Below are 55,455 nucleotides of genomic sequence, written 5' to 3' on the forward strand. Positions count from 1 at the left end.
AGCTGAAGCGGCTCTGACCATGAACGCGGCACCGTTCTCCTCCCTCTCGGCCGACCACCAGCGCCTGCAGGCGCTGGTCGGTGCCTGGCGTGGCGAGGAGGAGATTTCGGGCACTCAGTGGGCCGATGCCGGCACGGCGACTTCGGAAGTGCTGGCCGAGGCGCAATTCGGCGGCCTGTTCGTGGTGCAGCGCTATCGCCAGCGCCGCGACGGCACGGTCTCGTTCGGCTCGCACAATGTGTTCGGCTTCGATCAGCAGAACAGCCTCGTCACCATGCATCAGTTCGACTCGATGGGGTTCGTGCCGGCATCGCCCGCCACCGGCACTTGGAACGGCAGCGAGTTGGTTCTGGATCGGTCGTCGCCGCGTGGCGCGGCGCGCGTGACGTATATTTTTGACGATGCCGACACTTACCGCATGCGACTGCATTTCAAACCTGCCGGCAGCGATAGCTGGCAAGACATGGTGAGCGGCGTCTACCGGCGCGTCTCGCCTTCCTCGATCAACGGTTTTTAGAAAAGGGCTCCGATGTCCATTCTCGTCGACAAGAACACCAAGGTGCTGGTGCAGGGCCTGACCGGCAAGACCGGCACGTTCCACACCGAGCAAGCGCTGGCCTACCACGGCACCAAGATGGTCGGCGGCATCCACCCCAAGAAAGGCGGCGAGACCTGGACCGGCGCCAAGGGCGAGGCACTGCCGATCTTCGCAACCGTAGCCGAAGGCAAGGCCAAGACCGGGGCCAACGCTTCGGTCGTCTACGTGCCGCCGGCGGGTGCCGCCGACGCGATCCTGGAAGCGATCGAGGCCGAGATCCCGCTGATCGTCTGCATCACCGAGGGCATACCGGTGATGGACATGATCAAGGTCAAGGCACGGCTCGACCGCTCGACATCGCGGCTGATCGGGCCGAACTGTCCCGGCGTGCTGACCCCCGACCAATGCAAGATCGGCATCATGCCCGGCAACATCTTCCGCAAGGGCTCGGTCGGCGTTGTTTCGCGCTCGGGAACGCTTACCTATGAGGCGGTGTTCCAGACCACCAATGTCGGCCTCGGCCAGACCACCGCCGTCGGCATCGGCGGCGATCCGGTCAAAGGCACGGAGTTCATCGACGTGCTGGAGATGTTCCTCGCCGACGACGAGACCAAGTCGATCATCATGATCGGTGAGATCGGCGGTTCGGCCGAGGAAGATGCCGCGCAGTTCCTCAAAGACGAGGCAAAGCGCGGCCGCAGCAAGCCGATGGCCGGCTTCATCGCCGGGCGCACCGCGCCGGCGGGCCGCACCATGGGCCATGCGGGCGCGGTCATCTCCGGCGGCAAGGGCGGCGCGGAAGACAAGATCGCGGCGATGGAATCGGCCGGCATCAAGGTTTCGCCATCGCCGGCCCGGCTCGGCACGACGCTGGTCGAGGCGATCAAAGGATAAGGCAGTAAGGGAGTAGGGCAGTATGGCAGTAGGGAATAGGAAGAACGGGACCGAGCGCGGCAATCGCCAGCTTTCCCTACTGCCTTACTCCCCTACTGCCCTACTCCCCTCCAAAAAACAGGAGACGGAGCGCGGCTCCGCGGACAAAAATGGCAAGACAAGATCAGGCCAACGACCAGTTTTCGCTTACCTCTTTCCTCTATGGCGGCAATGCCGACTATATCGATGCGCTCTATGCCGCCTATGAGGACGATCCCGCGTCGGTCGATCCCGAGTGGCAGGACTTCTTCGCGGCACTGAAGGACGACGCCGGCGACGTGCGTAAGAATGCCAAGGGCGCGTCATGGGCCAAGCCCTCCTGGCCGATGCAGGCCAATGGTGAGCTGGTCTCGGCGCTGGACGGCAATTGGGGCCTGGTCGAAAAGCACATCGAAAAGAAGGTCAAGGACAGGGCAGCCGGCAACGGCGCAGCGCTTTCCGACGCCGACGTGCATCAGGCGACGCGCGATTCCGTGCGCGCCATCATGATGATCCGCGCCTTCCGCATGCGCGGCCACCTGCATGCCAATCTCGATCCGCTCGGCATTGCCAAGCCGCTCGAGGATTATAACGAGCTGTCGCCGGAGAATTACGGCTTCACCGAAGCCGATTACGACCGGCCGATCTTCCTCGACAACGTACTCGGGCTGGAATTCGGCACCATCCGGCAGATGCTCGACATCCTGACCCGGACCTATTGCTCGACGCTCGGCGTCGAATTCATGCATATTTCCGATCCCGAGGAGAAGGCCTGGATCCAGGCGCGCATCGAGGGCACCGACAAGGAGATCTCCTTCACCGCAGTCGGCAAGAAGGCGATCCTGCAGAAGCTGGTCGAGGCGGAAGGCTTCGAGCAGTTCATCGACGTCAAGTATAAGGGCACCAAGCGCTTCGGCCTCGATGGCGGCGAGTCGCTGATCCCGGCGCTGGAGCAGATCATCAAGCGCGGCGGCCAGCTGGGCATGAAGGAGATCGTGCTCGGCATGGCGCATCGCGGCCGGCTGAACGTGCTGTCGCAGGTGATGGCCAAGCCGCACCGCGCCATTTTCCATGAGTTCAAGGGCGGCTCGGCCGCGCCCGACGAGGTCGAAGGCTCGGGCGACGTGAAGTACCATCTCGGTGCCTCGTCGGATCGCGAGTTCGACGGCAACAAGGTGCATCTGTCGCTGACCGCAAATCCCTCGCATCTGGAAATCGTCGACCCGGTGGTGATGGGCAAGGCGCGCGCCAAGCAGGACTATCTGTTCGGCCGCAGCCGCGAAGAGATCGTGCCGCTGGAAGAGCGCGCCAAGGTGCTGCCGCTGCTGTTGCATGGCGACGCCGCCTTTGCCGGCCAGGGCGTGATTGCCGAAATCCTCGGCCTGTCGGGCCTGCGCGGCCACCGCGTCGCCGGCACGCTGCATTTCATCATCAACAACCAGATCGGCTTCACCACCAACCCGCGCTTTTCGCGCTCGTCGCCCTATCCGTCCGATGTGGCCAAGATGATCGAGGCGCCTATCTTTCACGTCAATGGCGACGATCCGGAAGCTGTGGTCCATGCGACCAAGGTGGCGATCGAATTCCGCATGAAGTTCCACAAGCCTGTCGTGGTGGACATGTTCTGTTACCGCCGCTTCGGCCACAATGAGGGCGACGAGCCTGCCTTCACCCAGCCGATCATGTATCGCAAGATCCGCAACCAGAAGACGACGGTGCAGATCTATGCCGACCGGCTGATTTCCGAAAGCCACATCACCCAGGTCGAGTTCGAAAAGATGAAGGCCGATTGGCGGGCGCATCTCGAGCAGGAATTCGAGGTCGGCCAGCATTACAAGCCGAACAAGGCGGATTGGCTGGACGGCGCGTGGTCCGGCCTGCGCTCGGCCGACAACCAGGACGAACAGCGGCGCGGCAAGACCGCCGTGCCGGTCAAGACGCTGAAGGAGATCGGCAAGAAACTGACCGAGGTGCCGAAGGATTTCGAGGCGCACAGGACGATCATCCGCTTCCTCGACAACCGCCGCCAGGCGATCGAGTCCGGCGAAGGCATCGATTGGTCGACGGCCGAGGCGCTGGCCTTTGGCGCTATCCTGCTCGACGGCAATCCGATCCGGCTGTCCGGACAGGATTCGGAGCGCGGCACCTTTTCGCAGCGCCATTCCGTGCTCTATGACCAGCGCGACGAGACACGCTACATCCCGCTCAACAATCTGTCGGCGGCGCAGGCCGGTTTCGAGGTCATCAACTCGATGCTGTCGGAAGAGGCCGTGCTCGGCTTCGAATATGGCTACTCGCTGGCCGAGCCGAAGGCGCTGACGCTGTGGGAAGCGCAGTTCGGCGACTTCGCCAACGGCGCCCAGGTGGTGTTCGACCAGTTCATCTCGTCGGGCGAGCGCAAATGGCTCAGAATGTCGGGCCTGGTCTGCCTGCTGCCGCACGGCTATGAAGGCCAGGGGCCTGAGCATTCGTCGGCCCGGCTCGAGCGCTTCCTGCAGCTTTGCGCCGAAGACAACATGCAGGTCGCCAACGTCACGACGCCGGCCAATTACTTCCACATCTTGCGCCGGCAATTGAAGCGGGACTTCCGTAAGCCGCTGATCCTGATGACGCCGAAGTCGCTGCTGCGCCACAAACGGGCGGTATCGACGCTGCCGGAGATGTCGGGCGAAAGTGCCTTTCACCGGCTGTTGTGGGACGATGCCCAGCTATTGTCTGGACAGGCCATCAAGCTCACCAAGGATTCGAAGATCCGCCGTGTCGTGCTCTGTTCGGGCAAGGTCTATTACGACCTCTACGAGGAGCGCGAGAAGCGCGGCATCAACGACATCTATTTGCTGCGCGTCGAGCAGCTCTATCCGTTCCCGGCCAAGGCGCTGATCACCGAACTGTCGCGCTTCCGCAATGCCGAGATGGTGTGGTGCCAGGAGGAGCCCAAGAACATGGGCGCCTGGTCGTTCATCGATCCGTATCTCGAATGGGTGCTGGCGCATATCGACGCCAAGCATCAGCGGGTGCGCTATACCGGCCGGCCGGCTGCCGCTTCGCCGGCGACCGGATTGATGTCGAAGCATCTCGCCCAGCTTGCCGCCTTGCTCGACGACGCGCTCGGTGAATAAAACAGAACTGGGCGGATAAAACAGAACCGAAAGAAACGGACACGCACAATGGCAACCGAAATCCGCGTCCCGACACTTGGTGAATCCGTCACCGAGGCGACCATCGGCAAATGGTTCAAGAAGGTCGGTGACGCGATCACCGCCGATGAGCCGCTGGTCGAGCTCGAAACCGACAAGGTGACGGTGGAAGTGCCGGCCGCCGCCGCGGGCACGCTCAGCGAGATCGCCGTCAAGGAAGGCGAGACAGTCGGCGTCGGCGCACTGCTCGGCACGATTTCGGCAGGCGGAGCAGCCGATGCTGCCGCCGCCCCGGCAACGAAGCAGGAGGCGGTGTCGCAGGCCTCGGCTCCGACTGCGGCCTCGAGCGTCAAGCAGGCCGCGGCCGAGACGGCCAAGATCGCCGGCGACGCCGGCGCGATCGAGACACGCACCATGCCGCCAGCGCCGTCGGCGGCAAAGCTGCTGGCCGAGCATAATCTCGCAGTCGACCAGGTGTCGGGCTCGGGCAAGCGTGGCCAGGTGCTGAAAGGCGACGTGCTCGACTTGATCGCCAGGGGCGCGCCGTCGCAGCCGGCCGAAATGCCAAAGGCAGCGCCTGTACCGGCACCTGTCGCCGCGCGCGCGCCGTCCCCGGCCGACGATGCGTCGCGCGAGGAGCGCGTGCGCATGACCAAGCTGCGCCAGACCATCGCGCGCCGCCTCAAGGAAGCGCAATCGACCGCCGCCATGCTGACCACCTTCAACGAGGTCGACATGAGCGCGGTGATGGCGCTGAGGGGCAAATACAAGGACGTGTTCGAGAAGAAGCACGGCGTGAAGCTCGGCTTCATGGGCTTCTTCACCAAGGCGGTCACCCATGCGCTGAAGGAGATACCGTCGGTCAATGCCGAGATCGACGGCACCGACATCATCTTCAAGAACTACGCTCATATCGGCGTTGCCGTCGGCACCGAAAAAGGCCTCGTCGTGCCGGTTGTGCGCAATGCCGACCAGATGTCCATCGCCGAAATCGAGAAGGACATCGGCAGGCTGGGGCTTGCGGCGCGCGACGGCAAGCTGTCGGTTGCGGATATGCAAGGCGGCACGTTCACGATTTCCAACGGTGGCGTTTACGGGTCGCTGATGTCGACGCCGATCCTCAATGCGCCGCAGTCGGGCATTTTGGGCATGCACAAGATCCAGGAGCGGCCGATGGTGGTCGGCGGCCAGATCGTCATCCGGCCGATGATGTATCTGGCGCTGTCCTACGACCACCGCATCGTCGACGGCAAGGAAGCGGTGACGTTCCTGGTGCGGGTCAAGGAAAGCCTGGAGGATCCTGAGCGGCTGGTGCTCGACCTCTAGGGGGCGGCTCACGTGAGCCGGAGCATGGATCTGCGCCGCCGGATGAATTCCCCTCGTTTCCGGTCCAGTTTGTTCGTCACGATCTGCGCACTCGGCGTGCAGACGGTCTCCGCCGCCTTCGCTGCCTGTCCGCTGGAACTCGCCGTCTATGGCGACACTGAAAACGCCGCCGAGATCTATTTCAGGCCAACCGACGAGTCGGCTGCCGTCACCAACACCTTCAAGATGGTGCTCGACAAGGGCGTCGTGCTCGACGGCATCGTCATGTGGACCGAGGGCGTGGCGCGGCCGCATGGCTCGCCGATGTACAAATGCCCGACCGGCGACGTCACCGGCGACGAGCTCGCCGCCTGCACCGTGTGGGAGGGCGTCATCTACAGCGCCGACGACCAGGGCAATATCGCGTTGCTGCCGGGCGAAGGAAAGGATGCGCCGAAGAAGCTGATCCTTCCCGACTTGGGAGCGTCGTTGCAGATGTCGGCGGCCTATGGCGCCAACGGCTTTTCCAAGGTGCCCTGGGGCGTCTTTGCCCTGAAGGGATGTCAGGAATGAGCGCAAGCGGAAAAATCCTGCTGGTGACCGGCGGCAGCCGCGGCATCGGCGCCGCTACATGCAGGCTTGCCGCCAAGCGCGGCTACCGCATTGCGGTCAATTACGCGTCGAATGCAAAAGCAGCCGAAACGGTGGTCGCCGACATCGAGGCCGCTGGCGGAGAAGCCTTCGCAGTCAAGGCCGATGTCGGCAGCGAGACCGACGTGTTGGCCATGTTCGAGGCTGTCGATGCCCGTTTCGGTCGGCTCGACGCGCTCATCAACAATGCCGGCGTGGTCGACCAGAGCGCGCGCGTCGACGAGCTGAGCGCTGCAAGGCTGGAGCGGATGATGCGCATCAATGTGATAGCGCCGATGCTTTGCGCCCGCGAGGCGGTGAAGCGCATGTCGACCAGGCATGGCGGCAAGGGCGGCGCGATCGTCAATGTTTCTTCGATCGCGGCAAGGCTTGGCGGGCCGGGTCAATATGTCGACTACGCCGCCTCGAAGGGCGCGGTCGATTCCTTCACCATCGGGCTTGCCCGCGAAGTGGCCGGCGAAGGCATTCGTGTCAACGCGGTCAGCCCGGGCATCATCGACACAGAAATTCATGCCTCCGGCGGGCAGCCGGATCGTGTCGAGAGAATGCGCAAGGTGGTGCCCATGCAGCGCGTCGGCACCGCCGAGGAAGTCGCAGCCGCAATTCTCTGGCTGCTGTCGGACGAGGCGTCCTACACAACAGGCGCCAATCTGGAAATCGGCGGCGGCCGCTAAAGCAAAAGGGACAGTATCATGGCCTATGACGTCGTTATCATCGGATCGGGACCGGGCGGCTATGTCTGCGCCATCAAGGCGGCGCAACTCGGCCTGAAGACGGCGGTGGTCGAAAAGGACCCGACCTTCGGCGGTACCTGCCTCAACATCGGCTGCATCCCGTCAAAGGCGCTGCTGCATGCGTCCGAGATGTTTGCCGAGGCCGGCCATTCCTTCGACACGCTCGGTGTCGAAATCGGCGCGCCCAAGCTTAATCTCGGCAAGATGATGGCGCACAAGGATGCGACGGTGACGGCCAACGTCAATGGCGTCGCCTTCCTGTTCAAGAAGAACAAGATCGACAGCTTCCGTGGCACCGGCAAGGTGGTTGCGGCCGGCAAGGTGTCGGTGACCTCCGATGACGGCAAGGTCGAGGAGATCGAGACCAAGAACATCGTCATCGCCACCGGCTCCGACGTCACCGGCATTCCCGGCGTCAAGGTCGATTTCGACGAGAAGGTGATCATCTCGTCGACCGGCGCGCTGTCGCTGGACAAGGTGCCGGGCCATCTGGTGGTGGTCGGCGGTGGTGTCATCGGTCTGGAGCTCGGCTCGGTATGGGCGCGGCTCGGCGCCAAGGTCACCGTGGTCGAGTTCCTCGACACCATCCTGGGCGGCATGGATGGCGAGGTCTCCAAGCAGTTCCAGCGCCTGCTGTCGAAGCAGGGCTTTGAGTTCAGGCTGGGCGCCAAGGTGACCGGCGTCGCCAAGGCCAAGAAGGGGGCGACGGTCACCTTCGAGCCGGTCAAAGGCGGAGCGGCCGAGACGATCGAGGCGGACGCGGTGCTGATTGCGACGGGACGACGGGCCTATTCGGACACTCTCGGGCTGAAGGAGGCCGGCGTCGACGTCGATGAGCGCGGCCGGGTCAAGACCGACGGCCATCTCAGAACCAACGTGCCCGGCATCTACGCCATCGGCGATGTCATCGCCGGGCCGATGCTTGCCCACAAGGCCGAAGACGAGGGCGTGGCGGTGGCCGAAACCATCGCCGGCCAGGCCGGTCATATGAACTATGAGGTGATTCCGAGCGTCGTCTACACCACGCCGGAAATCGCCTCGGTCGGCAAGACCGAAGAAGAATTGAAGAAGGCCGGCATCGACTACAAGGCCGGAAAATTTCCGTTCAGCGCCAATGGCCGGGCGCGCGCCATGCTGCACACCGACGGCTTTGTGAAAATCCTGGCCGACAAGGCCAGCGACCGCGTGCTCGGCGTCCACATCGTCGGCTTCGGCGCCGGCGAGATGATCCACGAGGCGGCCGTGCTGATGGAATTTGGCGGCTCGTCGGAAGACCTAGCCCGCACCTGTCACGCCCATCCGACAATGTCGGAGGCGGTAAAGGAGGCGGCACTGGCGACGTTCTTCAAGCCGATCCATATCTGAGCAAACGCGGTGAATCGCAAACCTTGGAGATTGGCTGAAACATCCGCGATTACTCCCAAAAACAAAACGGCCCGCCTTTCAGCGGGCCGTTCATATATTAAATCAGCAGTCTGATTACTGAGGGGCCGGTGCTGGTGCTGGGGCCGGGGCCGGGGCTGGCGCAGGGGCCGGAGCGGGTGCAGGTTCTGCCGGAGCGGGAGCCGGAGCGGGTGTTGCCGGAGCTGGCGCAGGAGCCGGTTCGGCTGGCTTCATCGGCTCGGCAGGTGCTGGAGCCGGAGCCGGTGTGCTGGCTGCGGGCGGTTCGGCAGGCGCAGGTGCCTCGCTACGTCTTCCAAAAACATAATAGGCGACAATTGCCAGGATAACGACGACCAGGGCAATCAGCCAGCCGCTGCCGCCGCCGCGTGGCCGTGCGGTGCCCGGCGAGGTGAATGGGCCGTTCGGATTGGGTGTGTTCGCCATAAAAGTGTCCTCCGTGGATGAAAAACATCAAGTAATAGCCATCAACGTACAATCGTTGAATCGGTTTCACATTAGGCGTTGAAAACGCCGAAAACAGGGCAATTCTGATCCGGAATCGCTTGCAGGCATGCATTTCCACCGCAAAATGGGTTCGATCGAGCCAAACCGAACCTTTTTCAGTTCTTGGCACGAAGCGCGGCCGGTCCGCCGTCGCGCCACGAGTAAGGGCTGATCCCGCCTTGGCAATGATTCGGTGTCCAACTCCGCCGTGTTGTTCAGTTGACGACGGTCACGGTATAGCCGGCCTTGCGGAAACCTTCGACCAAGCCTTGCGCGCCGGGAAGGTGCATGGCGCCGACCGCCATGAAGACATTGCCCTGGGCGAGGATCGGCGCGGCACGATCGACCATCACCTTGTTGCGGCTGGTGATCATGGTCTGCTCGAATTCGGCGTAACCCGATTGGTCATCGACCTGTTCGGGAATGACGGTCCGAAACAGCGGTACGTACATGCCAGTGTCGCCACGCCGGTAAAGCACGATCATGGTTTCGTTGACGTCGTTCACCTTGTCGCCAAGCTTCAGCGTATCGACCAGCCCCTTCAGGTGAAAGGCGATCGGCAGCGAAGCCATGGCGCGCAGCTGGTCGGCGATTGTCTCAAGCCCCTCGACTGATTTGCCCGCAGCCTCGGCGTCCTTGGCAAGCTTGACGTCGAGCACCGGCGCGCCGCCAGCCTGGCGGGCGACTTCGCATGCAGGCAGCGCCACCATCGCCGACAGCAACCAGGGTTTCATCTTGGCGACGGTCGCTGGCGGGATGCCACGCGCATCGAGCGCCTTGTTGACCACCGCCGCATCGTCCGGCGACAGCAGCGACGAAAGCGTCGTCTTGTCGGTGAACATCATCAGATCCGGCTCTTTCAGCAGTGCTGCCATCATCTTCTGCTTGTCGAGCACTTCGGTGGTCTCGATGATGACGGTGCCAGCCGCATCGAATGCCTTCTGCGCGGCGGGTGGCAGCGTGGTGACGCGCGGGTCGGTAACGTGCATGGTGCCGAACAGGAAGGACGGTTTTTCGCCCGATTTTTCGAGCTTCCACAGCAGGCCCTTGCCGTTCGGCGTCGCTGCCGCGTCCGCCTCGATCTTGCGGTAGGTGGCCGGGTCGTCCTTGAGCAGCGCGCTCAGCATATCGGTACCGGCACAGACCGGGGTCTCGGCGCGTGCCTTGCCCGCGGCGAGCAGCGCGATGATGAGGAAGGAGAGGAAAAACAGGGCGTTGAGCGCGACAAGCAGCTTCAGCGACACATGGGTTGCGCGGTCGGCGATGGCGATGAGGCGTTTCATGCTGCGGTTCTAGGCGCAAAAAGCGGCAAAACGGTTAATCGGCGCATCAAAATTGTTGCGAGATGGCCACCGATTCAAGCGTCCATCACGCGCGAGGATGAGCTGCTTCGTAAATCTCGAGCAGCCTCGCGGTGTCGACGCCGGTGTATATCTGGGTTGTCGACAGGCTGGCGTGGCCGAGCAACTCCTGGATGGTGCGCAGGTCGCCGCCGCGCCCAAGCAGATGCGTGGCAAAGGAATGGCGCAGCGCATGCGGCGTCGCCGTGTCGGGCAGGTTGAGCGCCGAGCGCAGCTTGGCCATGTCGCGCTGGACGATCGCCGGGTTGAGCGGACCGCCGCGGGCACCGCGAAACAGCAGGCCCTTGGGATCGAGATGATAGGGACACAAGCGGCGATATTCGGCAATCGCCCGCAGCGCCACCGGCAGCACCGGCACCAGCCGCGTCTTGCCGCCCTTGCCGGTGACGCGCAGCACGGTCTCACCAGGCGAGGACAGATCGGCGCCCGACAGCCCGAGCGCCTCGGAAATGCGCAGGCCCGACCCATAGAGCAGGGTCAGCACGGCGGCGTTGCGGGCGGCGATCCACGGCTCCTCCGCCAGCTGGCCTTCTACCGAGACAACGTGTTTTGCATCGCTTGCGGTCAGCGGCTTGGGCAGCGATTTCGGCTGCCGCGGCGCGCGCAAGGCTGCCGCACCCGCCGCATTGGCGAGGCCGCGCCGTTCCAGGAAACGCAGCAGCGAGCGGATGCCGGCCAGTCCGCGCCCGAGCGTGCGGGCGCCGGCGCCCGCGGCACGGCGGGCAGCGAGAAAGCCGCGCAAATCGGCGGGGCGCAGATCGGCGATGTCGGAAATGCCGGGCGAGCCGCCGCAATGGCCGGTCAGGAAATGCAGGAACTGGCGCGTGTCGCGCTCATAGGCCTCGACGGTTTCGGGCGACAGCCGGCGTTCGCGCGCCAGCATCTTCAGCCAGGCCTCGCGCGCCGCCTGCAGATCGGGTTTTGCCGGTATGAGGAATTCCTGCATTGCGCTCTTCCAATTCCCAGCCATCTTCCGGCACTCGGGTTAGGAAGCGGTGAAGAGCGGCGTCATTGAAATGACGACGGGCTGGGGTTAGAGCAAGGCAAAGGATTTTCCGCAGATGAGCAAGCCGCAAAACCCCGTCCAGATGGCCGTGATCGGTGCCGCGCATGGCGTCAAGGGCGAATTGCGGGTCAAGAGCTTTACCGGCGACCCGCTGGCTCTGGCCGATTACGGTCCGCTCTACGCCAGGGATGGCCGCGCCTTCCAGATCGTCGATATCAGGCCCGCCAACACCGTGGTGGTGGTGCGGTTCAAAGGCGTCAACGACCGCAATGCCGCCGAGGCGCTCGCCGGCACCGAATTGTTCGTAGATCGTTCGGTGTTGCCGGATGAGGGCGAAGAGGATGAATTCTACCATGCCGACCTCGTCGGACTGGAGGTCAAGGACGACACCGGCGCGATCGTCGGCAAGGTCGTCGCCGTGCACAATTTCGGCGGCGGCGACATTCTCGACGTGACGCTTGCCGGGCGCAAAGGCGTGCTCATCCCTTTCACGCAGGCCGCCGTTCCGGAAGTGTCGATCGCCGGCGGCTTTGTCCGCATCGATCCAGCCGCCGCAGGGTTGGTCGAGGACGAGGGCGGCGAGCCTGCCGGTGACGACGGTTTCGACCCGAAGGGCAGGCCGCGCGGGCCGAGGGACGCCGGAGGCAACCGGTGAGTTTTTCCGCTTCGGTGCTGACGCTCTATCCCGAGATGTTTCCCGGCGCGCTCGGCCTGTCGCTGGCCGGACGCGCGCTCGAGACCGGCATCTGGTCACTCGAAACGATCCAGATCCGCGACTTTGCCAGCGATCGTCACCGTACCGTCGATGACACACCGGCCGGCGGTGGCGCCGGCATGGTGATGCGGGCAGACGTGCTGGCCAGCGCCATCGACCATGCCTCGCCGGCAGGCGATCCACGTCCGAAACTGCTAATGAGCCCGCGCGGCAAGCCGCTGACGCAGCGCCGTGTGCGCGAGCTCGCCGGCGGGCCGGGTGCGGTGATCGTCTGCGGCCGCTTCGAAGGCGTCGACCAGCGGGTCATCGAAGCGCGCGGCCTCGAGGAAGTTTCGATCGGCGATTTCATCCTGTCCGGCGGCGAGCCGGCGGCACTTGTGCTGCTCGATGCCGTGGTGCGCCTGCTGCCCGGCGTCATGGGCAATGCGGTATCGGGCGACGAAGAGAGCTTTGAAAACGGCCTGCTCGAACATCCGCATTATACGCGGCCGCAGGAGTTCGAGGGCCGGCCGATTCCCGAAGTGCTGATTTCGGGCAATCACAGGAAGATCGCGGCGTGGCGGCGGGCCGAAGCGGAGAGGCTGACGAAAGAGCGAAGGCCCGATCTTTTAGCCGCTCAGCCCTTGTCGAAATAGTAGAAGGCCAGGAACAGGCCGACGGCGATGACGAAGCCGCGCACCGCGTTCTGCGGCACGCGCCTGGCGATCCAGACGCCGGCATAGCCGCCGAGCGCGCCACCCGGGATCATGATGATCGCCTGCAGCCAGGCGATGACGCCGCCCGAGACGAAGACGAGGATGGCAACCGCAGCGATGACCACGGCCAGCATGTTCTTCAGTGCGTTCAGCCGATGATAGTCGCCGGACTGGGTGAGACCGAGCGTCGCCAGCATCATGACGCCCATGCCGGCGCCGAAGAAGCCGCCATAGACGGCGGTGGCGAACTGCGCCAGCGACCCGACCAGCGACCCCACCGCGGCCTCATGCTCCGGCTTGGGCGCCGGCTTCAGCCATGGCCCGGCAGCGAACAACGCGGTTGCCGCCAGCAGCAGCCACGGCACCAAGGCGCGGAACGCCGGGTTGTCGAGCCCTAGGAGGATGAGCGCGCCAGACAGCGCACCAAGAGCAGAAATGAGGCTGAGCAGCAGTGCGCCGCGCCAGAAATGCTTGATGTCGTGCCAATAGGCGAGCGTCGAAGTGATATAGCCAGGAAATTGCGTCACCGATGATGTCGCATTGGCGACGATCGGCGGCAGGCCGGCCAGGGTCATGGCGCCAAAGGTTATGAACGTGCCGCCGCCGGCAACGGCGTTGACCGCGCCTGATAGAAAGCCGGCGAGAAAGAGCAGGACCGCGTCCAAGATTGGCATGAGGGGTGTCGTCGCTGGAGGAAAATGCTTATCTTCCGGCTTAGAAAGCTTGACGCGCGGGCGCAACCCCCTGGACCACAAGCGATCACGGGATTGCCACAGCGGGCGCCAGCCAAAACGAAGCAGCGCCAAAAAAGAAACAGCGAAGGCGTGACAAATCGCCGAAATAGCTGTATGTGCGCGCCGAACCGGAAGAAAATTTGCCAAGAGCGATCTTCTGGCCCGTCAACAATGACGGTGTAGTCGCCCCTGCCCGATGTTCTCGAACAGACGTTCTCGAACGAAGGGCATAGTCGAGCGGTCGATGCGACTGCAAGGCGAGTGTCGGACGCTCTGACTGTCGGAAGAACAAGAAGTGGATTATTGAGATGGACATCCTCCGTCAGCTCGAGGCCGAGCAGGCCGCCAAGATCGAAGCCAAGCGCAAGCTCCCCGAATTCCAGCCCGGCGACACCGTGCGCGTCCAGGTCCGCGTGACCGAAGGCACCCGCACCCGCGTCCAGGCGTATGAGGGCGTCGTCATCGCCCGCGCCGGCGCCGGTTTCCAGGAGAGCTTCACCGTCCGCAAGATCTCCTACGGCGAAGGCGTGGAGCGTGTGTTCCCGGTCTATTCGCCAATGGTCGAGGGCGTCGAGATCGTGCGCCGCGGCAAGGTGCGTCGCGCCAAGCTGTACTATCTGCGTGACCGTCGCGGCAAGTCGGCCCGCATTTCGGAAAACACCGGCGTGCGCGCCCGCAAGCTCAACGACGAGGAGCGTGATGCGCTGAACGCCGAGAAGGCGCGCATCGAGGCCGAGAAAGTGGCCGCCGCCCAGGCGCTGGCCGCCGAGAAGGCGGCGCAGGACGCCGCCGAGAAGAAGGCCGCCGACGAGGCAGCCAAGGCCGCCGAAGCAGCTGCCGCCGAATAAGGCTCGTCAAACGCATTTTCGGAAAGGCGGCTTCGGCCGCCTTTTTGTTTCGCGAGGGGGATTCTATTTTGCCGGGCCGCCTCGGTCCCCTATCGAAACGGATCGTTCCGTAATGGCGCCGTTGAAAGCATTGGAATCCATTTTCGTGCCGAACGCCGCATCGGAGCGGCTTGCAAGGCGCCGGCGGAAAGCTAAAGTCGGCGCCGGATTTCCTGCATGCCTCGGCCGATCGAGGCGGTTCAGTTCCTGGGGAGCATAGTCATGATCAATTCGAAACTGCTGCTGGCCGGCCTGCTGGCTTGCCTTCTCGTGCCTGTCGCGGCTCTGGCGCAGGCGCTGCCCGACCTCGGCGGCAAGAAGGTGGTGGTGGTCACCGAAAATGCCTATCCGCCGCTGCAGTTCATCGATGCCAAGACCGGCAAGCAGATCGGTTGGGAATATGACGCGATGAACGAGATCGCCAAACGGCTGAATTTCAAGGTCGAGTACCAGAATACCTCCTGGGACGCGATGATCCAGGCGGTTTCGGACAACCAGTACAACATCGGCATGACCGGCATCACCATCAAGGACGACCGCAAGCAGAAGGTCGACTTCTCCGACCCCTATATGCGTTCGGAGCAGTTCATGCTGGTGCGCGGCGACGAGAAGCGCTTCAGCGATGCCAAGACGTTCGCCGCCTTCAAGGACGGGCTGATCGGCGCGCAGGCCGGCACCACGCCCTTCTACACCGCCGTCTACAGCGTGCTCGACGGCAATGAGCAGAACCCGCGCATCAAGCTGTTTGAGACATTCGGCGCGACGGTGCAGGCGCTGAAGGCCGGCGACGTCGACGTCGTGCTCACCGACGGCACTGCCGGCAAGGGCTATGTCGATGCGTCCAATGGCGGGCTGAAGCTGATCGGCGGGCCGCTCGGCACCGAGGACTTCGGCTTCATCTTCCCCAAGGGCTCCGACCTGGTGAAGCCGGTCAACGCGGCAATCGCCGCGCTCAAGGCCGACGGCACGCTCGACGCGCTCAACAAGAAATGGTTCCTTGATTACAAGATGGGGCAGTGAGCTCGTCTTGCTTGACGGTCATGGGCAGAAATTAGCACTGACTTCGTTCCTTCGCGCCCCCCTCTGTCCTGCCGGACATCTCCCCCACGAGGGGGGAGATCGGCAGCTTCTACGAAGACGCTCCCTTTTCACCGTCGCAGATTGGTGGAAGCAGTCGCAACAAGCGATCTCCCCCCTTGTGGGGGAGATGTCCGGCAGGACAGAGGGGGGCGCCCTAGAGCGCCGTGCCCACGACGTTCTCTTGGCAGGCGTCGCCTGATGCCGCCCCCATCCACCACCAAATCCGACTTCCCCTGGTGGCTTGCCGTGGCCGTGGCGATCGCCTTGGCCGCCGCCATCTTCATCGCGGCCAGCGACCTCTATGCCCAGGTCTTCGCTACCGTCGCCAAGGGCATCGGCGTTACCATCTTCGTCACTGTGGTCGCCTTCGCGCTGGCTTGCGCGATCGGGCTCGGCGTCGCGCTGATGGGCCTGTCGGGCTCACGCTGGCTCAGCCAGATCGGCCGCTTCTACGTCGAGATCATCCGCGGCGTGCCGATGCTGGTGCTGTTGTTCTGGATCGCCTTTGCCGGCGCGCCGGCCTTCGTCGCGGCATGGAACGCGCTGACGGCGCCGCTGCAAAGCGCCGGCCTCTTCGGTGAGCTGCTGGTACGCGACGTCTCGCTTTTATGGCGCGCCGTCATGGCGCTGACCATCGGCTATTCCGCCTTCATCTCGGAGGTCTTCCGCGCCGGTATCCAGGCGGTCGAGAAGGGCCAGATCGAGGCGGCGAAGGCGCTCGGGCTGACGCGCACGCAGCGCTTCCGGCTGGTCATCTTTCCGCAGGCGATCCGCACCATCCTGCCGCCGCTCGGCAATGATTTCGTCGCCATGGTCAAGGATTCCTCGCTGGTCTCGGTGCTCGGCGTCGCCGACATCACCCAGATGGGCAAGATCTACGCCGCCGGCTCGTTCCGCTTCTTCGAAACCTATTCGATCGTCGCCTATATCTATCTCATCCTGACCGTCGGCCTGTCGCTGGCCTTGCGGGCGCTGGAGAAGCGGCTGCGCCACCAGCATGAGGAATAGAAGGCAGGCGAAATCGGCGCTACCATCGAGCGGACGCGACCGGGGAGGGCCCATGATCATCGACAAGGCCAATGCGGCGCTGGAAGCGGTCTACACGGCCGACACGCCTGAGGCGCTCGCCAAGGCCTATGCGCAATGGGCCGCGACCTATGACAGCGAAACCGCGGCGCTCGGCTATCTCCTGCCGTTCCTGATCACCGCCTGGGTGGCGCGCCACGTGCCGCCGGGCGAAGGGCCGCTACTCGACGCCGGCTGCGGCACCGGGCTGTCGGGACCGTCGCTCAAGGCGCTCGGCTACCACGATATTGCCGGGCTCGACCTGTCGCAAGACATGCTGAAAATCGCCGGCAGCCGGCAGGCCTACAGCGAGCTGAAACAGGCGATGCTCGGCTGGCCCTTGCCCTGGCCGGACGGATATTTCCGCGCCTTCTTCTCGACCGGCGTGTTCACCATCAGCCACGCGCCGGCGTCGGGCCTGCATGAGCTGGTGCGCATCACCAGGACGGGCGGCCACGCCATCTTCACAGTTCGCGACCAGGTTTTTGAAAGCGGCGGATTTCAAGCCGTGTTTGACGAACTGGAGCAGGCGAAAAAATGGCGGCCGGTCGAGGAGAGCCCGTGGTTCCGCTGCTACGCAATCGCCGAGCCCGACGCGCTGGTGAAGACCTTCGTGTTCGAGGTGCTGTGAAGCGCCTGCGAAGGCAGACGCGATTGCTGAAAAGCCAAAACATTGATATGAGCAGCGCCATGGAAGAGCTTTTTGGCGATCCGGCCTATAAGGGTTTCGTGCTGCAGGACAGAAAACGCCTGCCGTCGCGATTTTCCGCGCGCGTCTGCGGGGCGCTGACCAGCCGACTTAGCTAGGTCGGACTCGCCAGGCTGTTTCGCCGGTCCGACCGGTGTCCTTTTCCCTTTTTAAAATCGACGGATTTACGCACATGAGCGCACCGCGCACCCTCTACGACAAGATTTTCGACGACCATGTCGTCGACCGCCAGGATGACGGCACCTGCCTGCTCTACATCGACCGCCACCTCGTCCACGAAGTGACCAGCCCGCAGGCTTTCGAAGGCCTGCGCATGACCGGCCGCAAGGTTCGGCATCCGGAAAAGACGCTGGCCGTGGTCGATCACAATGTGTCGACCTCGCCGGAGCGCAAGTTCGGCATCAAGAACGAGGAAAGCCGCATCCAGGTCGAGGCGCTGGCCAAGAACGCCAAGGATTTTGGCGTCGAGTATTATTCCGAGAAGGACATCCGCCAGGGCATCGTCCACATCATCGGTCCCGAGCAAGGCTTTACGCTGCCCGGCATGACCATCGTCTGCGGCGACAGCCACACCTCGACGCATGGCGCGTTCGGCGCGCTGGCGCATGGCATCGGCACCTCGGAAGTCGAGCATGTGCTGGCGACGCAGACGCTGATCCAGCGCAAGGCCAAGAACATGCTGGTGCGCGTCGACGGCGCACTGCCGGAAGGCGTCACCGCCAAGGACATCATCCTCGCCATCATCGGCGAGATCGGCACGGCCGGCGGCACCGGCTATGTCATCGAATATGCCGGCGAGGCAATCCGTGCGCTGTCGATGGAAGGCCGCATGACGATCTGCAACATGTCGATCGAAGCCGGCGCGCGCGCCGGCCTGATCGCGCCCGACGAGACCACCTTCGCCTATGTCAAGGACAAGCCGCGCGCCCCCAAGGGCGAAGCCTGGGATGCCGCGCTCGCCTACTGGAAGACGCTGCAGTCCGACGAAGGCGCGCATTTCGACAAGGTGGTCGTGCTCGACGCGGCAAAACTGCCGCCGATCGTCTCCTGGGGCTCCTCGCCCGAAGACGTTGTCTCGGTGCAAGGCATCGTGCCGAACCCGGACGACATCACTGATGAGAACAAGCGCACGTCCAAGCAACGCGCACTCGACTATATGGGCCTGACGCCGGGCACCAAGATCACCGATATCGAACTTGACCGCGTCTTCATCGGCTCCTGCACCAATGGCCGCATCGAGGATCTGCGCGCCGCCGCCAAGGTGATCGAAGGCAAGAAGGTCAATCCGCGGGTCAGTGCGATGATCGTGCCGGGCTCCGGTCTGGTCAAGGAACAGGCCGAGGCCGAAGGCCTCGACAAGATCTTTGTCGCCGCCGGCTTTGACTGGCGCGAGCCGGGCTGCTCGATGTGCCTTGCCATGAACGACGACCGGCTGAAGCCGCATGAACGCTGCGCCTCGACCTCGAACCGCAATTTCGAAGGGCGCCAGGGCTTCAAGGGCCGCACTCATCTGGTGTCGCCGGCAATGGCGGCGGCGGCGGCGATTGCCGGCCATTTCGTCGACATCCGCGAGTGGAAATAGCGCAGGGCGCGCGCAGTCGGATGTGAGGTGCCCGAGCCGCAATGCGGTTCGGGCATTCTTCAGCCGGGCCGTCTGACGAATTCGTGAAATCCCTCACGGCGGCCGGGTTGATCCTTTGCGACGACCAGCGCCAGTTGGCGCTCGTCGAAGAGCTTGAACCATTCGTCCCATTCGACCAGTTCGTAGCCGCCGGCATTGACCGGGCGTTCGGCCTCATCCTGGTCCTGATAGGCATGCTGGCCGAAGACCAGCCTCAGCATGGGCTGCGTTCCGGCTTCCGGCGACACGTCGACGATCGCCGGAAAGCCTGCGCGCGCCGCGGCCCATGAGCGAATTGCATCGTGATCGGTCAGCATGATCGTGTCGGCCATCGGAGTGTCTCCTGGTTGCCGTCGTGAAACGCCGCCCGCCGTTCGCGGTTCCGCCCAGCGGCTTTGTCGACGCATTGGTCGTATATTCGCTTTCGCTTAACCGCTTGTTTGGGCTTCAGCTCTAAGGTCCTCCAAGGGGAAGCGAGGGGAACTCACAGCGCTTGGACACCGGCCTGCTCATAGCGCTGCTCAATCCAGGCATCGCGCTCACACTCGGCGCGGCATTTCTCGTGCTGTGGTTCTATCAGCGCCACCGTCCCTATCTGGCCGTGCTGGCGGCGGGCTACTCGGCCTCGGCCGCAGGCTTCCTGCTCCAGTATTTCACGTTGCCGGTCGGTATGGCGCCCACCAAGCTCATCTCGATCCTGTGCTTCACCTTTGCCACCTGCTGTCTCGCCGGCGCAGTCATTGCGCGCTATGGGCGGCGTGTGCCTTACCCGGCGGTCGGCATTCTGGCCTGCGGCGGCCTGGCCGCGTTCTCATGGTTTCTTTTTGCCCGGCCGGATCTCACCTGGCGCATCCTTGCCATCAATTTCAGCTTCGGCGGCATCAGCCTGGTTGTCGCCGCCGAGTTGCGCGTGGTGCGCAACAACGGCCCGACAGAAATGATCCTGTTCGTGCTGTCGCTGCTTTCCGGCCTGAACTTCCTGGTGCGGACCCTTGCCGTCGTCATCGCGCATGGGCCGTTCACCAGCTATGAAGGGCTTTACACCTCGTCTTACTGGACGACGGCGCTGCTGTCGCACGCACTGCTGTCGCTGCTTATTGCGCTTTGCCTGTTCGGCGCCGCGGCGCTCGATGTGATGAAGGCCCTGAAGACCGAAACCCTGACAGACCCGCTGTCGGGCCTGCTCAACCGCCGCGGTTTCGAGGAGCGTGCCACGCTGGTCCTGCAGCACTGTGCCACGGCGCGGTTGCCGGTTGCGCTGGTGCTGGCCGATCTCGATCATTTCAAGGCACTCAACGATCAGCATGGCCACGCAGCCGGGGATCGCGTCATCGCCGACTTCGCTGCCAAGCTTCTATCGGCTGCAGGCACGGGCGGCGTTGCCGGCCGCATCGGCGGCGAAGAGTTCGCCGTGCTGTTGCCGCTCAGCGACCTCGGCGCGGCAAGACTGTTTGCCGAAGCCATTCGCACGCTCTATTCGGCGGGCAGAATCGACGGGCTTCCGCCCGACACAAGAGTGACCGCGAGCTTCGGCGTGGCCGCCCGCACCAGCGACGAAGGGCTGGACCCGCTGATGCGTCGCGCCGACGAAGCGCTCTATAAAGCCAAAAGGAGTGGCCGCGACAGCGTATGCCTGTCCTATCAGCGGCCTGAAACGGTCGTCCTTCCCAATCGGACCAGTGCCGGCTGAGCGTCAGCGGCGGCTTCGAATTAACGTCTTTTTCGCGCGTCGGTGATTTGCTGTTCGGGGGGAGTGCCAAAACGCCATGGGCAGCGCTAATTTTATCCTGGTGATCAACCTGTTCGTCGCCGGGCTGCTGGCGGCGGCGTTCATGACGATAGCGGTCTATGACGCCGGACGTGTATCGGCGCGCTGGCTGGCGTTCGGCTATGCGCTAGGCATGGCCTATTTCGCGATTGAGTTCAGCATCCCTGCCTTCGACAATGCGCGCCCCGTGGTTGTCGCCGCCTTTGCCGCTTTCCTTGGCGCTACCGTCGCCTTCAATGGCGGGCTTGCCCATAAATACCGCGTTTCGCCGCCTTGGCCGCCGATGCTGTTCTTCCTGGTCTTCGCCACCCTCGCGGTCTACTTCGTCCAGGACCTGCCACGCCAATCCTTTGTGCGAATGGCGGCCTACCAGCTTCCCTATGCGGCCATGCAATTCACCGGGCTGGCGATCGTCTTGTCGTCCAGGCAACGACGCGAGCGGCTCGACTATATGCTGATGGCTGTCCTGGCGGCCAGCACCTTGCAGTTCGCCAGCAAACCCTTCATCGCCCATGCGCTCGGCGGCTGGGGTGCCAACCCGCAATCTTATGCGCAGACCAGCTACGCGTTGGTGTCGCAGTCGATCGGCACCGTGTTCGGCCTGGCGCTTGCGCTGGTGACGTTGGCTATCCTGGTCCGCGACGTGCTCGCCGAGGCGACGTCGAAGTCGGAAACCGACACGCTTTCGCGGCTGCTCAACCGTGGCGGCTTCGAGCGCCATGCCGAGATCGCACTGCGCGATGCCATGCGGCGCGCCGTTCCGGCGGCACTGGTCATTGCCGATCTCGACCATTTCAAGCGCATCAACGATACTTACGGCCACGCGTCCGGCGATCGGGTCATCGAGACCTTTTCCGGTTTCCTCCGCGAGGCCGCGGCCGACCATCATGTCGCCGGCCGCATCGGCGGCGAGGAATTCGCTATTTTCCTGCCGGGGACCAATCTAGCCGCCGCCCGGCTCTTTGCCGAGGGCACGCGTACAGCCTTCGGTGCCACGCCGATCGACTGCCTGCCGGCGGATCATCGCTGCAGCGCCAGCTTCGGCGTTGCCGAACTTGGTCCGGGCGAAAGCTTTTCCAACCTTTTGCGGCGCGCCGACAAAGCGCTCTATCAGGCGAAGGGCAGCGGCCGCGATTGCGTGCGTGTCTCGGTGGGGCCGGCCGCTGCCCAGCCGGCGCCGTCGACAAAAGGCGGCGTGGCCGTCAGCGGCAGGGGCTGAGCTCCGGCATTTCGCCGTCGGAGAGGCCGTACATATAGCTGCGGCCCTTGACGAAAACCGGCGGCCTGTAGCAGTCGCCGCCGCGGACATCGTCCGATTCGTTTTCGTAGATCACGTCGGGCTGGCCGGCGCTGGTGTAGGCGGACAATTCCTTGGCCAGCTTGCCCTCGCCGACGAGGATACGCTTGTAGCCGGCGGCGCTTTCGATGACCAGATTGCCGAAGGAATCGGCATAGACGCGGTCGTGGTGGCGCGTCCCGGCGAATGCCGGTGCGGCGATGCCGAGGGCGAGCGCCGCCACTAGGAACCAGGGAAGGCGCGATCCTGCTGAATTCGAATGCATGGCGTGCTGCTCCATTGCTGAGAGGCGAGCCTCCTCGAATCAGAAATTAACCTTTTATTAACCTTTGTTAAGAGGGCAACCGCAGCCGGGGCGAGGTCTCGGAAAACATGGTTAATACTCGATCGCCCACCGGCCATCATTCGGCCATGCCTTGTTCCCACCATCGCCGGCATCGAGCGCGACTCAAAAAGCATGAAATCCGGTGGCCTGCGGAAGGATCGCGGCGGGCTCGATGCGCGCGGGAGAAAGCAGCATATGAGATTATGCCGCACGTTTCGGATGGCGCTGGCCATTCCGCCGCTGCTGGCTGCCGCCGCCTGCGCGCCGCAGACAAGCGCGCCCAAGCTCGGCAATACGCCCGCCGCTTCCGTGTCGCTTGCTCCCGCCGCTAGCGAACCGACGGCACGGCAGCCGCGCACTGCAACCTACAAATGCGCCGACGGTAGCGTGATGACCATCGAGAACCTCGGCACGTCGGTGCGCGTGCTCGGCCCCGACGGCACCAGCTCCGAGCTGCCGGCCTCACCGGCCAATCAGACAAGCCGCTACGGCGAGGCGCATGACGCAATCGTGATCGACGGGCGTGACGCGCTGGTGATGAAGGGCGGTGCATCACCGCTGGCCTGCAAGCGCTGATCCGCCCCCTTGCGGCAGCCATATTTTGCAGTGCAGCGACATTGTGCCGGCTTAAGGCCACAGCCCTAATCGATTGAAGCTGAAACCTCCGCTTTCATCAGACTAAATTACGTTTTCAAAACGGTTTTCCGGCTTTGACGCGGTGCAAAAAGAGCATTAGAAACCGGCTGTCCGAAGTCGCAACCGGAAGCGGCAATGCCGCATTTCCACCTGAGGCTCCAGAGACGCCGAACTGGGGGAGCCATGAGCAAATCACCAGCCACCCGCGAATTTGCCAGACGTGAACGGCCGCTTTCGCCGCACCTGACCGTCTATCGGCCGCCGATCACCATGACGATGTCGATCGTCCACCGCATCACCGGCGGGGCGCTCTATTTCGGCACGCTGCTGGTCGCGCTGTGGCTGATGGCGGCGGCGAGCTCGGAGGCGACCTTCAATGCCGTCAACTGGGCCTTCGGCTCGTGGCTGGGAAGGCTGGTGCTGTTCGGCTACAGCTGGGCGCTGATGCACCACATGCTGGGCGGCGTCCGGCATCTTATCTGGGACACTGGGGCAGGGCTGGAAAAGCATACGGCCTCGAGGATCGCCTGGGCGACACTGGCCGGCTCGGTCACGCTGACGCTGCTGATCTGGATCGCCGGCTACATGGCGCGGGGAGCCTGATATGAACGGCAAGAACACCGACATGCGCACGCCGCTGGCCAAGGTCCGCGGCCTCGGTTCCGCCCGCGAGGGCACCGGCCATTTCTGGCGCCAGCGGCTGACGGCGATTTCCAATATCCCGCTGGTCCTGTTCTTCGTCGGCTTCCTGATTGCACTCAACGGCGCCAGCTATCTCGAGGTGCGCGCCGCACTTGCCAATCCGTTCGTGGCACTGGTGCTGGCGCTGGTGCTGTTGTCGGTGCTCTACCACATGCGGCTCGGCATGCAGGCGATCATCGAAGACTATGTGCATGGCGAGGGCACCAGGCTGGCGCTGCTCGCCCTCAACACATTCTTTCCCGTAGTCGTCGGCGTCGCCTCGGTCTTCGCCCTGCTTAAACTGGCATTTGGAGGCTGAGTTTTGGCCAAGGACGCGAAGAACGCCAACACGGCTTCCGCCTATAGCTATGTCGATCACAAATTCGACGTCGTAGTCGTCGGCGCCGGCGGCGCCGGCCTGCGCGCCACGCTGGGCATGGCCGAACAGGGCCTGCGCACCGCCTGCATCACCAAAGTGTTCCCGACGCGCTCGCATACGGTGGCGGCGCAGGGCGGCATTGCCGCCTCGCTCGCCAATATGGGGCCAGACAACTGGCAGTGGCATCTCTTCGACACGGTCAAGGGCTCGGATTGGCTGGGCGACACCGACGCTCAGGAATACATGGTGCGCGAAGCGCCGGCGGCGGTCTACGAGCTCGAGCATTACGGCGTTCCCTTCAGCCGCACCGAGGACGGGAAAATCTACCAGCGGCCGTTCGGCGGCATGATGATGAATTTCGGCGAGGGGCCGCCGGTGCAGCGCACCTGCGCCGCCGCCGACCGCACCGGCCACGCCATGCTGCACACGCTCTACGGCCAGTCGCTGAAGCACAATGCGCAGTTCTTCATCGAGTATTTCGCGCTCGACCTCATCATGGAGCCGGACGGCACCTGCACCGGCGTCGTCGCCTGGAACCTCGACGACGGCACCATCCACCGTTTTTCGACCAAAATGGTGGTGCTGGCGACCGGCGGCTATGGTCGCGCCTATTTCTCGGCCACCTCGGCGCATACCTGCACCGGCGATGGCGGCGGCATGGCCGCACGCGCAGGCCTGCCGCTGCAGGATATGGAGTTCGTGCAGTTCCACCCGACCGGCATCTACGGCGCCGGCTGCCTGATCACCGAGGGCGCGCGCGGCGAGGGCGGCTATCTCGTCAATTCCGAAGGCGAGCGCTTCATGGAGCGTTATGCGCCGTCAGCCAAGGATCTGGCTTCGCGCGATGTGGTCTCGCGCTGCATGACGCTCGAGATCCGCGAGGGCCGCGGCGTCGGCCCGAAGAAGGATCACATCTTCCTGCATCTCGACCATCTCGATCCGGCCGTTCTGCACGAGAGGCTTCCCGGTATTTCGGAATCGGCAAAGATCTTTGCCGGCGTCGACCTGACCAAGGAACCGATCCCGGTGCTGCCGACGGTCCACTACAATATGGGCGGCGTGCCGACCAATTACTGGGGCGAGGTGCTCAACCCGACCGCCTTGAACCCGGACCAGGTGTCACCCGGGCTGATGGCGGTCGGCGAGGCCGGCTGCGCCTCGGTGCACGGCGCCAACCGCTTGGGTTCGAATTCGCTGATCGACCTGGTGGTGTTCGGCCGCGCGGCGGCGATCCGGGCCGGCCAGGTGATCGACCGCACATCGGCGATCCCCTCGCCCAACGAGGCCGCCGTCGAAAAAATCATGGACCGCTTCGACCGGCTGCGCCACGCCAACGGCTCGACCCCGACAGCGGTTTTGCGCGAAAAGATGCAGAAGGCGATGCAGGAGGACGCAGCGGTGTTCCGCACCCAGGAATCGCTGGAAAGCGGCTGCAAGCGCATTTCTCAGCTGTGGGGCGAGCTCAAGGACGTAAAAGTGTTCGATCGCTCGATGATCTGGAACTCCGATCTGGTCGAGACGCTGGAGCTGGAAAACCTGATGGCCAACGCCATCACCACCGTCTACGGCGCCGAGGCGCGCAAGGAAAGCCGCGGCGCGCACGCGCGGGAGGACTTTTCGGCCCGCGACGACGCGAACTGGCGCAAGCATACGCTGGCCCGGCTCAACGAAGCCGGCGAGGTGGCGCTCACCTACCGGCCCGTGCACACCGAGACGCTGCTCAAGGAGGCAGACGGCGGCATCAACCCGGCCAAGATCGCGCCAAAGGCCAGGGTGTATTGATCATGGCGCTGGCGGCAGCTGGATATTCCGGCACGCCTCTTCCGGCCAAGCTCGGCCTGAAGGACGGGATGATTGCCGCTTTCGTCGCCTTGCCGCCCGAACTGGACGACCTTGCCGAAGCCGTGGATTTTGCCGAGCTCGACCGGCTGGCTGACTGGTCGGCGATTTCGGGCGTTCATGAGAAATACGATGCCGTGCACGCTTTCACCCGGCAGCGCGTCGAGATCGAGGACCGTCTTGGCGACATCGAAGCGGCGATCAAGCGGGACGGCATGGTCTGGGTGTCGTGGCCGAAAAAGGCTTCGAAAGTGCCGACCGACGTCACCGAGGACGTTGTCCGCGCCGAGGCGCTGAAGCTCGACCTCGTCGACGTCAAGGTCGCCGCCGTGAATGAGATATGGTCCGGGCTGAAGCTCGTCATCCGAAAGGACCTGAGGTAATGGTCGAACTCACGCTTCCGAAAAACTCGAAGATCATGGCCGGAAAAACCTGGCCGAAGCCGGAGGGCGCGACCAATCTGCGCGAGTACCGCATCTACCGCTGGTCGCCGGACGATGACGAGAACCCGCGCATGGATACGTATTTCGTCGACATGGACGATTGCGGGCCGATGGTGCTCGACGCGCTGCTCTGGATCAAGAACAAGATCGACCCGACGCTGACGCTGCGCCGCTCCTGCCGCGAAGGCATTTGCGGCTCCTGCGCCATGAACATCGACGGGTCGAACACGCTGGCCTGCACCAAGGGCTGTGACGACATTTCCGGCGCGATCAAGGTCTATCCGCTGCCGCATATGGCCGTGGTCAAGGACCTGGTGCCCGACCTCACCAATTTCTACGCCCAGCACGCCTCGATCGAGCCGTGGCTGAAGACGGTATCGCCCGAGCCGGCCAAGGAATGGCTGCAGAGCCATGAGGACCGCGAAAAGCTCGACGGGCTCTACGAGTGCATATTATGCGCCTGCTGTTCGACCTCCTGCCCGAGCTACTGGTGGAACGGCGAGCGCTATCTCGGTCCGGCAACGCTGCTGCAGGCCTATCGCTGGCTGATCGATTCCAGGGACGAGGCGACGGGCGAGCGGCTCGACAATCTCGAAGACCCGTTCCGGCTCTATCGCTGCCACACCATCATGAACTGCGCCCAGACCTGCCCCAAGGGGCTCAACCCGGCCAAGGCGATCGCCGAGATCAAGAAGATGATGGTGGAGCGACGGGTATAGGGTTGCGGGCGGTTGCAGCCGAGATCGTCTCGTCCGTCGCGATCCTTCGCGCCTCCCTCTGTCCTGCCGGACATCTCCCCCTCTAGTGGGGAGATCGGCAGTTTCGGCGCGGGGCTTTATTCGGCAACGCTGGAGATTGGCGAAATCGGCTATGTTGCCAATCTCCCCCCTGAAGGGGAGATGTCCGGCAGGACAGAGAGAGGCGCTGTCCCGCCGACTTCAAATGGATACCATCTATGACCGACTCCGACCTTCCCATCCTCTCTCCCATCGAAGCCCGCGTGCTCGGTTGCCTGATCGAGAAGAAGGAGCTGACGCCGGACGTCTATCCACTGACGCTCAATGCAGCACTTGCGGCGGCCAACCAGAAAACGGCGCGCGAGCCGGTGATGTCGGTCGAGCTTGGCGAGGTCAGAAGGGCGCTTGGCCAGCTTGAGCAGAAGGGCCTGGTCAGGCAGGTGTTCGCGTCGCGCGTCGAGCGCTATGAGCATGTCGTGGCACAGCGCTTTTCACTGACCTCGGCGCAGATCGCGCTGCTCGGCCTGTTGCTCCTGCGCGGCCCGCAGACGGGCTATGAATTGCTGGCACGAAGCGAGCGCATGGCGCGGCTGCCGTCGATCGACGAGCTTCGCGGCAACCTCGATCTACTGATCGGCCGCCGGCCACCGCTGGTGCAGCAGATCGATCGCGGCCCCGGCCAGCGCGAGGATCGCTATGTCCATCTGCTCGGCGGGCCGGTCCAGCTGTCGGCCGCCGCCGCAGCGCCCCTGCAATCGTCCTCGCCGGCCTCGGATCTTGAAGAGCGTGTTCGGCTCCTCGAAGAGGAGGTCGCGGTGCTGCGCGCGAAGTTTGACGCGCTGGCCGGCAAAGGCACTAAATAGTCATTCGAATGTCGGCGGGACAGCGCCCCCTCTGTCCTGCCGGACATCTCCCCCACATGGGGGGAGATTGGATGTCACGTCGGCCTTCGCCAATCTCAAACGTTGAAAGATTGCGGGACGGCGAAGCTGCCAATCTCCCCCCTCGTGGGGGAGATGTCCGGCAGGACAGAGGGGGGCGCGACGGATCGCCAGCCTCTGGAAATGCAAAACGCCGGCTCTGGGCCGGCGTTTTCCTGGCAAAGTGGTCTGCTCACCCGAGCCTGGCGTCGAGCGATACTTTGATGGCGCCGAGCGCTTTCGAGACTGGGCATTCGGCCTTGGCCTTCTCGGCCAATTCCTTGAACTTGGCGGCATCGATGCCCGGCACCTTGCCGACCAGCGTGATCGCGCTGCCGGTGATGCCGGTGCCGGGGACCAGCGTTACCACGGCCTTGGCGTCGAGCTCGGCAGCCGGCGTGCCGTTCTCGGCGAGAAAATGCGAAAGCTGCATGGCGTAGCAGCCGGCGTGGGCGGCGGCGATCAGCTCTTCCGGGTTGGTGCCGGATTTGCCGCTTTCGTCCTCGAAACGCATCTTGGCCGAATAGGGCGTGCCCTTTAGCACCCCGCTCTGGGTTTCGAGTGTGCCTTTGCCTTCCTTGAAACTGCCTTTCCAAACGGCGTTGGCGGTGCGGTCCATCAATTCCTCCTTGATTGTCGTGGCTGAGCCCGTGATCGGCATCCAGTCGACTATAGCGCGCGCGGGAGCGAAGGCCACCCGCGCTTTCGTATCGACAGCAGCATGGTCGGGCAAAATCGCTCGGTCAAAAAATTCGCGAAAAAATATGCGTGCAAAAATGTCGACTTCCATCTGTCCCGGCCGTCCTGCGGGCGGCCATGGAATTGGTGGCCGGATGGAGGACCACATGAACAATCTGTTTTCTGCTCACCGGACAAGCACCAGCCACAGGGCCGGTGAACAACAAGCCGACTGGTCGCGCGTGCCGCCTTCCGGCTTCGGCCGGCTGCTTGCGGCGATTGCCATCATCGGCATTGCGGTGTCTTTTCTCGATTATGCAGCGGCCAAAGGCCCGGCCAATGTTTCCGTAGCCTCATCCTACGGTCCAACCCAGGAATGGAGGTAAAGATGAAATACGTTTGCCTGGTCTACGGTGAAGAAAAAGATCTCTACGCAATGACGCCTGCGAGACTGGCCAAGCTCGACGCCGATTCGCTGGCCTATGACAGGTCGGTGGCGCAAAGGGGACGGCTGGTCATAGCGCAGGCGCTGCAATCGGTGAAGACGTCGAAGACCGTGCGCCGGCGCCAGGGCAAGCGGCTGGTCACCGACGGCCCCTTCGCCGAAACCAAGGAGCAGTTGCTCGGCTTCCTGATGATCGAAGCCGGGGATATCGACGAGGCACTGGAGATCGCCGGCGGCATTCCGCTGGCCGAAATCGGCACGATCGAGGTGCGGGCAATCTACAACGTGCCGGGGTCATGAAGGTGTCTCGGCAGTTGGCGGCCAACGGCGCGGGCCGACCGTCGTTTTCTTGGTTGCACGCAACTTTTGCGTGTTGAAGCGAAGCAATACTTCTCCTATCGTCACCCGAGATTGGGGGATCTTGGGGCATGCACATATTGATTGCTGCAATCGGCCTGCTGGGGGCAGCGGCGTTCTGGTGGTACCGGCTGAAGACCATGAACGACGCGGCGCGTGAGGTTGCCGACGTCGTTGGCCGCGTCCAGGGCAATATCCGCCGCAAGAAACTGCGCAAGCAGGCGGCGCTCTCGCCGCTGACGGCGATCGACGATCCGGTCGTGGCCGCCGCGACGCTGATCACCGCGATCATTTCGGAACACGGCCCTGTTCTGCCGCAACGCGAAGCTGCCATTCGATCGGTGATCTCGGAGATTGCCGACAAAAAGCAGACCGATGAAGCGGTGATCTACGCCAAATGGGCGGCATCGCAAATCGACGACGCCACGGTCGTCATCGACAAGCTGGCGCCGTTCCTGCGCGAACGGCTCGACGCGGCCGAAAGGAGCGATCTGCTGCAGATGGTCAGCCGGGCGGCGGAAGCCGACGGGCAAAGCCTGCAGATTTCCGACCAGCGAATGCTGCGGCTGCGCCAGAAATTGGGCTTCGAGGTCAACTGACCGAACGCCAGTAAAACGCGCGCGCTTGCCCCGGCCTAGAGCGGTTCGCCCTTCAACAGTTTCGGCGTGTCGCCGGACAGACCCGACGCCTGGCGGATGAAGAACCCCTTCAGGCGCGGCATGCGTTCGACAAGGCCGAGGCCGACGTCGCGCAAAGTGCGCAGCGGGCCGAAATCGTTGGAAAACATCCGGTTCAGCACATCGGTGGTGATGCCCATCTGCACCGTGTCGAAACGCCGCCATTGCTGGTAGCGCTCGAGCACGTCCAGCGCGCCGATGTCTTGGCCAAGCCGGTCGGCCTCGACCACCACTTCGGCCAGCGCAGCCACGTCCTTGAAGCCGAGATTGAGACCCTGGCCGGCGATCGGGTGGATGCCGTGGGCGGCGTCGCCGGCCAAGGCGATGCGCGGCGCGACGAAGGCGCGCGCAATGATCAGCCCGAGCGGCCAGGCACGCGGCTTGTCGGCGATATGGATTTCGCCGAGTTTCAGGCCAAAGCGGTGCTCGAGCTCATATTCCAAGACCAGGGTGTCGCCACTGACCAGTTTTTCGGCATCCTGCGACCGTTCGACCCAGACGATCGACGAGCGGTTGGTGCCGTCCTTGCCCGGCTTGAGTGGCAGCGTGGCAAACGGGCCTGCGGGAAGGAAATGCTCTTCGGCGCGGCCGTTGTGCGGCCGCTCATGCGCCACCGTGCAGACGATGCCGGACTGGCCATACTCCCATTTCACCGTCTTGATGCCGGCCATGTCGCGCAGCTTCGAGTTGACGCCGTCGGCGGCAACCAGCAGCCGCGCCTTCAGCGTCGCGCCGTCGGCAAGATGCACGGTGGTGCCGGCACCGTTGGTATCGAAGGCGCTGACCGCCACGCCTTCGATGATGCCGATGCCGAGTTGTTCGGCACGCCGGCGCAAGGCGCCGTTCAAATCCTTGTTCGCGACCATATGCGCGAAGGGTTCGCCGGGCGCGACCTCGCCGTCGAAGGTGAGGAACACGGGGCGGACCGGATCGGATGTGCGCGAATCGGTGACGATCATTTCGGTGATCGCCTGCGCCTCCGGCGCGATCTCGTTCCAGACGCCGAGCTGGTCGAGCATGCGGCACGCGGCGGCGGCAATCGCCGAGGCGCGGCCGTCCTTCCGCCAGACGCCGGCCGGTGCGGCATCTACGACGGCGACCGCAAGGCTCGGCCGCGCCTGCTTCAGCGACACGGCGACGGCCAAGCCGACATAACCGGCGCCGGCGACCAGAACGTCGAGCGAATTCTTGCTGTCGACCATGGCAATTCCTTTCGCAGCCTGACTGTCGCCGGGCATTCCGCCCTTGACTGCCCGCTGTTCCTGTCGGAAACCGCCATGGTAATTTTGCGGCGAGGTCAAGATGACGGCAGCCATGGACGAGCTTCTCGGCATTCTCGACCTCGAGCAGCTGGAACACAACCTGTATCGTGGTCGCAGCCCCAAGCTCGACTGGCAGCGCATCTTCGGCGGCCAGACCATCGCCCAGGCGCTGGTCGCCGCGCAGCGAACGGTCGAGCCCGAGCGCCACGTGCATTCGCTGCATGGCTATTTCATGCGGCCGGGCGACACCAAGGTGCCGATCATCTACGAGGTCGACCGCATCCGCGACGGCGGCTCCTTTACTACGCGCCGCGTCGTGGCGATCCAGCACGGCCAGGCGATCTTTTCGCTGGAAGCCTCGTTCCAGCAGGATGAGGTCGGCCTCGAACATCAGGTGCCGATGCCGCAGGACGTGCCGGCGCCCGACACATTGCTGTCGCAGCGCGAATTGCTGGGCAAGTTCGGCGAAGCTGTGCCCGACGGCATCAAGCGCTATTGGGAGCGCGACCGGCCGATCGAGATGAAGCCGGTGATGCTGAAGCATTATACCAGCCGGGAAAAGCTCGAGCCGAAGCAGAACATCTGGATCCGCACCACCGGCCCGGTGCCGGCCGACCGCGCCACGCAGGCGGCCGTGCTCGCTTACCTCTCCGACATGACGCTGCTCGACACCTCGACCTTTGCCCATGGCCGCGCCATTTTCGATCGTGATATCCAGGCGGCGAGCCTCGACCACGCCATGTGGTTCCATCGCAGCCATCCGCTCGACGACTGGATGCTGTACACGCAAGACAGCCCGTCGACGCAAGGATCGCGAGGCTTTACCCGCGGCTCGCTATTTGCCCGCGACGGCACGTTGATCGCCTCGGTTGCGCAAGAAGGACTCATCCGGCTGAAGCGGCCGCCTGCGGAGTAGGCATTTTTCGAAATTTGCCTATTTTTTAATCATATGCACTGCCGCGCCTGTGAACAGGCAGTCGGCAAACCTTCCCGATTTCGTTGTTTAACAACAGCTTAACACCCTGCTTCGGCAATTGGCACGGAGCTTGAATCCTAGCGGGCACTCTCCGGCTCTCATGGGGATCGGCGAAGTCGTGCAAACGCGGGGACCCGCAACAGCAAAGGGTGAAACCTTATGAAGATCGTGATGGCAATCATAAAGCCGTTCAAGCTCGACGAGGTGCGCGAGGCGCTCACCGCAGTCGGCATCCAGGGCCTGACCGTCACCGAAGTAAAAGGCTACGGACGTCAGAAGGGGCACACGGAAATCTATCGCGGGGCGGAATACGCGGTCAGCTTCCTGCCGAAGATCAAGATCGAAGTCGCGGTCGCTGTCGACATGGTCGACAAGGCCGTCGATGCCATCACCGCGGCGGCCAAGACCGGCCAGATCGGCGACGGCAAGATCTTCGTTTTCGGCATCGACCAGGCGGTGCGAATTCGCACCGGCGAAACAGACACCGACGCGCTTTGAGCTGCGGATACGTATTCCAATGGAGAGTTCAATGAATATTCCTTCCACCTTGAAGATAACGGGACGCGCGGCCGTTTTGGGCTCGCTCGCTCTCGCTGCACTGGGCACGGTTGCTGCGTTCGCGCAGGAAGCGGCTCCGGCAGCACCGGCTGCCCCTGCGCCCGCGCTCGACACCGGCAACACCGCCTGGATGCTGACCTCGACGGCGCTGGTGCTGATGATGACCATACCGGGCCTGGCGCTGTTTTATGGCGGCATGGTGCGCAAGAAGAACGTGCTCGCCACGATCATGCAGAGCTTTGCCATCACCTGCCTGGTGACGGTGCTGTGGTTCATGTTCGGCTACTCGCTGGCTTTCTCGGATGGCGGCGGCATGAATGCCTATCTCGGCGGCTTCTCGAAGTTCTTCCACAACGGCATCACCACCTCCTCGCTGTGGCTGCCGGGCGTGGCGAACATTCCTGAGTTCGTCTTCTCGATGTTCCAGATGACCTTCGCCATCATCACGCCGGCGCTGATTGCCGGGGCCTTCGCCGAACGCATGAAGTTCTCGGCGCTGCTCATCTTCATGGGAGCGTGGCTGCTGGTGGTCTATGCCCCGATCGCGCACTGGGTGTGGGGCGGCGGCTTCCTCGGCACAGCCGGCGTTCTCGATTTCGCCGGCGGCACGGTCGTTCACATCAATGCCGGTGTTGCCGGCCTGGTCTGCGCGCTGGTTCTCGGCAAACGTGAAGGCTACGGCACCACCAACATGGCGCCGCACAACCTCGTCTACTCCGTCATCGGCGCTTCACTGCTGTGGGTCGGCTGGTTCGGCTTCAACGCCGGTTCGGAACTGGCTGCCGACGGTCTTGCCGGTGCTGCGATGCTGAACACCCAGGTTGCCGCTGCCGCTGCGGCGCTCGCCTGGATGTTCGCCGAATGGATCGTCGCCAAGAAGCCGAGCATTCTCGGCATCATCTCGGGCGCCGTCGCCGGCCTGGTTGCGGTGACACCGGCTTCCGGCTTCGTCAATCCGACCGGCGCCTTCATCGTCGGCATCGTCGCCGGCGTGCTGTGCTACGTCTCGGCCGTCAAGCTCAAGCACGCGTTCGGCTATGACGACTCGCTCGATGCATTCGGCGTGCACGGCATCGGTGGCATCATCGGCGCATTGCTGACCGGCGTGCTCGCCGATCCGGCGATCAACAGCCTCGGCTCGGGTGCCTCTGTCGGCAAGCAGCTCTACGGTATCGTCTTCACCATCCTGTGGACGGCGATCGCGAGCTTCGTGATCCTCTACATCGTCAAGGCGCTGGTCGGCCTGCGTCCTTCCACCCAGGAAGAGGTCGAAGGGCTCGACATCAGCCAGCACGGCGAAGTGGTGCCGTAAGGTTTATTGGCTGGCACCGGCGTTTTGCCGGTGCCGGGAATATCCCGTCGTGATGCTCCCGAAAGGGCTCACGCTTTGAGGCCCGGAAGATCTCCGGGCCTCTTTTTTGTGTGCAGGCGGCCGTTATGGCTCGATCACAATCGCTTGATCAAGGTGCAACGATGCGGCGATGAGCAAGCCGCATGCCGAATTCTGCGCCAATGTGCAGGCGCTCGGCGGCGCCAACTGACAATCCCGATCAGGCTGCAGCCTGATGTTCGTCACCACGATGCAGATAATGGCGGACACGCGTGCCCGGCATTACCGCCGAGCCGGGCGGCATCCAATGCCTGTCGTGGGGTCGACGCCGTGTTCGGCGAGGAAGTCCGGGATGACATCTTGCGCCCGTTCCGGCGACGCAGATTGCCCATGGTTAATGCGCCCTTAACCTTCCCGCCGCTAGTCTGACAGCCGAATCTGCCGTGTTGCGCGTCCGCGCCCCGGCCGGGCAACGACAGACGAGGAAGAGCATGCGTTCAGGGGCTTCAGCACCGCTTGCGCTCGCCGATACGGAGCACCGCATCCGGTCGTTCGCGAGGCGCCAGGTCGGGCGGCTGGTTGGTGCCGGGCTGTTTGCTCTGGTTGGCTTCGGCGTCGCCGCCCTTGCCACCTGGAACGTCGCCGATCCGAGCTTTTCGCACGCCACCGACAATATCGTCACCAATGCAATGGGTTATGCGGGCGCCGTCTTTTCCGACATTGCCATGCAGTTCTTCGGACTTGCCGCCGTTGCGGCGCTGGTGCCGGCGGTGATCTGGGGATTTCTGCTGTTTACCGCGCGCGGCGTCGACCGGCTGCCGAAACGGGCGCTGGCCTGGTTCGGGTTTTCGCTGCTTGGCGCCGCAATTGCCGGCTGCGTGGTGCCCCCCAAGACCTGGCCGCTGCCGACCGGCCTCGGCGGCGTGTTCGGCGACATGGTGCTCAACATTCCCGGCCTAGTCATCGGCGGCTATCCGACCGGCCTCGTCGCCAGCGTGCTCGCCGTGCTCCTGGCAGCGCCGGCGCTGTGGGTATTCTTGTATGGCTCGGCGCTGATCTCACGCAAGAACGGCTTCGCCGTCCTCGAACAGCCTGCCGTGCCCGACCCGCAGGACGACCTGCTTTTCGACAATGAAGAGGACGAGGGCGACGAAGGCATATTGGCGCTTGGCGCCATCACCCATTGGTGGCTGTCGTTGCGGGCCTATTTGCGCCGCCGCGCCGCGCGCCGGCGCGAGCGCGACGATTTCGAGCCGGAGATGGAGCCGCGCCCCAGCGCCTGGCGGCGGGCGGCCGAAAGGGTCGAATCGGCCGAGTTCGCCGAGGCGCGGATGAGCCCGGGCGGGCGCGCTCGCGTCGAGCCGGAATTCTTCGCCGCCATGGTCAATGACCGCAGTGCCTCGATCGACCCCGACGATGCCGACGTCTTCGACGATGACGATGACATGGATTTTGCACCGGAGCCCGTGGGCCAACGGCGCAGCGCCCCGACAGCGCAGGTTCAGAATTTCCGATCCGATGCGGCCACGCGCGTCGCAGCGCCGGCACCCCGCCCGGCTCCGGGCGCCCGCGTCCAGCGCGAAGCGCAGACCACACTGATCGGCTCGGAAAGGTTTGAAATGCCGTCGCTGCATTTCCTGTCCGAGCCGAAGAATGTCGTGCGCGATGCCAGCCTGTCCAAGGACGCGCTGGAGCAGAATGCCCGCCTGCTCGAGGGCGTGCTGGAGGATTTCGGCGTCAAGGGCGAGATCATCCATGTGCGTCCCGGCCCGGTCGTCACGCTTTATGAACTGGAGCCGGCGCCCGGCATCAAATCGTCGCGGGTCATCGGCCTTTCCGACGACATCGCCCGCTCGATGAGCGCGATCGCCTGCCGTGTCGCCGTGGTGCCAGGCCGCAACGCCATCGGCATCGAGCTGCCGAACGCCAAACGCGAGACCGTCTATCTCAGGGAGATACTCGCCAGCCGCGATTTCGAAACGACAAAGTCCAAGCTAGCGCTGGCGCTCGGCAAGACCATCAATGGCGAGGCGGTGATCGTCGACATCGCCAAAATGCCGCACGTGCTGGTCGCCGGCACCACCGGCTCGGGCAAGTCCGTCGCCATCAACACCATGATCCTGTCGCTGCTCTACCGGCTGACGCCGCAGGACTGCCGGCTGATCATGATCGATCCAAAGATGCTGGAGCTCTCGGTCTATGACGGCATTCCGCATCTTCTGACGCCGGTGGTCACCGATCCGAAGAAGGCGGTGGTGGCGCTGAAATGGACCGTGCGCGAGATGGAGGATCGCTACCGCAAGATGTCCAAGGTCGGCGTCCGCAATATCGACGGCTTCAATGCGCGCGTGCAGCAGGCCGAGAAAAAAGGCGAAAGGATCTCGCGCACCGTGCAGACCGGCTTCGACCGCCAGACCGGCGAAGCGATCTACGAGACGGAGAACCTCGACCTCGAGCCGATGCCCTACATCGTCGTCATCATCGACGAGATGGCCGATTTGATGATGGTCGCCGGCAAGGACATCGAAGGCGCGGTGCAACGCCTGGCGCAGATGGCGCGCGCCGCCGGCATCCATGTCATCATGGCGACGCAGCGGCCGTCGGTCGACGTCATCACCGGCACCATCAAGGCGAATTTCCCGACCCGTATCTCGTTCCAGGTGACATCGAAGATCGACAGCCGCACCATCCTGGGCGAGCAGGGCGCCGAACAGCTGCTCGGCATGGGCGATATGCTCTACATGGCCGGCGGCGGCCGCATCCAGCGCGTACACGGTCCCTTCGTCTCCGACGACGAGGTGGAGAAGATCGTCGCGCATCTGAAGCTGCAGGGCGTGCCGGAATATCTCGACGCCATCACCGAGGACGACGACAGGGATGACGATGAGCCGACGGGCAAAGGCGGTGGCGGCGGCGACGGCGGCAATTTCGAGGATTCCGACGACCCCTACGACCAGGCGGTCGCGGTGGTGCTGCGCGACGGCAAGGCCTCGACCAGCTACATCCAGCGCCGGCTCGGCATCGGCTACAACCGCGCCGCCTCGATCATTGAGAAGATGGAGAAGGAAGGCATTGTCGGCCCGGCCAATCATGCCGGAAAACGCGAAATCCTGGTGCCCACGGAGGACGACAAGTTCTAGAGCCCATCCGCGCCGGCAACTTTGAACCTCTCGGCGCGTTGCAACGGATGAGCGCCGTGCGGCCTGCCAAACTTAAGCCCAACTGGGGGGGCAGACCAATATAACGAGCAAGCAATCAGATGATGGTGACCGGCATGAAAAACGCAACTTTCGCCCCAAGCAGGGATTTCGCCCCAACCCGCCGGCAGGTGCTCGGCCTCGGTCTGGTCCTGGCCGGTGCGGCGGCCGCCAACCTCGTGCCCGGCTTCCAGTTGCTGGCGTCGGCGCAAGCAGCGGTTCCGGCGACGGCGCAGAAGATCGCCGATCATTTCTCCTCGGTCAAATCGATGAGCGGCGAGTTCGTGCAGTTCGGGCCCAAGGGCGAGCAGACCGGCGGCAAGTTCTTTCTGGAACGGCCGGGCAAGATCCGCTTCAATTATGACGGCGCCTCGAATTTCAGGGTGATTTCCGACGGCAAGTCGGTGGTCATCCTCAACAAGAAGCTGCGGACCTCCGACCTCTACCCGCTGTCGAAGACGCCGCTGAAGCTGCTGCTCGACGACAAGATCGATCTCTCGGGCGGGCGCGTCAGAAGCGTCAAGGAAGAGGACGATCTCACCACCATCCAGCTTGCCGACAAATCGGTGTTCGGCAATTCGAAGATCACCATGATGTTCGATCCGAAATCCTATGAATTGCGGCAGTGGACCATCACCGATGCGCAAGGCAAGGACACAACGGTGATGATCTTCAACACCAAGGAGGGCGTCAGCTTCGCCCCCGACACCTTCGCCATCGACTATACGGCGAACCGCGAGCTGAACACCAAGACGCGGTAACTTTCTACCGCTGCGGGATGGCCTTCCGCGTTGGTGCGGGCGGCTTGTCTTTGCGGTGCGCGGCTGGCAGTAGTTTCCGCGATTGACTTTTCGTCGGAGCCATCCGGCGGATCTTGCGTTGTCCGGAACCCCACATGCCGTTTTCCGTCGCTACCTGGAATATCAACTCCGTCCGGCTGCGTATGCCGATCGTCGAGCGCCTGCTGGTCGAGCAGGCGCCGGACGTGCTCTGCCTGCAGGAAACCAAGGTTCCGGACGAATTGTTTCCGGAGAAGGCGTTCCGCAAGCTCGGCTACGAGCACATCGCCTTCCATGGCCAGAAGGGCTATCACGGTGTTGCGACCATAGCGCGGCGGCCGATCGAGGTGGTCGAAAAGCGCCGCTTCTGCGACATCGACGACAGCCGGCATCTGTCGGTCACCGTCAAGGCCGGCGGCAAGGCGATCCTGCTGCACAATTTCTACGTTCCGGCCGGCGGCGACGAGCCCGACCCGGCCGTCAACGGCAAGTTCAAGCACAAGCTCGATTTCGTTGCCGAGATGAACGCCGTGCGCGCCGAGCATGACGAGGTTTCCGGCTCGATCTTGGTCGGCGACCTCAACATCGCGCCGCTCGAGCACGATGTCTGGTCGCACAAGCAGCTCCTCAACGTCGTCAGCCATACGCCGGTCGAGACGGAAAACTTCGAGGCGATGCGGCTCGCCGGCGACTGGATCGACCTGATGCGGCTCAATGTGCCTTACGAGGAGAAACTCTACACCTGGTGGAGCTATCGCGCCCAGGATTGGCAGGCCTCAAATCGCGGCCGCCGCCTCGACCATATCTGGTCGTCGCCAAACCTGGTGTCGCATTTTGCCGGCTATGAAATCCTGCGGCCGGCGCGCGGCTGGGAACGGCCCTCGGACCATGTGCCGGTGATAGGGCGTTTCAACCTCGATTAGCTTTGTCTCGCCTTAACAACTCAGCGAAACCTGAAGCTATCCGCGATGTAGTCGGGACGGGCGTTCAGCGTGGCGAAAACGTCCTCCAGGTCAGGCACCCCCGCCAATATGCCCGACAGGACCAGCGTCGTCGCGACGCCGACGCCGTTGCCGCCGGCGATGTCGTGCTCGACGCTGTCGCCGACGCAGACCACGCTGTCGCGCTCCGGGTGGCCCGCCAGTGCCAGCGCTGCCTCGAATATCTGCGGATTGGGCTTGCCAATGCGCGCCACGCTGCCGCCGAGGCTCTCATAGAGATCGGCGAGCCGGCCGGCGCCGAAGCGAGGGCCGACGGCAGTCAGCATGATCTTGTCGGGATTGGTGCAGAAGCATGGCACCCGCCGCGCCGCCGCCGGACCAAGAAGCCGGCGGTAATGGTCGAGGTCGTAACGATCGCCCTCGCTGGCGGAAATCAGCACCAGTTCTGCATCGTCGCCGTCCCTGGCCAGGACGAAGGGCAGGCCGTCGACAGCCGAACGGTCATTGTCGCGGCGGATCAGCAGGCATTTTGTCTGCGGGCGCAGGGCTCCGGATGCCGCCATTTGATGGAAGGAGCGCCACGCCACCTCGCCGGAGGAGACAAAGTGATCCCAGCTTCCCGGTTCGAAGCCGAGCTTCAGCAGGCGGCGCTCATTGGGTTGCGCCCGCTTGCCGGAATTCGAGATCAGCACGATGGTCTTGCCGGCGCGCTTGAGCGCCGACAAGGCTTCGACAGCACCTGGATAGGCGCTGGTGCCGTCGTGCAGCACACCAAACTGGTCGAGCAGGAACACCTGATAGCGGTCGATCAGCGCGGCGATGCCATCGAGGTGTTGAATTGCCTTGGTCGTCATAAAAGCCCCGCTGCGCTTGCGCCCATCAGCGCCAGCCGCGCCGTGCCGGCAGCGGCCTCCTCCGAAAGAGCCGGTACGAGAGCGACGCCAAGCTTGCGCTGCCGGATCGCTGTCCAGGCCGGATTGGCCGCACCGCCGCCGACGCTCCTGACCGATGTCAGCCGGGGTGCGCCGAGTTCGGCAAGCCGGCGATAGCCGAGCGCTTCTATCGCCGCAATACCCTCGAACATCGCTTTCAGATAATCGGCGTCGTCGGCGGGCCGCGGCTCGAGGCGGGGCGGCAGCGCCGGATCGGCTATGGGGAAGCGTTCGCCCGGCGCTGGCAGCGGGTAATAATCGAGGCCGGTCTCGGTTGCCGGGTCGATCTTTTTGCTGAGTTCGACAATGCGGGCGACGGGGAAATGCTGGGCCAGAACCTTGCCGCCGGAGTTCGAGGCGCCGCCCGCCAGGTAGGTGTCACCCAGCCTGTGGCTGTAGATGCCGAATTGCGGCGCCGAGATCGGCCGGCCGGAGAGGATCTTGATGGTTAGCGATGAGCCGAGCGCAGTGACGCCGTCGCCCGCGGCACTCGCACCGGTGGCCAGGAACGACGCACAACCGTCGGTGGTGCCGGCGACCACGACCAGGTCACGCGGCAGGCCGAACATTTTCGCGGCGCTGGCGGTGAGCGTGCCCGTGACATCGCCCGGTCGCACGACTCGGGGCAGAAGATCCACACGCATGCCGGTCGCCGCGATCCAGTCCGGCCAGCGCCGGGCCTCGACGTCGTAACCGGTCTTCAGGGCGTTGTTCTCGTCGCTGACATCGAAGCGGCCGGAAAACTGTCCGGCGATCCAGTCGGCCTGGTGCAGCACAGTGGCGACGCCGGGCAGGTGCTGGAAAGACAGCGCCTTGGCGAGACCGGACGTCGCCCCGAGTGCAGCGCTCGTTGCCGGTGCCACGCCGGCTATTGCAGTCAGAAGAGTGTCGTCAGCGACCTTGTCGTTGTACATCAGCGGTTCGGCCAGCGGCCGCCCGGCGCCGTCGACCGGCAGCAGCGTGCCCGACGTACCGTCGACGGCGATCGAGCGCACTGCCGCGCGATCGATGCATTTGAGCAGTTCCGCCAACGTCGCGCCGACCGCCTCCCACCATATGGCGGGGTCGCGGCCGTTCAGCCCAAATCGCTCAAGGGCAATAGCGGACTGCGCGGCAATGGAAAAGTCCGGGCGCATGGCGACGGCGCGCGCGCCGGATGTGCCGATGTCAATGCCGATGGCAAGCGGGCCAGTTGATAGCGGGCTTGACGAACGCGGCATGTCAGCTGCCCCCGGCATTGAGTTTCTGGCGATATTTTTCGGCGTCCCAGTTGATCAGTTCGTTATTCTCCGCCGCTGTCAGATAATTCAGCTTGGCCGCGACATCGACCCGCGCCGTCACGTCGGCGAGGCAGCGCTGCATTGCGTCGGCACCGGCGCCGGCGTCGCCGCGCATCAGCACGCCGAGGCCGGGAAACAGGATCGCCACGGGTGCGGCGCCGCAGCGCTCGATAACGCGCTTCACATCCTCGCCCGGTCTCGCCACGACCGAGCCTTCGCCGAGAAAGATGACGTGGTCGGGGTAGAGGCTGCCACCCGAAGCCATGCGGCAGCTTTCGGGGTCGATCGCCACCGCATGCGCCTCGACGTCGGCCGGCAATCTGTAGTCACTGTCGCCCGCGCGCGCCATCAATGCCGTGGTGTCCGGCTCCGCCATCTGGCGTGGCGGCCGCGCCAAGAGCCGTGTCACGCGCCGCAGCAGCATGTCGGCCTCGGCGACGGTCTCGGCTGCAACGACCAGGCCGTGATTGCCGAGGATCAGGACATCCACGCCTGGCCGCAGGCGCTCAGCGATGCCCTGGGCGAGCGGCAGTCCCGGCCGGCGATAGGGAACATACGCCCATTGGTGGCCGTCAAGCCGCCTGGCGGCCTCGGCCTCGCAGTCGGCCTGCACGGCCAGCGAAATGGTCTCGACGCAGTGGACATGCAGAACGATGCGCTGCGGCATCAGCGCATGCACCGTGGTCTCGATCGACGGGCGCAAGCCGCGTGGATTGAGGGCGCCGATGGCGAAGGCCTGTGGCTGTTCGGCGGCTGGGTCGCGCCGTTCGATGGCGTCGAGCAATGGCGGGATGCTGACCGGCACCATGATGTCCGCGGTGAACGCGTCCTTCAGCCAGGTGCCGGAGGCCTTGATCCAGAGCGTGTCACCGGCTTTCAGCGAGGTGTTGCCGCCGGCGGCCTGGGTCAGATGCGGGTCGCTGCCGATCTCGGCCGAAAGCGACCGCAGCGCTGCCATTTCCTGCGCATCCGCACTGATCGTCATCGAAATTCCTCCACAAACCGGCCGCGTGGCCACGGCTTTGGACGTCCCGTTGCCGGGACAAAGACCCGACGCTGGTATCGCAGATGCGAGTAAGTTACGTCAACAGTGATGTTATCGCGTCAAATCGCACTTGCAATCCGAGGCATGTTGAGTAAGTTGCACCAATTGCCGTGCAAAATGGCAATGCCGTGCAAAATGCTTGGGAGGCAAGCGCATTGGGAGGTAAGGGTTGAGCGACTCCGGCCGCCAGCGTCAGATTGTCGAGCTTTTGCGGGACCGGCCTTTCGCATCGGTGCGCGAGCTGCAGGAGCGGCTTGGCGTGTCGGCGGCGACGGTGCGGCGCGACATCGACAAGATCGACGAGGCCGGAGAAGCGCGCAAGGTCTATGGCGGCATCTCGGCGCTCGATGGCGCTTCGCAAGCCGGCGTCGCCTATGCCAGGCCCTATGACGAGAACCGCGACCTCGCCGTCGAGGCCAAGCGGCAGATCGCCGCTCTCGCCGCCACCATGGTGCGCGACGGCGACGCGGTGATCGTGCATGGCGGTTCAACCTGCTTCCATCTCGGCGTCAAGCTCGCCGACCGCAACATCCGGCTCTACACAAACTCGATGCCGCTTGCGGCCTATCTCAGCGACCACGGCCATTGCAGCCTCACCGTCGCCGGCGGCGAACTGCACCGCGAGCCGGGCATCATCCATTCGCTGACCCAGACGGTGCCGTTCTACGCCTCGAAGTTTTTTCTCGGCGCGCAAGGCATCGGCCAGGAAGGCCTTCTGGAATCGCATCCGCTGCTGGTCCGCTCGATCGTCGAGCTCAGCCTCTGCGCCGACCAGATCGTCGTGCTGGCCGACAGCCGCAAACTCTCGATCCACGCGCGCAACGTGGCGCTGCCGCTGTCGCGGATCGGCACGCTGGTCACCGATGACGGCTTGTCCGACGCCGATGCGCGCATGCTCGAAGATGCCGGCGTCATGGTGCGGATCGCCGCTTCCTCGGGAGGCGCCCAGTGAACATCGCCGTCCTCGATTTCGGCAAGACCAATTCGAAGTTGTTCGTCTTCGGCCAGGACGGACAGATTCTCGACGAGCGCCGCACCCAACCAAGCTGGATCCGCAAACGCGGCTTCAGCGTGCTCGACGAGCCAGCGCTGCACGACTGGGCGGCTCGCGCCATCGATGACGCCGTCGACAGGCATGGCATTGAAGGGCTGATGGTATCCGGCCATGGCTGCACTTTCGCGCTGGTCGATGACGCCGCGCTGACGCATCCGATCCTCGACTACGAGCAGGAACCGCCAGCCGAAATCGCCGCGCAGATCGACCGCCGCATTCCGGATTTTGCCGAGACCTTCTCACCGCGCCTGCCGCTTGGCTTCAACTACGGCCGCCACATGTTGTGGCTGAAGGAGGTGGAGCCTGGGGCTTTCGCCGCAGCGGAATCGATCCTTGGGTACCCCCAATATTGGAGCTGGCGGTTTGGCGGGCGGCCGGTGTCGGAAGTTTCGTATCTCGGCTGCCATTCGCATCTGTGGGCGCCGCGCAAACGCGATTTCAGCTCGCTGGTCGATGCCGAGGGCTGGCGCGGCCAGATGCCGGCCTTCGAGCGTGCCGGCGCGGTGATCGGCGAGCAGCGCTTCGGCCAGGCCGCGAAGCCGGTCGCCATCCATAATGGCGTCCACGACAGCAATGCCGCGCTCCATGCCTACCGCCGGCAGCAGCTCGGGCCGGTGACCGTGGTCTCGACCGGCACCTGGGTGGTCGTGCTCAATCCGGACTGTCCGCTCGATGCACTCGATGGCGAGCGCGACATGCTGGTCAATGTCGATGTCGACGGCGGCCCGGTGCCGACCATCCGCTTCATGGGCGGCCGCGAATTCGCCACGATCAGCGCCGGCTGGCAGGGCGCAATTGCGCCGTCATCGATACAGCGGGTGATCGACGGCGGCATCATGGCGCTGCCGAGCTTCGCGCCCGGCGGCCCGATGCCGCACCGCCGCGGCGAACTGGTCGGGCGTACGCCCAATGCCGAGGAGCGCGCGGCCATGGCGCTGCTCTATGTCGCGCTGATGCTCGATCTGTGTCTCGAGCTGATCCATTCGGACAATACGGTGATCGTCGACGGCGGCCTGAACAATGGCGGGCTGCTTGCCGCGTTGCTGGCGCAGTTGCGGCCCGGGCAGGCCTTCCTGCAGGGCGCAACACTGGAGGGCAGCGCCACCGGTGCCGCCGCACTTGCCTTCGAAAGCGTCGGACGCGAGTTTGCCACCGAGGCGCCGGAGGCGGTGCATGCGGCAAGCTTCAGCGGCCTTGCCGGCTACCGCAACGACTGGCGCGGCCTTGCCGCCGACCGGAGTATGGCCAGCGCAACCTCGGGAGGTGGCCGATGAGCGCCGTCGCCCGGAGCGAGACGGTCCGCCAGCCCGTGCTGGAGATGCGCCACATCTCGAAGACATTCGGTGCGATCCGCGCATTGCACGATGTGTCGCTGACCGTCCATGCCGGCGAGCTGCACGCGCTGATGGGCGAGAACGGTGCCGGCAAGTCGACGCTGATGAAGGTGCTGTCCGGCGCCTACCGGCCGGACCCCGGCGGCGAAATACTGATCGACGGCGCGCCGGCCGCCACCGGCGACCCGATCAAGGCGCGCGCCGCCGGCATTGCGGTCATCTATCAGGAGCTATCGCTGGCGCCAAATCTGTCGGTGGCGCAGAACATTTTTCTCGGCAACGAGCCGCGACGGTTCGGCATCGTCGACCGTGAGCAGTGCAACCGGCGCGCCAGCGAGATCATCGCGCGGCTCGACGTGACTTTTTCAGCGCGCACTCCGGTCGCAAGCCTGTCGCTCGGCGAGCGCCAGCTGGTGGAAATCGCCCGCGCGCTGTCGACCAATGCGCGCATCATCGTCATGGACGAGCCGACGACGTCACTGACCTCGCGTGAGACCGACCGGCTGTTCGAGGTGATCGCGACGCTGAAGTCGCACGGCATCGCCATCATCTACATCAGCCACCGCATGGAAGAGGTCTACCAGCTCGCCGACCGCGTCAGTGTGCTGCGCGACAGCGGCTATGTCGGCACGCTCGACCGCGCCGACCTGAACGCCTCGCGCCTGGTATCGATGATGGTCGGGCGCGATCTGTCGACCTTCTACAAGAAGGATCACCGCCCGCCGGACAGCAAGCGCGCCGTCGCGCTGTCGGTGCGCGGCATGTCGGACGGCAATCTCATAAAGAATTGTTCCTTCGACCTCCACAAGGGCGAGGTGCTGGCACTGGCCGGCCTGGTCGGCTCGGGCCGCACCGAACTGGCACGGCTGATCTTCGGCGCCGACAGGCACACATGGGGCACGCTGGAGCTCGGCGGCAAACCGATATCCATCGGTTCGCCAAGCGAGGCGCTCGATGCCGGCATCGCCTACCTGACCGAGGACCGCAAGCAACTTGGCCTGTTTCTCGACATGTCGATCTCCGACAACATCAGCATGGGTGTGCTGGCAAGGGACGCGAAGGCCGGCGGTCTGCGCGACTTCACGGCTGCCGAAAAGCGCGCCGCCAAGGCGGTGTCAGACCTCTCCATCCGCACCAGCTCGGTGCAGGCCAATGCCGGCTCGCTGTCGGGCGGCAACCAGCAGAAGGTGCTGCTCGCCCGCCTGCTGGAAACAGAGCCGCAGGTCGTCATCCTCGACGAGCCGACCCGCGGCGTCGATGTCGGGGCGAAGTCGGAAATCTATCGGCTGATCGACAATCTGGCCAAGAAAGGCATCGCAATCCTGATGATCTCCAGCGAACTGCCGGAGGTGATCGGCATCGCCGACCGCGTGCTGGTGATGCGCGACGGCACCATTGCCGGCGAGGTGACGGCGTCGGAGGGCGAGCCGCTGCGGCAGGAAGCGATCATGGAACTTGCAACGGGAGCGGCTCAGCGATGACCGACAAGGTGGCCGACACGATGAAAGCGGACGACCGGGCGATCGGCAGAAGTACGAGGTGGCGCACCGCCATCGCCGCACTCGGCATGCTGCCGATCCTGATCCTGCTGGCGGTCGGTTTCCAGTTCATCAATCCGCGCTTTTTCACCCAGACCAATCTGCTGATCGTCATGCAGCAATCGTCGATCAATATCGTGCTGGCCGCCGGCATGACCTTCGTCATCCTGACCGGCGGCATCGACCTGTCCGTCGGCTCGATCCTTGCCGCCTCGGCGATGGTGGCGGTGATGGTGTCGCTGGTGCCCGATTGGGGACTGCTGGGCGTGCCGGCGGCCATTCTCGTCGGCCTCGGTTTCGGCGTCATCAACGGGCTGCTGATCGCCTATATCAGACTGCCGCCCTTCATCGTCACGCTGGGGTCGCTGACCGCCGTGCGCGGCGTCGCCCGCCTGCTTGGCCAGGACACCACGGTGTTCAACGCGGACCTGCCGTTCGACTTCATCGGCAACGGTTCGCTGTTCGGCATTCCCTGGCTGGTCATCATTGCGCTGGCGGTCGTCGTTCTGTCCTGGCTGGTGCTCAAGCGCACCGTGCTCGGCACCTGGATCTACGCCGTCGGCGGTAACGCCGAGGCCGCCAGGCTGACCGGCATCAAGGTGCCGCTGGTGCTGCTCTTCGTCTACGGCGTTTCCGGCCTTCTGGCTGGCCTTGGCGGCGCCATGTCGGCGGCCCGGCTCTATGCCGCCAACGGGCTGCAGCTCGGCCAGTCCTACGAACTCGACGCTATTGCCGCGGTCATCCTCGGCGGCACCAGCTTCGTCGGCGGCGTCGGCTCGATCTGGGGCACGCTGATCGGCGGCCTGATCATCGCCGTGCTGTCCAACGGGCTCATCCTCGCCGGTGTTTCGGACATCTGGCAGTACATCATCAAGGGATTGGTCATCATCGTGGCGGTCGCCCTCGACCGTTACCGGCTCCAGGCAGGAGCAAGAACGTGATGGCCCTTAGTCGCCGGCATCCAACGAGCCGGTTTCATGTGTAACGCACCGTGAGAGGCGCGGGGCATCAGGAGGAAAATAAAACAATGAAGACCATCGCTAAACTGCTCTGCAGCGTTGCCCTTGCGGCCGCCGTCATCGCGCCGGCATCGGCCAAGGATCTGAACAAGGTCGGCATCTCGGTCGGCCTGCTCGGCAACCCGTTCTTCGTCGCCACCATCAAGGGCATCGAGGACGCGGCCAAGAAGATCAACCCGAATGTGCAGGTGACGTCGGTATCGGCCGACTACGACCTCAACAAGCAGGTTTCGCAGGTCGATTCCTTCATCGCCGCCGGCGTCGATGTCATCATGCTCAACGCCGTCGACGCCAAGGCGATCGCGCCGGCAGTGAAGAAGGCGCAGGCGGCCGGCATCGTCGTTGCCGCCTTCGACGTTTCGGCGCCAGGCGCCGACGTCACCGTGATGACCAACAATGTCAAGGCCGGCGAAGAGGCGTGCCAGTATCTGGTCGACCATACCGGCGGCAAGGGCGACTACGTCATCCTCAACGGCCCGGCCTCCTCGTCGATCCTGGAGCGGGTCAAGGGCTGCAAGGACGTGCTGGCAAAACACCCCGACATCAAGATCCTTTCCGACGACCAGAACGCCGAAGGCTCACGTGACGGCGGCCTGAAAGTGTTCCAGTCGCTGCTGACCCGTTTCGATAAGATCGACGCGGTCTTCGCCATCAACGATCCGACGGCGATTGGCGCCCAGCTTGCGGCCAAGCAGCTCAACCGCTCGGAGTTCCTCTTCACCGCGGTCGACGGCGCGCCGGATATCGAGAAGGAACTCGCTTCCGGCACGTCGATGATCAAGGCCTCGGCCTCGCAGGATCCCTATGTGATGGCCGGCCAGTCGCTGACGATGGCGGCTGACCTGCTTGCCGGCAAGAAGCCGGCTGAGCCGACGGTGCTGCTCGACCCGAAGCTGATCACGGCCGACAATTTGAAGGATTACAAGGGCTGGACCGCAGCTCGCTAAGCCTCCCAAGCCTGGTGCGGCCGGGATGACCGGCCGCACCTTTTTTGTCCGAGCATCGGATTGCCAAAACCGCTTTGGCATTGGGTCCGCTGGAATAACGGAGACGATCATGTCGCGCATCGGAATCCATTCATTCGTCTGGTCGGCGAGCTCGGCGCAGGGCGACCTCGAGCGGACGCTGGCCAACACCAGGGAGGCCGGCTTCGACCTGATCGAATTCTCCTATCTCGACCCCGCCAATGTCGACATTGACGGCTTGGCCAAGCGGATCGCCGATTTCGGCCTCGGCGTCGCGATCAGCATTGGACTGCCCGCCGACGGCGATATTTCGAGCGCCGACAAAACGATTGCCGCGCACGGCGTCGAAATCCTGAAACATACGATCGCGCTGACCCGCGATCTCGGCGGCCAGAAGGTTGCCGGCATCCTCAGCACCAGCCACGGCTTGCAAAGCGAGGCGCCGACGCGCGACCAGTGGGACCGCAGCGCCGGCACGCTTGCCGAGGTGGCGGAGACGGCAAAGTCAGCCGGCGTCACCCTCAACCTCGAAATCGTGAATCGCTTCGAAAGCAATCTGCTCAACACCGCCGCGCAAGGCATGGCCTTCATCGCGGACAGCGGATCCGACAACATCTTCCTGCATCTCGACAGCTTCCATATGAACATCGAGGAGGCCGATGTCGGCTTGGCTGTTCGCAACGCCGCAAGGAAGATCGGCTATGTCCATATCGGCGAGAGCAATCGCGGCTTCCTCGGCACCGGCAATATCGATTTTGCCGCGATATTCGATGCGCTGACCGCCATCGGCTACAGCGACGACCTCAGCTTCGAATCCTTCTCCTCGGAAATCGTCGACGAGAACCTGTCGCGGAAAACCGCGATCTGGCGCAATCTGTGGACCGACAATATGGAGCTGGCCAAACATGCGCGCCGCTTCATTGCGCTCGGACTGGAGACGGCGCGGCGCAAGGCCGAGCTTGTTTCCGCAACGCACCGGCCTTGAGCCCTCGCGGTTCCGATCTGGCTAGGCCAGAGGCGCTACATTAGACCGGTTCGTCGTTTCACGGAAACGCAGAACCGGTCTATCTCTCTGTTTTGACGCAATTCCGGACGGAAAACCGTTTCACACTTTTCCTGGAATTGCTCTAGCCGGCAAAACGCGGCCCAAGTTCCTCGATGCGGCGGATCATCGCCTGGAAATCCTCCGAGATGCGCTGGTGCAGGTGAACCGCCAGCTCCGGGTATTCCTCGAGGATGCGGCGGAACATCTTGCGGCTGAGCCGCAGCACTTCCGAATCGATTTCGGCGGAGGCGCTGGTCAGCCGGTTGGTATCGGCGATCAGCGCCAGCTCGCTGAGCATGGTGCCGGGGCCGGCGGTGCCGATCGGAATGCGCTCGCCGTCGTGCTCGCGGTAGAGGACGATGCGGCCGCTGATCACGATATAGGCGCAATCAGCCTCGTCGTCCTCGCGGTAAAGCTTGTGGTCGGCTTGCAACTTGGTGGTTTCGGCGCCGAAGGCGAGCAGACGCAGCTGTTCCTGCGTAAAGCCCTCGAAGAGCCTCACGGTGGACAGGATGCGGATATCGTCATCCAGCGCCATCTAGCTATGTCCCCGAACCGTCAGTCCGACTCCTCCCCTACGAGGCCGATCCACAACCACCTCCAGCCTCAGGACCGTACCCGAAAAGCGCCCCGCCCGGATCGCTTATTTGAATAATGAAATGTTTAAGGAACCAGCTTGTAGCCGCCGCTTTCTGTCACGAGAATTTCCGCGTTGGAAGGATCGCGCTCGATCTTCTGGCGCAGCCGGTAGACATGAGTTTCCAGAGTATGCGTGGTGACGCCGGAATTGTAACCCCAGACTTCCTCCAGCAGCACGTCGCGGGTCACCACCTTCTGGTCGGCGCGGTAGAGATATTTGATGATCGAGGCTTCCTTTTCGGTCAGCCGAACCTTGGCGCCGCGCGGGTCGATCAGAAGCTTCTGGCTGGGCTTGAACGTGTAGGGGCCGACCGAGAAAGTGGCGTCCTCGCTCTGTTCGTGCTGGCGCAGCTGGGCGCGGATGCGGGCCAGCAGCACGGCAAAGCGAAACGGCTTCGTCACATAGTCGTTGGCGCCGGCCTCGAGGCCAAGGATGGTGTCGGAATCGGTGTCATGGCCGGTCAGCATGATGATCGGCGCCTTGTAGCCGCCCTTGCGCAATATCTTTACCGCCTCGCGGCCATCCATGTCGGGCAGGCCGACATCCATGATGAGCAGGTCGATGAGCCCGCCGCGCGCCGTGGCGATGCCTTTGGCGGCGGTCGCTTCCTGCAGGACGTCGAATTCCTCATAAAGCGACAATTGCTCGACAAGGGTGCCGCGCAGGTCGTCATCGTCGTCGACGATCAGAATGGTGCGTGAAGTCATGGATCAATCCGTTGTTTTGAAAAGAGATTTCAGTTGACCGCTGCCTGTTTATGCGGAAGCTGACCGGCACAACAGCCGTTCACAGTGATTTGTTCCGTGGCACGATCATACAAGAAAAAACAAGATCGCAATGCAGTCGGCGCAATTTTGCCGAAAGGGCTCACCGTGCTTACGGTGCGCGCGCGGCCTGGCCAGCCCAGCCAAGGCTTTCTGCAGGCCGGCAAACTCGTGTTTCCATGTGCGCTGGGGCATGGCGGCATCTCGGCCGGCAAGCGCGAGGGCGACGGCGCCACGCCGCTCGCCTCGATGCGGATATTGTCGGGATATTTTCGTGGCGACCGTTTTGCCGGCGGCCGCCGGACGCGGCTGGCGATGACGCCGATCGGCCGCGACCTCGGCTGGTGCGAAGTGCCCGAGGACCGCAACTACAACCGCCCGGTCAAAATCCCCTATGGCGCCAGCCATGAGCGGATGCTGCGCACCGACGACCTCTATGACGCCTGCCTGGTGCTTGACTGGAACATTGTGCCGCGCCGGCGCGGGCGCGGCAGCGCCATCTTCTTCCACCTGGCGCGCGCCGGCTTCACGCCAACGCAAGGCTGCGTCGCGGTAACAGCCCGCACCATGGCGCGGCTGCTGCCGCTGCTCTCGGAGCGGACGGTGGTAAGGGTGGTGAGGTAAGGGAGTAGGGGAATAAGGGAGTAGGGGAATAGGGCAGTAAGGCAGTAAGGCAGTAAGGGGTAAGACAGGCGCGGGCGCGCCGCTTAGCTTTTCCTACTCCCCTACTCCCCTACTCCCCTACTCCCCTACTCCCCTACTCCCCTACTCCTTTGCCACCCTATGTCGAGAAGACCGAGCCGGCCGAGTTCGCGGTCCATGGCGCGTGCGACGTCCTTGCGTTCGCCGCCAATGTCGCGCAGCTGGCGATCGGAGAGGTTCTCGACATTCTCGTGGGGAAGACTGATCGCGATTTTTGCATGCCGAAGCCAGGCAAGCACGGCGCGCAGCCAGGCCGGGCGGAGGGTTACAGGGCGCAAGGTGATGTCAGACATGGTGCAATCCGCTTCTCCGGACATCAAATCCGGTTTGATGTTTCTTCGATGCTCGGATCATGGTGGATTGAAATTTAAACGGGAAACGAGTAGTTTTTTCTACATCTTCAAGTTTTGTTTGAGGATTGGAATGCTCGACCGAACCCTCCTCGTCTGGCACTGATGGCGCGCCTGCTGCCTGGAACCCGTGCGCTGCGGACGCTGGAGGCAGCGGCCCGGCACCTCAATTTCACCCGCGCCGCCGACGAGCTCGGCCTGACGCCGGCAGCGGTCAGCCACCAGATCAAGGAAATCGAGGATCAGCTCGGCATCGTGCTGTTCACACGCACCAGCCGCACGATCCGGCTGACCGAGGCGGGCGCGGTACTGTTCGAAGCTTCGACCGATGCGCTCGACCTGCTTGGCCGGGCCGTCTCACGGGCGCAGAAGACGGCGCGTGGATCGGCGCTGCTGAAGGTCACCCTCGATGCGCAATTCGCGACGAAGTGGCTGATGCGGCGCGTCGACGATTTTCGCAAGCAGCATCCGGCGATCGAGCTGCGTTTCGACATCAGCTACGAGGTGCGCGACTTCGATCGCGACGACGTCGATCTCGGCATCCGTTTCGGCACCGGCAAGTATCCGGGGCTTCGCTCGCACCGGCTGTTTGAAAACGTCATTATTCCCGTCTGCAGTCCGGCCTTGCTGCGGTCAGGGCCGCCGCTCAAGGAACCGCGCGACCTGTTCCATCATACGCTGGCCCATATCGAGTGGTCGCGCCAAGGCGTCACCTGGCCGAATTGGAGCATATGGATGGCGGCGGCGGGCGTCGATGATTTCGACGACAGCCGGACCATCGTGTTCGGCAACTCGACGGATGCCGTCCAGGCCGCGCTCGACGGCAACGCGGTCGCGCTCGCCGATTTCGCCATGGTGGCAAACGACCTGTCCGAAGGTCGGCTGATCCGGCCGTTCGAACTCGGCATCAAGGTCGCGCCGGAATTCGCCTATTTCCTGGTCTATCCCGAAAGTACGGCGAATGATCCGCGCGTCATCGCCTTTCGCGATTGGCTTCTCGAGGAAATCGCCAAGACCCCGACCTGACGGTCAGGCCGCCGCCGCGCCGAACCAGCCGATCACCGCGCCGATGAGAAGCATCACGCCAAGCCAATGGCCGACATCGATGAGCGTCAGATCCCAGCCGAAACCTTCGTAGCGATGGTTGACCGAAAGCGTGGTGGCGACGAACCCCAGCCAGAGAACGAAGCCGAAGATCACCCCGGCAAGCAGGCTCGGTTCGCCGCCGGTCACGGCGCCGATGATCAGCGACATGACCAGCGCCATGACGAGCTCCGCGACAAAGGAGACGACGAAGGGCAGCATCGATTTGCTCATCGTCGCCGGATCAAGCTTGGCGGCCTTCAGCCACGGCTTGCTCAAGCCCATATACCAGGCCGCGCCGAACAGCCACGCCACGACGGCGGCGACGATTACCGCCAGCCAATTGATTGCTGAAAAATCCATGGTTCCCTCCGGTCGATTGCGCGATGGAACGCCTGTTCGGCGATGCCGTCAAGCAAGACGCCAGACGGTGGTGCGCTTGACCTCGGCGTCCTCCAGCGCCCGCGTCACCGCCACTTCGTAGACGGCAAGCGGTTCCAGCCCCGCCTTCGGCAGATAGGAGCGGCCGGGATCGCCGACGAGAATGTCGCCGCCGCGCGCCTTCAGCCGGGCGAACCACGGCATCAGCCTGTCAGCGAAAGTTTTGTCGTAGAAGACGTCGCCGGCCAGCACCACGTCCCAGCCGGCATCAGTATCGATGCAGTCGCCGATGAGGAATTTTATCTCGGCCCCGTTGGCCTCGGCATTGAGGCGGATCGCGGTCGCGCAGAACGGGTCGATGTCGGCGGCGATCACCTCGGCAGCTCCGGCCTTCACTGCGGCAATGGCGACAAGGCCGGAGCCGGAGGCGAAGTCGAGCACGCGCCTGTCGCGCACCGCCGCCGGATTGTCGAGGATGTAGCGGGCAAGGCCTTGGCCGCCGGCCCAGGCAAAAGCCCAGAAGGGCGGCGGCAGGCCGATTTCGGTCAGCTCATCCTCTGTCCGCTGCCACAGGTCATGCGCCTCGTCGGCCAGGTGCAGGCGGATCTCCGGCACATGCGGCGGCGCCGTCAGCGCCGTGTTGTCGAGGATGAATTTCCTGGCGCTGTCCGGCGTCAGCGCCGTCATGGCGCCGGCGTCAGGCCGCCCATGCGGCAAACCTCTTGCCATTCGGCCGGCGTCACCGGCTGCACGGACAGCCGCCCGAGCCGCACCAGCGCCATGTCGGCCAGCTTTGGATTGGCCTTGGCCTGTTCCAGCGTCACCGGCTTCGGCATGTCCTTGAAGGCGCGGATATCGACGCATTCCCAGCGGGGGTCGTCGGTGGTGCTGTCCTGATGGGCCAGAGCGCAGACCTCGGCGATGCCGACTATGTCGAGTCCATCATTGGAATGGTAGAAGAAGCCGAGATCGCCGATCTGCATCGCCTTCATGTTGTTGCGCGCCGCATAATTGCGCACGCCGTCCCACTGCGTGCCGGCCTTGCCCTTGGCCTTCAGCATTTCGAAGGAGAAGACCGAGGGTTCGGATTTGAACAGCCAGTAGTTCATCTCAGTTGTCCCGTTGCCGTTGTCGGTTTGTCACTATCCAGCGTTGGCGCTGCCCCTCACCCTTACCCTCTCCCCGTAAGGACGGGGAGAGGGGTCGCCAGCGCTGGAGCTTCTCCCTTCTCCCCGTTCTTCACGGGGAGAAGGTGCCGGCAGGCGGATGAGGGGCAGCGCGAACGAACGATCATTCACTCACAGGTTTGTTGAAGCTCCAGTTCCACTGCCGGATTTCGACGCTTTCGAACAGCCCTGCCTTGGTATAGGGATCGGCCGCCGATAGGGCTTCTGCCGCAGCCAGATCGGGGGCCTCGACAACGGCGAGAGTGCCGTTCGGCTTGCCGTCTGCGTCGAGGAACGGGCCGGCGAAGGCCAATTTCTTGTCGCCGTTCAGCCCTTCCAGGAAAGCAAGGTGCTTGGGCCGCGTATCGAGCCGCACCTGCAGGCTTCCTGGCTTGTCCTTGCAAATCAACGCAAACAGCATCTTTTCAGCTCCGGTATCGTTCTGGATTACATGTCGGTTTCGGTTTTGAGCGGCCTGGTCATCAACGCCGTCACAGCCTGGTCTATGGTTATGGTGCCGTCCAGTATGGCGGCGACGGCGGCGATGATCGGCGCGTCGATCCGGCGCTCGCCGGCGATGCGGGCGGCGATTGCCGCCGTCGGCACGCCTTCAGCCAGGGGCAAGCCGGCAAGCGGCTTGCCTCGCCCAAGCGCCAGCCCATAAGCGAAATTGCGCGACTGCGCGGACGAGCAGGTGAGCAGCAGGTCGCCAAGGCCGGAAAGCCCCATCAGCGTCTCCGGCTTTGCACCAAAGGCGGCACCGATGCGGCGCAATTCGACGAAGCCGCGCGTCACCATCGCCGCCTGGGCGCTGGCACCGAGCCCGGCGCCGGTGACGGCACCCGCGGCAATGGCAAAGACGTTCTTCAGTGCGCCGCCGATCTCGACGCCGATC

General features: G+C 64.0%; 59 protein-coding genes (2 of these 59 running past the window's edge). 41 read left to right on the forward strand and 18 right to left on the reverse strand.

Features of this window, described 5'->3' with window-relative positions:
• From RQ479_RS22600 to lpdA, 8 genes are all read left to right on the forward strand, one after another.
• Positions 1-17: the final stretch of a cupin domain-containing protein gene (locus RQ479_RS22600; protein WP_376702696.1), read on the forward strand. The gene continues 355 nt to the left of window position 1, outside the view; the window shows 17 of its 372 coding nt (coding positions 356-372); the start codon falls outside the window, past its left edge; it ends in the stop codon at positions 15-17.
• A gap of 2 nt (positions 18-19) precedes the next feature.
• Positions 20-517: a DUF1579 family protein gene (locus RQ479_RS22605; protein ID WP_292660631.1), complete on the forward strand. Its 498-nt coding sequence runs from the start codon at positions 20-22 to the stop codon at positions 515-517.
• A gap of 12 nt (positions 518-529) precedes the next feature.
• Positions 530-1,432: a succinate--CoA ligase subunit alpha gene (gene sucD / locus RQ479_RS22610; protein ID WP_292660628.1), complete on the forward strand. Its 903-nt coding sequence runs from the start codon at positions 530-532 to the stop codon at positions 1,430-1,432.
• A 149-nt stretch (positions 1,433-1,581) separates the two neighbouring features.
• Positions 1,582-4,569 carry a 2-oxoglutarate dehydrogenase E1 component gene (locus RQ479_RS22615; protein ID WP_376702697.1) on the forward strand — a complete coding sequence of 996 codons (2,988 nt, stop codon included), beginning with the start codon at positions 1,582-1,584 and terminating at the stop codon, positions 4,567-4,569.
• A 48-nt stretch (positions 4,570-4,617) separates the two neighbouring features.
• A complete protein-coding gene (gene odhB / locus RQ479_RS22620) occupies positions 4,618-5,913 on the forward strand; it encodes a 2-oxoglutarate dehydrogenase complex dihydrolipoyllysine-residue succinyltransferase (RefSeq protein WP_376702698.1) in 1,296 nt (431 codons plus the stop codon).
• Positions 5,914-5,937: 24 nt separating this feature from the next.
• Complete coding sequence (locus RQ479_RS22625) at positions 5,938-6,465, forward strand: hypothetical protein (protein WP_376702699.1); 528 nt, start codon at positions 5,938-5,940, stop codon at positions 6,463-6,465.
• Positions 6,462-7,217, forward strand: a complete 756-nt coding sequence (locus RQ479_RS22630; protein ID WP_376702700.1) for an SDR family oxidoreductase — start codon at positions 6,462-6,464, stop codon at positions 7,215-7,217. The genes RQ479_RS22625 and RQ479_RS22630 overlap by 4 nt, the downstream gene beginning before the upstream one ends.
• 18 nt (positions 7,218-7,235) lie before the next feature.
• Complete coding sequence (gene lpdA, locus RQ479_RS22635) at positions 7,236-8,642, forward strand: dihydrolipoyl dehydrogenase (RefSeq protein ID WP_376702701.1); 1,407 nt, start codon at positions 7,236-7,238, stop codon at positions 8,640-8,642.
• 737 nt (positions 8,643-9,379) lie between these two features.
• On the opposite strand, the gene RQ479_RS22640 is transcribed toward lpdA, so the two are convergent.
• A complete protein-coding gene (locus tag RQ479_RS22640) occupies positions 9,380-10,447 on the reverse strand; it encodes a TraB/GumN family protein (protein ID WP_376702702.1) in 1,068 nt (355 codons plus the stop codon).
• Between the two features lie 85 nt (positions 10,448-10,532).
• A complete protein-coding gene (locus tag RQ479_RS22645; RefSeq protein ID WP_376702703.1) occupies positions 10,533-11,471 on the reverse strand; it encodes a tyrosine recombinase XerC in 939 nt (312 codons plus the stop codon).
• Positions 11,472-11,586: 115 nt separating this feature from the next.
• Between RQ479_RS22645 and rimM the strand changes: the two genes are divergently transcribed.
• Together rimM and trmD are read left to right on the forward strand one after the other, a co-directional pair.
• Positions 11,587-12,186, forward strand: a complete 600-nt coding sequence (gene rimM / locus RQ479_RS22650; protein WP_376702704.1) for a ribosome maturation factor RimM — start codon at positions 11,587-11,589, stop codon at positions 12,184-12,186.
• Complete coding sequence (trmD, locus tag RQ479_RS22655) at positions 12,183-12,881, forward strand: tRNA (guanosine(37)-N1)-methyltransferase TrmD (protein ID WP_376702705.1); 699 nt, start codon at positions 12,183-12,185, stop codon at positions 12,879-12,881. Before rimM ends, trmD begins: the two co-directional genes overlap by 4 nt.
• Here trmD and RQ479_RS22660 read toward each other — a convergent pair.
• A complete protein-coding gene (locus tag RQ479_RS22660) occupies positions 12,863-13,615 on the reverse strand; it encodes a sulfite exporter TauE/SafE family protein (protein ID WP_352493212.1) in 753 nt (250 codons plus the stop codon). The genes trmD and RQ479_RS22660 overlap by 19 nt on opposite strands.
• 368 nt (positions 13,616-13,983) lie before the next feature.
• Between RQ479_RS22660 and rplS the strand changes: the two genes are divergently transcribed.
• The 5 genes from rplS (at position 13,984) to leuC (ending at position 18,998) form a co-directional block, all read left to right on the forward strand.
• The gene (rplS, locus tag RQ479_RS22665; RefSeq protein ID WP_352468080.1) at positions 13,984-14,523 is read left to right on the forward strand and encodes a 50S ribosomal protein L19; all 540 of its coding nucleotides are present in this window, start codon (positions 13,984-13,986) and stop codon (positions 14,521-14,523) included.
• 261 nt (positions 14,524-14,784) lie between these two features.
• A complete protein-coding gene (locus RQ479_RS22670) occupies positions 14,785-15,582 on the forward strand; it encodes a transporter substrate-binding domain-containing protein (protein WP_352468079.1) in 798 nt (265 codons plus the stop codon).
• Between the two features lie 258 nt (positions 15,583-15,840).
• Complete coding sequence (locus tag RQ479_RS22675) at positions 15,841-16,650, forward strand: amino acid ABC transporter permease (protein WP_376702706.1); 810 nt, start codon at positions 15,841-15,843, stop codon at positions 16,648-16,650.
• 52 nt (positions 16,651-16,702) lie between these two features.
• Positions 16,703-17,338 carry a class I SAM-dependent DNA methyltransferase gene (locus tag RQ479_RS22680; RefSeq protein ID WP_376702707.1) on the forward strand — a complete coding sequence of 212 codons (636 nt, stop codon included), beginning with the start codon at positions 16,703-16,705 and terminating at the stop codon, positions 17,336-17,338.
• A gap of 250 nt (positions 17,339-17,588) precedes the next feature.
• Positions 17,589-18,998, forward strand: a complete 1,410-nt coding sequence (gene leuC / locus RQ479_RS22685; RefSeq protein WP_352468076.1) for a 3-isopropylmalate dehydratase large subunit — start codon at positions 17,589-17,591, stop codon at positions 18,996-18,998.
• A gap of 59 nt (positions 18,999-19,057) precedes the next feature.
• Here leuC and RQ479_RS22690 read toward each other — a convergent pair whose 3' ends face one another.
• The gene (locus RQ479_RS22690; protein ID WP_352468075.1) at positions 19,058-19,369 is read right to left on the reverse strand and encodes a hypothetical protein; all 312 of its coding nucleotides are present in this window, start codon (positions 19,367-19,369) and stop codon (positions 19,058-19,060) included.
• A gap of 161 nt (positions 19,370-19,530) precedes the next feature.
• On the opposite strand from RQ479_RS22690, the gene RQ479_RS22695 reads away from it, so the two are divergent.
• Together RQ479_RS22695 and RQ479_RS22700 are read left to right on the forward strand one after the other, a co-directional pair.
• Positions 19,531-20,727: a diguanylate cyclase gene (locus tag RQ479_RS22695; RefSeq protein WP_376702708.1), complete on the forward strand. Its 1,197-nt coding sequence runs from the start codon at positions 19,531-19,533 to the stop codon at positions 20,725-20,727.
• Positions 20,728-20,803: 76 nt separating this feature from the next.
• The gene (locus RQ479_RS22700; RefSeq protein ID WP_376702709.1) at positions 20,804-22,024 is read left to right on the forward strand and encodes a GGDEF domain-containing protein; all 1,221 of its coding nucleotides are present in this window, start codon (positions 20,804-20,806) and stop codon (positions 22,022-22,024) included.
• On the opposite strand, the gene RQ479_RS22705 is transcribed toward RQ479_RS22700, so the two are convergent.
• The gene (locus RQ479_RS22705; protein ID WP_376702710.1) at positions 22,008-22,367 is read right to left on the reverse strand and encodes a hypothetical protein; all 360 of its coding nucleotides are present in this window, start codon (positions 22,365-22,367) and stop codon (positions 22,008-22,010) included. The genes RQ479_RS22700 and RQ479_RS22705 overlap by 17 nt on opposite strands.
• 255 nt (positions 22,368-22,622) lie before the next feature.
• Here RQ479_RS22705 and RQ479_RS22710 point away from each other — a divergent pair, with 255 nt between their 5' ends.
• From RQ479_RS22710 to RQ479_RS22740, 7 genes are all read left to right on the forward strand, one after another.
• Positions 22,623-23,003, forward strand: a complete 381-nt coding sequence (locus tag RQ479_RS22710) for a hypothetical protein (protein ID WP_376702711.1) — start codon at positions 22,623-22,625, stop codon at positions 23,001-23,003.
• A 243-nt stretch (positions 23,004-23,246) separates the two neighbouring features.
• Positions 23,247-23,666: a succinate dehydrogenase, cytochrome b556 subunit gene (gene sdhC, locus RQ479_RS22715; RefSeq protein ID WP_292663224.1), complete on the forward strand. Its 420-nt coding sequence runs from the start codon at positions 23,247-23,249 to the stop codon at positions 23,664-23,666.
• Between the two features lies 1 nt (position 23,667).
• Entirely contained in the window at positions 23,668-24,063 is a 396-nt protein-coding gene (gene sdhD, locus RQ479_RS22720) for a succinate dehydrogenase, hydrophobic membrane anchor protein (RefSeq protein ID WP_292663226.1), read from the forward strand.
• Positions 24,064-24,066: 3 nt separating this feature from the next.
• Positions 24,067-25,905 (forward strand): succinate dehydrogenase flavoprotein subunit, encoded by a 1,839-nt coding sequence (sdhA, locus tag RQ479_RS22725; RefSeq protein ID WP_376702712.1) that lies wholly within the window; start codon positions 24,067-24,069, stop codon positions 25,903-25,905.
• A 2-nt stretch (positions 25,906-25,907) separates the two neighbouring features.
• Positions 25,908-26,345, forward strand: a complete 438-nt coding sequence (locus RQ479_RS22730; protein WP_376702713.1) for a DUF3052 domain-containing protein — start codon at positions 25,908-25,910, stop codon at positions 26,343-26,345.
• Positions 26,345-27,124, forward strand: a complete 780-nt coding sequence (locus tag RQ479_RS22735; protein ID WP_292663232.1) for a succinate dehydrogenase iron-sulfur subunit — start codon at positions 26,345-26,347, stop codon at positions 27,122-27,124. Before RQ479_RS22730 ends, RQ479_RS22735 begins: the two co-directional genes overlap by 1 nt.
• 236 nt (positions 27,125-27,360) lie before the next feature.
• The gene (locus RQ479_RS22740) at positions 27,361-28,005 is read left to right on the forward strand and encodes a DUF480 domain-containing protein (RefSeq protein WP_376702714.1); all 645 of its coding nucleotides are present in this window, start codon (positions 27,361-27,363) and stop codon (positions 28,003-28,005) included.
• 250 nt (positions 28,006-28,255) lie between these two features.
• Here RQ479_RS22740 and RQ479_RS22745 read toward each other — a convergent pair whose 3' ends face one another.
• Positions 28,256-28,681: an OsmC family protein gene (locus tag RQ479_RS22745; protein ID WP_352517650.1), complete on the reverse strand. Its 426-nt coding sequence runs from the start codon at positions 28,679-28,681 to the stop codon at positions 28,256-28,258.
• On the opposite strand from RQ479_RS22745, the gene RQ479_RS22750 reads away from it, so the two are divergent.
• The 3 genes from RQ479_RS22750 to RQ479_RS22760 all read left to right on the forward strand — a co-directional run bounded on the left by RQ479_RS22750 (position 28,671) and on the right by RQ479_RS22760 (position 30,141).
• Positions 28,671-29,126: a hypothetical protein gene (locus tag RQ479_RS22750; RefSeq protein WP_376702715.1), complete on the forward strand. Its 456-nt coding sequence runs from the start codon at positions 28,671-28,673 to the stop codon at positions 29,124-29,126. The genes RQ479_RS22745 and RQ479_RS22750 overlap by 11 nt on opposite strands.
• A 2-nt stretch (positions 29,127-29,128) precedes the next feature.
• Entirely contained in the window at positions 29,129-29,485 is a 357-nt protein-coding gene (locus RQ479_RS22755) for a YciI family protein (protein ID WP_376702716.1), read from the forward strand.
• 128 nt (positions 29,486-29,613) lie between these two features.
• On the forward strand, positions 29,614-30,141 hold the full coding sequence (locus RQ479_RS22760) for a hypothetical protein (protein ID WP_292664105.1): 528 nt from the start codon (positions 29,614-29,616) through the stop codon (positions 30,139-30,141).
• A gap of 35 nt (positions 30,142-30,176) precedes the next feature.
• Here RQ479_RS22760 and RQ479_RS22765 read toward each other — a convergent pair whose 3' ends face one another.
• Positions 30,177-31,421: a ubiquinone biosynthesis hydroxylase gene (locus tag RQ479_RS22765; protein WP_376705996.1), complete on the reverse strand. Its 1,245-nt coding sequence runs from the start codon at positions 31,419-31,421 to the stop codon at positions 30,177-30,179.
• A gap of 100 nt (positions 31,422-31,521) precedes the next feature.
• On the opposite strand from RQ479_RS22765, the gene tesB reads away from it, so the two are divergent.
• From tesB to RQ479_RS22795, 6 genes are all read left to right on the forward strand, one after another.
• A complete protein-coding gene (gene tesB, locus RQ479_RS22770) occupies positions 31,522-32,397 on the forward strand; it encodes an acyl-CoA thioesterase II (RefSeq protein ID WP_031212697.1) in 876 nt (291 codons plus the stop codon).
• A 219-nt stretch (positions 32,398-32,616) separates the two neighbouring features.
• Positions 32,617-32,955: a P-II family nitrogen regulator gene (locus tag RQ479_RS22775; RefSeq protein WP_292664109.1), complete on the forward strand. Its 339-nt coding sequence runs from the start codon at positions 32,617-32,619 to the stop codon at positions 32,953-32,955.
• Positions 32,956-33,004: 49 nt separating this feature from the next.
• Positions 33,005-34,327 carry an ammonium transporter gene (locus RQ479_RS22780; RefSeq protein ID WP_292664120.1) on the forward strand — a complete coding sequence of 441 codons (1,323 nt, stop codon included), beginning with the start codon at positions 33,005-33,007 and terminating at the stop codon, positions 34,325-34,327.
• A gap of 509 nt (positions 34,328-34,836) precedes the next feature.
• Positions 34,837-37,485, forward strand: a complete 2,649-nt coding sequence (locus RQ479_RS22785; protein ID WP_376702717.1) for a DNA translocase FtsK 4TM domain-containing protein — start codon at positions 34,837-34,839, stop codon at positions 37,483-37,485.
• Positions 37,486-37,619: 134 nt separating this feature from the next.
• A complete protein-coding gene (locus RQ479_RS22790) occupies positions 37,620-38,303 on the forward strand; it encodes an outer membrane lipoprotein carrier protein LolA (protein ID WP_376702718.1) in 684 nt (227 codons plus the stop codon).
• A gap of 134 nt (positions 38,304-38,437) precedes the next feature.
• Positions 38,438-39,244 carry an exodeoxyribonuclease III gene (locus RQ479_RS22795; RefSeq protein WP_376702719.1) on the forward strand — a complete coding sequence of 269 codons (807 nt, stop codon included), beginning with the start codon at positions 38,438-38,440 and terminating at the stop codon, positions 39,242-39,244.
• Between the two features lie 20 nt (positions 39,245-39,264).
• Here RQ479_RS22795 and RQ479_RS22800 read toward each other — a convergent pair whose 3' ends face one another.
• The 3 genes from RQ479_RS22800 to RQ479_RS22810 are packed head-to-tail and all read right to left on the reverse strand — an operon-like array spanning position 39,265 to position 42,459.
• A complete protein-coding gene (locus RQ479_RS22800) occupies positions 39,265-40,116 on the reverse strand; it encodes a TIGR01459 family HAD-type hydrolase (RefSeq protein ID WP_376702720.1) in 852 nt (283 codons plus the stop codon).
• Positions 40,113-41,414, reverse strand: a complete 1,302-nt coding sequence (locus RQ479_RS22805) for an FGGY-family carbohydrate kinase (RefSeq protein ID WP_376702721.1) — start codon at positions 41,412-41,414, stop codon at positions 40,113-40,115. Before RQ479_RS22805 ends, RQ479_RS22800 begins: the two co-directional genes overlap by 4 nt.
• Position 41,415: 1 nt before the next feature.
• Positions 41,416-42,459: a class II aldolase/adducin family protein gene (locus RQ479_RS22810; RefSeq protein WP_376702722.1), complete on the reverse strand. Its 1,044-nt coding sequence runs from the start codon at positions 42,457-42,459 to the stop codon at positions 41,416-41,418.
• 229 nt (positions 42,460-42,688) lie between these two features.
• On the opposite strand from RQ479_RS22810, the gene RQ479_RS22815 reads away from it, so the two are divergent.
• The 6 genes from RQ479_RS22815 (at position 42,689) to RQ479_RS22840 (ending at position 49,414) form a co-directional block, all read left to right on the forward strand.
• Positions 42,689-43,471 (forward strand): DeoR/GlpR family DNA-binding transcription regulator, encoded by a 783-nt coding sequence (locus RQ479_RS22815; protein ID WP_292663773.1) that lies wholly within the window; start codon positions 42,689-42,691, stop codon positions 43,469-43,471.
• Positions 43,468-44,847 (forward strand): FGGY-family carbohydrate kinase, encoded by a 1,380-nt coding sequence (locus RQ479_RS22820; protein ID WP_376702723.1) that lies wholly within the window; start codon positions 43,468-43,470, stop codon positions 44,845-44,847. The genes RQ479_RS22815 and RQ479_RS22820 overlap by 4 nt, the downstream gene beginning before the upstream one ends.
• Positions 44,844-46,388, forward strand: coding sequence for a sugar ABC transporter ATP-binding protein (locus tag RQ479_RS22825; protein ID WP_376702724.1), 1,545 nt, complete (start codon positions 44,844-44,846; stop codon positions 46,386-46,388). Before RQ479_RS22820 ends, RQ479_RS22825 begins: the two co-directional genes overlap by 4 nt.
• Before the next feature lie 20 nt (positions 46,389-46,408).
• On the forward strand, positions 46,409-47,386 hold the full coding sequence (locus RQ479_RS22830; protein ID WP_376705997.1) for a ribose ABC transporter permease: 978 nt from the start codon (positions 46,409-46,411) through the stop codon (positions 47,384-47,386).
• Between the two features lie 86 nt (positions 47,387-47,472).
• Positions 47,473-48,411 carry an ABC transporter substrate-binding protein gene (locus tag RQ479_RS22835; protein WP_376702725.1) on the forward strand — a complete coding sequence of 313 codons (939 nt, stop codon included), beginning with the start codon at positions 47,473-47,475 and terminating at the stop codon, positions 48,409-48,411.
• A gap of 109 nt (positions 48,412-48,520) precedes the next feature.
• Complete coding sequence (locus RQ479_RS22840) at positions 48,521-49,414, forward strand: sugar phosphate isomerase/epimerase family protein (RefSeq protein ID WP_376702726.1); 894 nt, start codon at positions 48,521-48,523, stop codon at positions 49,412-49,414.
• Positions 49,415-49,556: 142 nt separating this feature from the next.
• On the opposite strand, the gene RQ479_RS22845 is transcribed toward RQ479_RS22840, so the two are convergent.
• Together RQ479_RS22845 and RQ479_RS22850 are read right to left on the reverse strand one after the other, a co-directional pair.
• Positions 49,557-50,012 (reverse strand): cyclic nucleotide-binding domain-containing protein, encoded by a 456-nt coding sequence (locus tag RQ479_RS22845; RefSeq protein ID WP_352468153.1) that lies wholly within the window; start codon positions 50,010-50,012, stop codon positions 49,557-49,559.
• Positions 50,013-50,137: 125 nt separating this feature from the next.
• Entirely contained in the window at positions 50,138-50,821 is a 684-nt protein-coding gene (locus RQ479_RS22850; protein WP_254817802.1) for a response regulator transcription factor, read from the reverse strand.
• Between the two features lie 144 nt (positions 50,822-50,965).
• Between RQ479_RS22850 and RQ479_RS22855 the strand changes: the two genes are divergently transcribed.
• Complete coding sequence (locus RQ479_RS22855; protein ID WP_376705998.1) at positions 50,966-51,502, forward strand: L,D-transpeptidase; 537 nt, start codon at positions 50,966-50,968, stop codon at positions 51,500-51,502.
• A 125-nt stretch (positions 51,503-51,627) separates the two neighbouring features.
• On the opposite strand, the gene RQ479_RS22860 is transcribed toward RQ479_RS22855, so the two are convergent.
• Complete coding sequence (locus RQ479_RS22860; RefSeq protein ID WP_376702727.1) at positions 51,628-51,873, reverse strand: hypothetical protein; 246 nt, start codon at positions 51,871-51,873, stop codon at positions 51,628-51,630.
• Between the two features lie 162 nt (positions 51,874-52,035).
• On the opposite strand from RQ479_RS22860, the gene gcvA reads away from it, so the two are divergent.
• Entirely contained in the window at positions 52,036-52,956 is a 921-nt protein-coding gene (gene gcvA, locus RQ479_RS22865) for a transcriptional regulator GcvA (protein WP_376702728.1), read from the forward strand.
• A 3-nt stretch (positions 52,957-52,959) separates the two neighbouring features.
• Here gcvA and RQ479_RS22870 read toward each other — a convergent pair whose 3' ends face one another.
• The 5 genes from RQ479_RS22870 to RQ479_RS22890 form a co-directional block, all read right to left on the reverse strand.
• Positions 52,960-53,376, reverse strand: a complete 417-nt coding sequence (locus tag RQ479_RS22870) for a DUF1761 domain-containing protein (RefSeq protein ID WP_376702729.1) — start codon at positions 53,374-53,376, stop codon at positions 52,960-52,962.
• A 48-nt stretch (positions 53,377-53,424) separates the two neighbouring features.
• Positions 53,425-54,081, reverse strand: a complete 657-nt coding sequence (locus tag RQ479_RS22875) for a methyltransferase (RefSeq protein WP_376705999.1) — start codon at positions 54,079-54,081, stop codon at positions 53,425-53,427.
• Complete coding sequence (locus tag RQ479_RS22880) at positions 54,078-54,503, reverse strand: EVE domain-containing protein (RefSeq protein WP_352468158.1); 426 nt, start codon at positions 54,501-54,503, stop codon at positions 54,078-54,080. The genes RQ479_RS22875 and RQ479_RS22880 overlap by 4 nt, the downstream gene beginning before the upstream one ends.
• Positions 54,504-54,684: 181 nt before the next feature.
• The gene (locus RQ479_RS22885) at positions 54,685-54,981 is read right to left on the reverse strand and encodes a YciI-like protein (RefSeq protein WP_352468159.1); all 297 of its coding nucleotides are present in this window, start codon (positions 54,979-54,981) and stop codon (positions 54,685-54,687) included.
• Positions 54,982-55,007: 26 nt separating this feature from the next.
• Positions 55,008-55,455, reverse strand: partial view of an NAD(P)H-dependent glycerol-3-phosphate dehydrogenase gene (locus RQ479_RS22890; protein WP_376702730.1) — the 3' end only. The gene runs 563 nt beyond the window's last position; only the last 448 of its 1,011 coding nucleotides appear in the window; its start codon lies off the right edge, out of view; its stop codon occupies positions 55,008-55,010.

It is taken from the genome of Mesorhizobium sp. ISC25, from assembly GCF_042295465.1.
Lineage (GTDB): Bacteria > Pseudomonadota > Alphaproteobacteria > Rhizobiales > Rhizobiaceae > Mesorhizobium.

Bases quoted from the DNA above. Each gene is read 5' to 3' on its own strand.
- sdhD (WP_292663226.1), top strand. From the start codon at position 23,668: ATGAACGGCAAGAACACCGACATGCGCACGCCGCTGGCCAAGGTCCGC.
- RQ479_RS22740 (WP_376702714.1), top strand. From the start codon at position 27,361: ATGACCGACTCCGACCTTCCCATCCTCTCTCCCATCGAAGCCCGCGTG.
- RQ479_RS22630 (WP_376702700.1), top strand. From the start codon at position 6,462: ATGAGCGCAAGCGGAAAAATCCTGCTGGTGACCGGCGGCAGCCGCGGC.
- RQ479_RS22710 (WP_376702711.1), top strand. From the start codon at position 22,623: ATGAGATTATGCCGCACGTTTCGGATGGCGCTGGCCATTCCGCCGCTG.
- rplS (WP_352468080.1), top strand. From the start codon at position 13,984: ATGGACATCCTCCGTCAGCTCGAGGCCGAGCAGGCCGCCAAGATCGAA.
- RQ479_RS22795 (WP_376702719.1), top strand. From the start codon at position 38,438: ATGCCGTTTTCCGTCGCTACCTGGAATATCAACTCCGTCCGGCTGCGT.
- RQ479_RS22705 (WP_376702710.1), bottom strand. From the start codon at position 22,367: ATGCATTCGAATTCAGCAGGATCGCGCCTTCCCTGGTTCCTAGTGGCG.
- RQ479_RS22730 (WP_376702713.1), top strand. From the start codon at position 25,908: ATGGCGCTGGCGGCAGCTGGATATTCCGGCACGCCTCTTCCGGCCAAG.
- gcvA (WP_376702728.1), top strand. From the start codon at position 52,036: ATGGCGCGCCTGCTGCCTGGAACCCGTGCGCTGCGGACGCTGGAGGCA.
- RQ479_RS22690 (WP_352468075.1), bottom strand. From the start codon at position 19,369: ATGGCCGACACGATCATGCTGACCGATCACGATGCAATTCGCTCATGG.
- RQ479_RS22830 (WP_376705997.1), top strand. From the start codon at position 46,409: ATGAAAGCGGACGACCGGGCGATCGGCAGAAGTACGAGGTGGCGCACC.
- RQ479_RS22805 (WP_376702721.1), bottom strand. From the start codon at position 41,414: ATGCCGCGTTCGTCAAGCCCGCTATCAACTGGCCCGCTTGCCATCGGC.
- tesB (WP_031212697.1), top strand. From the start codon at position 31,522: ATGACGGCAGCCATGGACGAGCTTCTCGGCATTCTCGACCTCGAGCAG.
- RQ479_RS22840 (WP_376702726.1), top strand. From the start codon at position 48,521: ATGTCGCGCATCGGAATCCATTCATTCGTCTGGTCGGCGAGCTCGGCG.
- leuC (WP_352468076.1), top strand. From the start codon at position 17,589: ATGAGCGCACCGCGCACCCTCTACGACAAGATTTTCGACGACCATGTC.
- RQ479_RS22800 (WP_376702720.1), bottom strand. From the start codon at position 40,116: ATGACGACCAAGGCAATTCAACACCTCGATGGCATCGCCGCGCTGATC.
- odhB (WP_376702698.1), top strand. From the start codon at position 4,618: ATGGCAACCGAAATCCGCGTCCCGACACTTGGTGAATCCGTCACCGAG.
- RQ479_RS22845 (WP_352468153.1), bottom strand. From the start codon at position 50,012: ATGGCGCTGGATGACGATATCCGCATCCTGTCCACCGTGAGGCTCTTC.
- RQ479_RS22735 (WP_292663232.1), top strand. From the start codon at position 26,345: ATGGTCGAACTCACGCTTCCGAAAAACTCGAAGATCATGGCCGGAAAA.
- RQ479_RS22775 (WP_292664109.1), top strand. From the start codon at position 32,617: ATGAAGATCGTGATGGCAATCATAAAGCCGTTCAAGCTCGACGAGGTG.
- lpdA (WP_376702701.1), top strand. From the start codon at position 7,236: ATGGCCTATGACGTCGTTATCATCGGATCGGGACCGGGCGGCTATGTC.
- RQ479_RS22810 (WP_376702722.1), bottom strand. From the start codon at position 42,459: ATGACGATCAGTGCGGATGCGCAGGAAATGGCAGCGCTGCGGTCGCTT.
- RQ479_RS22875 (WP_376705999.1), bottom strand. From the start codon at position 54,081: ATGACGGCGCTGACGCCGGACAGCGCCAGGAAATTCATCCTCGACAAC.
- RQ479_RS22640 (WP_376702702.1), bottom strand. From the start codon at position 10,447: ATGAAACGCCTCATCGCCATCGCCGACCGCGCAACCCATGTGTCGCTG.
- sucD (WP_292660628.1), top strand. From the start codon at position 530: ATGTCCATTCTCGTCGACAAGAACACCAAGGTGCTGGTGCAGGGCCTG.
- RQ479_RS22825 (WP_376702724.1), top strand. From the start codon at position 44,844: ATGAGCGCCGTCGCCCGGAGCGAGACGGTCCGCCAGCCCGTGCTGGAG.
- RQ479_RS22760 (WP_292664105.1), top strand. From the start codon at position 29,614: ATGCACATATTGATTGCTGCAATCGGCCTGCTGGGGGCAGCGGCGTTC.
- RQ479_RS22765 (WP_376705996.1), bottom strand. From the start codon at position 31,421: ATGGTCGACAGCAAGAATTCGCTCGACGTTCTGGTCGCCGGCGCCGGT.
- RQ479_RS22755 (WP_376702716.1), top strand. From the start codon at position 29,129: ATGAAATACGTTTGCCTGGTCTACGGTGAAGAAAAAGATCTCTACGCA.
- RQ479_RS22670 (WP_352468079.1), top strand. From the start codon at position 14,785: ATGATCAATTCGAAACTGCTGCTGGCCGGCCTGCTGGCTTGCCTTCTC.
- RQ479_RS22680 (WP_376702707.1), top strand. From the start codon at position 16,703: ATGATCATCGACAAGGCCAATGCGGCGCTGGAAGCGGTCTACACGGCC.
- RQ479_RS22660 (WP_352493212.1), bottom strand. From the start codon at position 13,615: ATGCCAATCTTGGACGCGGTCCTGCTCTTTCTCGCCGGCTTTCTATCA.
- RQ479_RS22790 (WP_376702718.1), top strand. From the start codon at position 37,620: ATGAAAAACGCAACTTTCGCCCCAAGCAGGGATTTCGCCCCAACCCGC.
- RQ479_RS22745 (WP_352517650.1), bottom strand. From the start codon at position 28,681: ATGGACCGCACCGCCAACGCCGTTTGGAAAGGCAGTTTCAAGGAAGGC.
- RQ479_RS22700 (WP_376702709.1), top strand. From the start codon at position 20,804: ATGGGCAGCGCTAATTTTATCCTGGTGATCAACCTGTTCGTCGCCGGG.
- RQ479_RS22860 (WP_376702727.1), bottom strand. From the start codon at position 51,873: ATGTCTGACATCACCTTGCGCCCTGTAACCCTCCGCCCGGCCTGGCTG.
- RQ479_RS22885 (WP_352468159.1), bottom strand. From the start codon at position 54,981: ATGCTGTTTGCGTTGATTTGCAAGGACAAGCCAGGAAGCCTGCAGGTG.
- RQ479_RS22625 (WP_376702699.1), top strand. From the start codon at position 5,938: ATGGATCTGCGCCGCCGGATGAATTCCCCTCGTTTCCGGTCCAGTTTG.
- RQ479_RS22615 (WP_376702697.1), top strand. From the start codon at position 1,582: ATGGCAAGACAAGATCAGGCCAACGACCAGTTTTCGCTTACCTCTTTC.
- RQ479_RS22605 (WP_292660631.1), top strand. From the start codon at position 20: ATGAACGCGGCACCGTTCTCCTCCCTCTCGGCCGACCACCAGCGCCTG.
- sdhC (WP_292663224.1), top strand. From the start codon at position 23,247: ATGAGCAAATCACCAGCCACCCGCGAATTTGCCAGACGTGAACGGCCG.
- RQ479_RS22675 (WP_376702706.1), top strand. From the start codon at position 15,841: ATGCCGCCCCCATCCACCACCAAATCCGACTTCCCCTGGTGGCTTGCC.
- RQ479_RS22880 (WP_352468158.1), bottom strand. From the start codon at position 54,503: ATGAACTACTGGCTGTTCAAATCCGAACCCTCGGTCTTCTCCTTCGAA.
- RQ479_RS22870 (WP_376702729.1), bottom strand. From the start codon at position 53,376: ATGGATTTTTCAGCAATCAATTGGCTGGCGGTAATCGTCGCCGCCGTC.
- RQ479_RS22645 (WP_376702703.1), bottom strand. From the start codon at position 11,471: ATGCAGGAATTCCTCATACCGGCAAAACCCGATCTGCAGGCGGCGCGC.
- RQ479_RS22785 (WP_376702717.1), top strand. From the start codon at position 34,837: ATGCGTTCAGGGGCTTCAGCACCGCTTGCGCTCGCCGATACGGAGCAC.
- RQ479_RS22835 (WP_376702725.1), top strand. From the start codon at position 47,473: ATGAAGACCATCGCTAAACTGCTCTGCAGCGTTGCCCTTGCGGCCGCC.
- RQ479_RS22850 (WP_254817802.1), bottom strand. From the start codon at position 50,821: ATGACTTCACGCACCATTCTGATCGTCGACGACGATGACGACCTGCGC.
- rimM (WP_376702704.1), top strand. From the start codon at position 11,587: ATGAGCAAGCCGCAAAACCCCGTCCAGATGGCCGTGATCGGTGCCGCG.